Raw genomic sequence first — 57,481 nt, 5'->3', positions numbered from 1 at the left:
TCTTTTTATTTGACACACATCAAGGTTTATCAGCCTTAACAGCAAAACGTTCTCAATGCACGGCTCCGCTTACAGAATATCCTGTTTACGTATTATTGCGGATCTCGCCAACCCGTACTATACCCATAGGGGTTATGATGAAAGGTGGCGAAAATGAATGTTTCCAGTAAAACCGTCGTGCTGATTAATGTCTTTGCTGCTGCAGGACTTTTGGGTCTGATCTCGTTGAGATTCGGCTGGTTTGCTTGAGGTGTTCAACCTTTGAGTACTTGCTGCGCATGTCGGCGGGGAGGTCCCCCTCTCCGCCGACACCCGCCTATTTTTTCACGATTTTTCTGAACAGTAAATGATCCTTAATGCTTAACCATGATGTGGCGGACAAGGGTGTAGTCTTCCAGACCATACAATGACATATCTTTGCCGTATCCCGACTGTTTTTGCCCTCCATGCGGCATCTCGCTAACCAACATGAAATGGGTATTAATCCAGGTACAGCCATACTGCAATCTGGCGCTAAGCCGGTGCGCCCGCCCGACGTCCTGAGTCCAGACGGAGGATGCCAGACCATAGCGAGAATCGTTGGCCCACCTCAGAACCTGATCTTCATCATCAAAGACGGTTATACTGACCACCGGGCCGAAGACCTCGCGTTGCACGATGGCATCTTCCTGTTTTGCGTCTGCCAACAACGTCGGAGCGAAATAGTAACCTTTACCTTCCGTTTGACTTCCACCAGTAATCACACGGATATGGCTGAGGGCCTTCGCCTCCTCTACAGCCGCTGTGACGCGCTTCAGGTGCGCCAGCGAACTTAACGGCCCCAGCTCTGTCGACTCATCCTCCGGCGCGCCCATTTTCAGGCTGCTCACCGCGTTCCCTAGCTTTTCGACCAGCGCATCATAGATACCGCGCTGCGCGTATATACGGCACGCCGCAGTACAATCCTGTCCGGCATTATAGAAACCGAAAGTCCGGACGCCCTGCGCCACCGCATCCAGATCGGCGTCATCAAAAACAATCACCGGGGCTTTACCACCGAGTTCCATATGCGTACGTTTTATCGCTGGCGCAGTATGGCGCAGAATATGCTCCCCGGTCGCGATAGAACCGGTTAAAGAGACCATGCGTACTTTTTCATGACCGGTCAATACATCGCCAACAGTCTGCCCTCGTCCGAACAGGACATTGAGCACCCCCGGCGGAAAGATATCCTTCGCCAGCGCGGCAAGTTTAAGCGCCGTCAGCGGCGTGATTTCAGAAGGCTTAATCACCACGCAGTTACCTGCCGCCAGCGCTGGCGCCAGCTTCCAGGCCGCCATCATGAGCGGATAATTCCACGGCGCGATAGAGGCAACCACGCCAATCGGGTCCCGGCGGATCATCGACGTATGCCCTTCCAGATATTCGCCCGCCGCCAGTCCACTCAAACAACGGGCCGCGCCGGCAAAAAAGCGAAAGACATCCACGATTGCCGGAATTTCATCATTAATTACGCAGTGCAAAGGCTTACCGCAGTTTTGCGATTCAAGCCGGGCGAACTCAAGGGCGTTTTGCTCGATGCTGTCCGCCAGTTTTAACAGACATTCCGCCCGTGCTTTGGGTGTGGTCTGCCCCCATTCGGCAAACGCGTTATCGGCGGCCTGCACTGCGGCGTCAATCTGCGCGGGCGACGCTTCCGCAATCTCAAGTATGACCTCGCCTGTCGCCGGGTTATAAACAGACTGCCTTTCTCCTTCGCCGTCCACCAGCACGCCATTAATCAGTAATTGATATTGCATAGCATTTTCCCATATCGTCATTAATCGATTTCCGGCGAACGGGCCGCCGCTTTCCTAAAAATAGACGGCGCGCCAGATGCTCACCCGGCACACTCGGGAAATTTAGTCAGGTTGTGAGCTGACACGCATTCCACCTCACACAAGGCTTTTAGCGCTCAGCATCTCGCGAATCAGGCTTCCAAGCTGTTTTACGGCCTGTTCTTCCCGTTCTCCCCAATGCCATGCGGTGTTAAAACGAAAGAAACGCGTCCAGGCGCCGGACGTTGAAAACATTTTCCCCGGCGCGATACTGATAAGGTGTTCAAGCGCTTTGGCGCTAAGTTCACCGGCATCAAGCTGCTCAGGTAGCTCCAGCCAAAGAAAATAACCGCTATCGTTATGGTGAATTTTTACTTCCGCCGGGAGATGGCGCAAAAGGGTTTGCCAGGCTTGCTGTTTACGTTCCGCAAGCTGCCTTCGCAATCGACGCAGATGCGCGTCATATCGACGTGTCGAGAGATAATCCACTAACGCCAATTGCATGGGGGAACTGGTGGATAATGTGCTCATTAACTGCAAACGCTGAATTTGTCTGGCATGGCTTCCTCCCGCAACCCAGCCAATGCGAAAACCGGGAACCAGACATTTGGAAAAAGATGAACAATGCAACACGGTATCGTCGCGATCCCATGCTTTGGCAGGCAGAGGTTTCTCGCGGCCAAAGTAGAGTTCGCTATAAACATCGTCTTCAATTAGCGTCACGTTATGGTGCGTGAGTAACGCAACCAGCCGCGCTTTTTTCTCAGCACTCAGCGTGAACCCTAACGGATTCTGGCTGTTGGTCATTAACCAGCACGCTTTCACCGGATATTCCTGTAACGCCTGTTCCAGCGCCATAAGATCGATACCTTCTTTAACATCGGTGGGTATCGACAACGCTTTCAGGCGCAATCGCTCCAGGGCCTGTAGCGCACCGTAGAAACAGGGGTTCTCCACCACCACCCAGTCTCCCGGCGCCGTCACCGCCTGTAAACTAAGATTCAACGCTTCCAGCGCGCCGGCGGTAATGACAATCTCGTCAGGAGAAACGGTAATCCCCTGCTGCGCGTAACGGCGTGCTATCGCATAGCGCAATTCTGCATTACCTGGCGGCAAGTTTTCGATGACGCTCATTGCCGTCGCGGTTTTACTGACCTGCGCCAGAGAGCGGTTCAATTGCGGCAAGGGAAACAGACGCGGATCGGGAAACGCTGAAGCAAAAGGCACCACTGAGGTATCACGGCTCGCCTGCAGCATCTCAAAAATATAGGTATTGATATCTACGGCTTCATCCCGAATAACGTGCGCTGCCGTCGCGACTGACCGACAAACCGGATGCGGCGCGACATAATAACCGGATTGCGGACGAGCGATAATCCGTCCCTGACTTTCCAGCAACTGGTACGCGTGACCGACAGTCATAAAACTCATGCCGCTACTGGCGACCTGCTCCCTCAGCGAGGGTAATCGATCGCCGGGTTGCCAAACGCCAGAGGCGATTTGTTCTCTAATTTGCTCCGCCAGACGTTGATATTTTTTCATTATTCGTTCTCATTGAGCGCTGCTTGCAGGTGGCAACCGCAGTGTATATCAGTTGTTAAAATTAACAATGATTTGCTAACTGTTATGGTGCTTTCCAACAGGCGTAATGATTAGATTTCGCAACAAAACGCCGTTTCAGGGTCTCTGCTTAACGGGAAAGTCAAACCAGGTGTTCGGGTATGGTTCATGAGTAAGGGAGAAGTGCCACCATTCAGTATCCAGTGGCGTAAAGCCCGCATCACGCATCAATGTTTGTAATAACAACCTATTTGCGCGTTGCTGAGCGGTAAGCATGGCATTATCGGGATGGGATAACGGACTAAAACAGTCAAAGCCGGTACCAAAATCCAGACTATTATCTGGCGAACGTTGCGCCGCGGACGCAGTACAATTCACCAGTGGTCGTCCGGGATGGTATATCGGTATTTTACTGTCGAGTGGAACAATTGTTAGATCAAGCGTACTTCCCCGACTGTGGCCGGATCTGGCGGCAAGATAACCTTCCTCAAACAGACGATTTTTCTCTACCTGCGGATAAAATTCGTTTTTCATTTGGTTTTGAGAAGGATCTTTGGCCCACGCGATAAAGTCGTTCACTGCGCTTTGCGGACGGTAGCAATCATATATTTTTAAGGTAAGTCCAAAGGGACGTAAACGATCGGCGACCTGCTTCACTGCGTTCGCGGCTGGTTGTGTTAACAGGCAAACAGGCGCGTTATAGCCTTTAATGGGGCGACCAATAAAGTTATGGGAAGTGAAGTATCGCATGTCTACCTGTACGTCGGGGGCGACCGTAGTAATATCGACAAAGTCTTTTGGCTGGTGGAGATCAATATGGTTTTCAGCTGACATTGCCTGAACGGACAACAGGCTGAACAGGAGGAAAGAAGATACGCATTTTACCATATGTTACACCTCGCGAGAGTCACAGGGGTGATTATGTATTTGAGCAGGTAAAGATTAGCGGACAGCGCTTAAACAGATGGTTAAAATAAACATCATTCCCCCCTGTAATCTGTGCCTTATTACAAACGGAGAGGTTATATTTTGCTTATATGACCATGACGCCGCCTGTTCTATACCCAAATAATTTGAGTTGCTTAAAGGCGGCAAGGGAGTGAGTCCCCAGGAGCACAGATAACGATGTGTTTTCACAAAGGCGAGTCTACCTGACCAGAAAGGTTATTTGATAAGCAGTAGTACAGTTGTTGTCGCCTTCCATAACTAAATAAGATTGTTTCGCCAAAGATAAGACCACTATATAGTCAGGAAGGCAATTAGTGAGGAACGCGTCAATTGTCGGCGATAATGCATCTGAAATTACGATTCACCGCAGTTGTGCAAACACATAGAATCCCCTTCGAACCGAGATGATTCGGTCTGCTGGTCATAGTCATTATTCAGTAAGAACGCAGGTTGCAGCGGCGGATCACGGGCGTGAAGAAAAATCCTGCGCCCCAAACTTTTTGGACAAGCGCTGAACCTGCCGTATACTTTTACCTAACGTACACTCCGCCATAAAAATAAACCCTGCGATGATACCGTAATGCCATAGGCATAACTTAAGGATATGCCATAAATCAAGCGAAGCATGATTTAACTTCTCAGTAATTGCGATAGTCTGTACAAATATTATGGGATGAAATAATAAGATGCCTAACAAAAATATCCCTGCCACAATCATGGCGAGTAACTGAAAAAAAGCCCATCCGATAACGAAGCGGTAAAGTAACAGCAATAATAGCCGTCCACATTTTTTTAGCCATTCTGACTGCAAAATGCCCCAGGATGCTGTCTTTTCGTGAATTTCACCATCTGATTTCTTCATTTTGAGCCTCCTCGCAGGTTTTTATAGTCTTATCACCCAACTGGAAATAAACCCGTCAGCTAATCGTTACAACAAATATAATTAAGACAAAAACTAAAGAGTAAGGTATTTATATCATAAGTGCTATCAGTATTGGCCTTCTGCCCTGCCGCTAAATATCTCATTGTTGTTAGCCTAATAATACTTTTAGTTTAACTTCTTATAAGACAATTTCTACACGGTTGAGCAACTATTTACTTTCTCTAAAAATAATATAGCGCGTAATTAATCATTACTCATGGTACATGATGATGTGAAAATTAAGAAAACCGTTTTAGTTTCATTCGTTTTACCTGACATACTTCATGTCCAGGAGGCGTGGGCATGACTAAAACTACGGGTCAATTTGAACGTTCAGGACAAAGCAAAAATCAGGTGTTTCACCGATAGGCAAACCGATGGACAACATGGGATAATATTTTGAATACCACCTATTCCAGTAATGAAGTATTATATAATCACTTGTGGTCTACATTATGCCAATTACTATCGGGAGAGGATTTTTAAAGAGTGAGATGTTTTCTCAAAGTGCCATCTCTCAACGCTCCTTCTTTACGTTACTATGGGAAAAGATTAAAGATTTTTTCTGTAGCACGCGAAGATCCGCTGCCGATCAATATATAAAGGAATTATGTGATGTTGCCTCTCCGCCTGACGCGCAACGTTTATTTGATTTATTTTGTGCGTTATATGAATTATCATCACCGTCATGCAGAGGAAATTTCCATTTTCAGCACTATAAAGATGCTGAGTGTCAATATACAAATCTCTGTATTAAAGATGGCGAAGATATTCCGTTATGCATTATGATACGTCAGGATCACTACTATTATGAGATAATGAATAGAACAGTTCTCTGTGTTGATACTCAGTCTGCCCACCTGAAAAGATATTCTGATATTAATATAAAAGCTAGCACTTATGTTTGTGAACCGCTATGTTGCTTGTTCCCTGAGCGGTTACTACTCTCGCTATCCGGCGGTATAACATTTCCCGTTGACCTAAAAAATATAGAAGAGACGCTTATCGCCATGGCAGAAAAGGGTAATTTATGTGACTGGAAGGAACAGGAAAGAAAAGCCGCCATCTCCTCCAGGATTAATCTGGGCATCGCCCAGTCAGGTGTAACAGCTATTGACGACGCTATCAAAAATAAAATAGCCGCAAAGGTTATTGAGAATACTAACTTAACGAATGCAATATTTGAGCCCAATCATACACAAAGTTCAGTTACTCAACTAGTTTATTCATGTTTGTTTAAGAATGAGATATTAATAAATATGCTGGAAGAAAATTCCTCTCATGACCTGCTATGTTTAAACGATCTTGCTGAATATGTAGCGCTACAAGTTCATAACAGCCTTTTTTCTGAAGATTTATCTTCACTCGTTGAGACAGCAAAAAATGAGGCTCATCACCAGAGTTGACCACACCATAAATAGTATGGCTTACAATCCCCTGGCAATACCAAAACCATCTAATACAACACCTTTAAAATATACTTCCAGGAAATAATGAATTTCGCATGGAACGAATTGGCTCGTTATTTTTATAATTGAGATACTGAGTATAAGTATATTTTCTCATACAACTTATCGCACTTATTGACAAACCGTTTTCGCTAATTTGAAGTGTTGAATAATAACTCAAAGAAATTATTGGCATCATAGCCTCACGACGTAACTGGAAGGTGGCATGATGCTTACAAAAACGTTATCAGTAGTTTTACTGACCTGTGCGCTGTTTTCAGGCCAGTTACTGGCGAAACAGCAAGACCACGCATTCGTATGGTTTGCGACGGGAGGGCACCAGCTTAGACACGAAGCCGACAGTGATGAATTACGGGCGGCAGCGGAAGAATCCGCGGAAGGCTTGCGCGAGCACCACAACTGGCAGAAATCGCGCAAACCAGAGAGCTATTTTCGTTAATTAAACGCCCCTACGCTTCGGCAGCGTTTTCATCAGCGCTTCAGGGCTCACTGAAGCGACAACGCTGCCGGGCTGGGGCATTTTTAAGATGTGGTTTTTAATTTTGCCAATGACATGCATTTCGCAAGGGCGGCAGTCGAATTTTAGCGTCAGTACTTCATCGCCATGCACCAACTGCATCGGCGTGGCTTTCCAGCTCTTAATATTTCCTTTCGCCTGCTTAGGACAAAGGTTGAACGCAAAACGCAGGCAGTGTTTGGTGATCATGACCGGTACCTCGCCCTTCTCCTGATGCGCCTCATAGGCCGCATCAATCAATTGTACGCCGTAACGGTGATAAAATTCCCGCGCTTTGTGGTTGTAGACATTAGCGAGAAAGCTGAGATGCGTTTGCGGATAGACCGGCGCAGGCTGCGCCACGGGTTTCCGACGACCTCGTTGATAATGGGCCAGCCGCGCCGCGTCAAGCATATCAATCGCCTCCCGACGGAACTGATTGAGCAGGCTATTTGGCACGAACAACGCCGCCGGTAATGTCACCTGCATATCACGCGCGTAGTAAGGCGTCTGTCCCAGCTTCGCCAGTCCGGCTTTTAGGTTATTCAACGCTTTTTCAGAGTTATTGGCTTCCTCAAATACCCCGTCAAGCGTATGCGTGATGCAGACACCGTCTTCACTGGTCAGCGTCAGAATAAGCTGTTCCTGCCAGCCGCCCAGCATGATATCAACCGCCACACGGCGCTCACTGGAGGTTTTTGTCAGCGCTTGCTGCCAGTTATGATCCAGATTACGATTCAACGGATGATGCGGACGGACTTTATGCAGGTCGGCAGGCATATCATTTGGCCAAACGCGGTAGCGGTTATGACCGGTTTTCTCCACCGTATTGGCGCGAAAACCCACCACTTCACGCTTAATCAACACGTTCAGACCATCGCCATTCGCCAACGGCTCCGTAGCTTCTACGTCGAGATAATCCTTCGCCACATTCAGCACCTCGCCTACCGGCAAGCCAATAAATTTTGGTGAATCAAATGCGCCAATATCACCTTTACGCGCGTTAACAAAATAGTCGGTGCTGCCGCGATGGAAGGTTTTCTCCGTGGAGGGAACAAAAAAATGCTCGGTCCGACCAACCGATGCACGCGCCAGATCGCCACGTTGCTCGATAATCGCGTCCAGCATCTGACGATAATGCGCGGTGATGTTTTTGACATAGCTCATGTCTTTGTAGCGCCCTTCAATCTTGAAGGAACGTACGCCTGCATCGATCAACGCGCCGAGGTTAGCCGTTTGGTCGTTATCTTTCATCGATAGCAAATGTTTTTCGTAAGAGACCACCCGCCCCTGATCGTCTTTTAACGTATACGGTAAACGACAGGCCTGCGAACAGTCGCCCCGATTGGCGCTGCGCCCGGTTTGCGCATGAGAGATATAACACTGCCCAGAATAAGCGACACACAGCGCGCCATGAATGAAGAACTCAATCGTGGCGTCAGTAGCCTGATGAATAGCCGCTATCTGACTCAAATTAAGCTCGCGCGCCAGTACAATCTGTGAAAAACCGACATCGGCAAGAAACTTCGCTTTTTCCACGCTGCGAATATCACACTGTGTACTGGCGTGAAGCTCAATCGGCGGGATATCCAGTTCCAGAATGCCCATATCCTGCACAATCAGCGCATCTACCCCGGTGTTGTACAAATCGGTGATTAACCGCTGCGCGGGCTCCAGCTCATCATCATGCAGGATAGTATTCAGCGTGACAAAAATCCTGGCGCCGTAACGGTGAGCAAACGGGACCAGATCGGCGATATCGCGCAGACTGTTACTGGCGTTATGACGTGCGCCAAAACCGGGTCCGCCGATGTAGACGGCATCTGCGCCATGCAAAATCGCTTCGCGAGCAATTGCGGCGTCACGGGCCGGACTTAACAATTCGAGATAGTGAGGTTGCTGGCGCATACAGTCTTTCTTATCCAATAGCAGCGAAATGGCGGCTATTGTAGTCAGAAGCGCAAACTAACGAAATAGTTTTCCCGCTTAATCACGCGGGTAATGGATCAGCGAGTGAAAATGAACCGTCTGGTCACTGCTGTTGCGATAGGTATGCGCCGTATCGCCGGCAAAACGCAAACCTTTACCGGCGTCTATGGTTTGCCATACCCCACCAGTACACATGTCCAGCCGACCCTGAATCACCACCACATGTTCGATAACGCCGGCTTTATGCGGCGCTGATTCGCTGCACGCGCCAGGCGCCAGCAATAGGGAAAAATAGTCAAAACAGAGTTCTGGGTCCCACGGAAACAGCGGTGTGATTACCATCGCTTGCTGCTGGGGATCGAAGGTTGGCGGAAATTCGGCCTGCGGAGGCGAAATAAACATTGAGAATGGAACGTTCAGGCCCGTCGCAATTTTCCACAGCGTTGCGACTGTCGGGCTGGATTCATTACGCTCTATCTGCCCTAACATGGCTTTTGAGACGCCGGAGATCTCCGCCAGACGCGATAAACTCCAGCCTCGCTGATGGCGTAACGTTCTTAACGTGGTCGCCAGATAGTGTGTCAGGTTATCCATTTTTCCCCCCAGTAAGACCATAGCGTATCACTTGTACGCTATAACGCACAATGCTACATTGACTGACCGTTATAACGCACAAGAGGCGATCATGCGTCTGTTATCACTGCCGTTACCTACTGTATTATCTGGTCTGGTCGCCGTTCTGGTCGGCTATGCAAGTTCCGCCGCCATTATCTGGCAGGCGGCGCTTGCCGCTGGCGCAACACCCGCAGAGATCGCCGGCTGGATGACCGCCCTCGGTATAGCCATGGGCATAAGCACACTAACGTTAACCTTGTGGTATCGTGCGCCGGTTTTAACCGCCTGGTCAACGCCTGGCGCCGCTCTGTTGGTAACAGGGCTTCAGGGATTATCGTTGCCAGACGCGGTGGGCATATTCATTGTCGCCAATGCCCTGATTGTGCTGTGCGGCGTCACGGGATTGTTTGCGCGTTTGATGCGGATAATCCCCCATTCTCTTGCCGCCGCAATGCTGGCGGGAATACTGCTACGCTTCGGCCTGCAGGCGTTCGGGACGCTCAACGGAGAGTTTGTCATGTGCGGCGCTATGCTATTGGCGTGGCTACTCTTTAAAGTATTCGCGCCCCGCTATGCCGTTATTGCTGCCATGGTGATGGGAATAACGGTGGCGCTCATCCAGGGTAAGGTGGCGATGGGCGGTATTCATTTCGCGCCGGTGTGGCCCACCTTCGTTCCCCCCCACTTTTCATTCGCTCAAAGCCTGAGCGTCGCGGTACCGCTCTTCCTGGTGACGATGGCATCGCAAAACGCCCCCGGCGTCGCCACAATGAAGGCGTCTGGCTATCAGCTTCCTGTCTCTCCGTTAATGATTTTTACCGGATTGCTGGCGCTGCTGCTTTCGCCATTTGGCGTTTATTCTATCTGCATTGCCGCCATTACAGCCGCCATTTGTCAAAGCCCGGACGCGCACCCCGATCCAACGCGTCGCTGGTTAGCGGCCGCCGCCGCAGGCGTTTTTTATTTACTTGCCGGGTGGTTTGGCGGTTCGATAACCGCGCTGATGGTCGCCCTGCCGGTTAGCTGGGTGCAAATGCTGGCTGGTCTGGCACTGTTAAGTACGATTAGCGGTAGTCTGTATCAGGCGCTTACTCACGAAAGTGAGCGTGACGCGGCAGTTATCGCATTTCTCGTCACCGCCAGCGGGCTAACGCTGATGGGCATCGGATCGGCATTCTGGGGGTTGATCGCTGGCGGGATAGGCTACGCAGTATTAACGAAAACGCGCCGCCCATCGTTGTCTGGCTGATGGTGACCGCTAATCTGCCGGGGTTTGCGCCATCTTACGATGGCGCCGCAAAATTATTTTTTGTTAACGTCAAACATAGAGGTATCCGTCGCCATATCATCCACGACCTGTTTCAACGTCTCAAACGCCATTGGCGTACTGGAATTGCTCAGGTCTTTACCTTCACCCTGACGTACTACCTTGACGACCGGCTTGTTGGTCGCGGCATCTATCAGCTCACCCTCAAAATAGAGGTGGGTATCCATGGTCCGGTGGCCTGTCGCCATTTGCGTGCCCGCCACAATCAGCGCTACAGGGATCACCTCATAGAATTGCAGCCCTTCTTTGCTGGTATCCACGCCCGTAATCGCCCCGCGGAAAATCAAACTGCGCGGCCCTGGCGTCGTGACCAGCGGTTTGCGCTGTTCAATTGCTGATTTTACTTTAGTGTTCGTATAAGCCAGCAGTTTATCAAGAACTTGCTGCCCGACCTGGGTCGTTGGTTTGGGGACGGGATAATATGTTATCGGATTGTAAACAATACTATCATAGTTAGAGTCATTGAAATGTGGATCTACCCAGCGCAACACCGGTTTTCCCGTGGCGGAGGTAGTTTCCTGCAGGTCCGAATAATTTTTTAAGAATCCAGAATACTTATCCGGTTGTGTGACTTTAGACGCACAGCCGGATAACGCCAGCAAGCCAGTAAGCACTGCAACTTTAAATAAAGTATGAGTACGCATGAAACGATCCCTTTAGTCTTCGCAATGATGCAAAGGAAATAATAGCAAAACGAAATCATTCTGGATGCACTAAAAATGGTAACGACAGCACAATTTGAACGCGGCGCCCGACAAAAAAATGCCGAACGCTGCGAGACTTACAGAACTTGCATCGCTCAGGCCGTTTTTCTCGCCAGCATCGTAGCAAAACGCAGTTTGATACGGTTGCCGTTTTCGTCCGTGCGGTGAAGCTCGCCGACATCTTCGTTGTATTTCAGCATGTCCCATCCTTCGTAATAGCGGCGTAATTCGCCTTCTTTAAAAGCGAACGGGAATCCCACCGTACAGGGAAAGTCCGGAGTATCCATTGCCGCAACAATCAAATTATACCCGCCGGGTTTTGTGCAGCGTTGCATATTGGCAATTAAACCGGGAATGGTTTGCGCCTCAAGAAACATCATAACCACTGTCGAGAGAATAAAATCGTATTCGCCGTCAAAGGTCAATGTATTCAGATCGACAAGGTCGGTTTGCAGATTATCCAGCCCCTCTGCCGCTTTAATACGCTCAAGGTTAGCCATACTGGCCGGATTTTTATCCCACGCGGTAACGTCATAACCGTTCGCGGCCAGATACAGACTATTGCGGCCATTGCCACATCCCAAATCCAGCGTTCGGCCCGGCGCGACAACCTTTGCCGCCGCCAGCACATCCGAATGCGTGCGGGTTAATCCGTATTTCTCAGTAAAATAATTTTCGTCACGAACGGTCATTTTTTTCCTCCGTTTTCAACAGTGCAGCGCGCTCAGTGCGAATAAGCAACGTCCCCTGCACCAGCAATAGAAATGTACGAACCAGCAATAAGGCGATAATAGCGTTAGTGAAAATAAACAGCGGGACGGCCAGAATATGGAAAAGCCCTGATTCACTACCGTGACCAAGATGTAACCCCGTGGTCGCCAGCGCGGAAACGCCGAACGAAAAACTCCAGAAGGAAGCATTAAACGGTTGTGATAAATACCAGGGCATTAATCGCAGCATAAATAAAAGCTGTAACAGACCGTAGCCGAATAGCATTTTCGCCAGCGTGTCGCCCTCCCCGCCATTGACGCTCAGCCAGGCGCTACAGGCGACCAGCGCGGGCGCCAGTTGGATACCCAGCGACGTACGCAGCACCGCCGGTAATTCGCCGCAGCTACGCAGTCGCTGCAAAATAACCGGCTCCAGACTTAACCACGAAAAGACGCCTGCGCCTAAAAACACCAGTCCGGCATCATTGTAACCGAGCGCTCCACAGGCCATAGCGCTGATAAAATTATTCGCTACCGTGGGCAGATAAAGTCCTGGGGTTGTCGCTTCTTCTGGATGCGCTCCGCGCCAAAGTCCCGCCGTCTGCCAGGCGGCATACGCCAGTTGTATGACGACCCCCACGCTGAATAGCGCAACGGCCAACGGGCGATACCAGGGAACGAAACCGATCGCGACCAGCATCGTGGTGGCGGGAAACAGGCTGACAAAACTGCTCATTACCGGATGTCGCACTTCAGCCATCACGCTATGGGGAAAGCGCACCAGACGGCTAAGGAACGCCAGGGTCAAGAGTGCCCAAATAATCATCGCCAGGATCACCATGATGTCGCCGGGCCAGTGGCTTATTCCCCATATCTGGCTGGCATAACGCCAGGCGAATCCCATACCGATAGTGCCAAGGACGATGCCAAAATAGCCCGCAGGCAGATTGAGCACGCGATCGCTCTGCTTGTGATTACGCATTTTGTTTAATTTATAAAGTATATTTGAAATGCATTTTATGGAATTTCTGGTTGTTTCGCCAGTACCTTTGCTACGGTTATCTTAATCGTTCACACGGAATTTCCCTATGATCAAATATCGACTGAGTGAGGAACCTCGTGCTTTTACTTATCAGGTAGACGGTGAGAAGAAAAGCGTCTTATTACGACAAGTTATTGCCGTAACGGATTTTAACGATGTTAAAGCCGGAACCTCCGGCGGCTGGGTTGATGCCGATAATGTGCTGTCACAACAGGGGGATTGCTGGATTTATGATGAAAACGCGATGGCCTTTGCGGGCACGGAAATTACGGGTAACGCGCGTATCACGCAGCCGTGCACGCTCTACAATAACGTGCGAATAGGCGATAACGTCTGGATTGATCGCGCTGATATCAGCGATGGCGCACGGATAAGTGACAACGTCACCATTCAGTCCTCTTCCGTGCGCGGAGAGTGTGCGATTTATGGCGATGCCCGCGTGTTAAACCAGTCAGAAATTCTCGCCGTTCAGGGACTAACGCATGAACATGCGCAGATTTTACAAATTTACGATCGCGCCACCGTGAACCATTCGCGGATTGTCCATCAGGTACAGCTTTATGGCGACGCCACTATCACACTCGCTTTTATTGAGCACCGGGCGGAGGTCTTTGATTTCGCGCTCATCGAAGGCAACAAAGACAATAATGTCTGGATCTGTGACTGCGCCAAAGTCTATGGCCATGCGCGGGTTATCGCCGGCACAGAGGAAGATGCTATCCCTACCCTTCGCTACAGCTCACAGGTAGCGGAACATGCGTTAATCGAAGGCAACTGTGTGTTAAAACATCATGTGCTGGTAGGCGGACATGCTGAGGTACGCGGAGGCCCGATTTTACTGGACGACCGCGTGCTGATTGAAGGCCATGCCTGTATACAGGGCGAAATTCTGATTGAGCACCAGGTCGAGATTAGCGGACGGGCGGCGGTGATAGCCTTTGACGGCAATACTATTCACCTGCGCGGCCCAAAAGTGATCAATGGCGAGGATCGTATTACGCGTACCCCCTTAGTCGGTTCCCTTTAATCCGCATCAATAATGCGGGCATACATATTAACGTCGTGATAGTCGCCGTTAAGATACTCCGCCTGCTTCATACAGCCTTCCAGCGTAAAATGGTTGCGCCGTGCGACTGCGTTACTGGCCTGATTATCAACGCGGCATTTAATGACGAAGCGCCGAATATCGCCGCGCCGGGCATAATGTGTCATCAGCGCCTGTAATGATTGCGACATTATCCCTTGTCCCTGGAGGGACTCATCCAGCCAGTAACCGATATAGGCGGCTTTGTTTATCGGTTCGATGGCATTAAATGAGAGTACGCCCGCCATCTCATTCTGGCAGAAAATCAGGTACATTTTGGCGTAACCACGCTGGTGCAACAGCATATTACCCTGCACATGCTTACGCGTTTCCTCCTGCGACGTGACATATTGCGGCCAGTCGAGCGACTGTTGTAGCCACGCTTTGTTTTTGAGTACCAGTTGGTGCAGCGCCGGAACATGACTTTCATCTGCCGCTTGTAGTTCCAGCGTCGTGCTAACAGGAATAATTTCCACCATCGCGTTGCCCTTCTTCGTTGTTGGTCGTAATCACATAAATAGCCTGGTTTACCGATAACCCGCAGGTGATATGAGCGTTTTTATTGTATCGCCATCACATTATTTTTTATTGGCCATATTTAGCGTATTTCCGCGTGACACATTTCACACTTATCCAACCATTCTCCGCCTATAAAACGCTCAACGACTGATTGTTTTATCACCACGGAGACTCCAATGACCTTTTCTGTGCAGGAAACGCTTTTTTCTTTACTGCGGCTAAACGGGATTTCAGGACATGAAAGCAGTATTGCAAACGTTATGCAGCACGCGTTTGAACAGCAGGCCAAAGACGTCTGGCGGGATCGCTTAGGCAATGTCGTCGCCCGTTATGGCAGCGATAAACCCGACGCGCTTCGCCTGATGATTTTTGCGCATATGGATGAAGTGGGTTTTATGGTACGCAAGATCGAACCCTCCGGTTTTTTACGTTTTGAACGCGTGGGCGGCCCGGCGCAAATTACTATGCCCGGTTCGATTGTGACGCTTGCCGGACGTTCAGGCGATATCATGGGCTGTATCGGTATTAAAGCATATCACTTCGCGAAGGGTGACGAGCGCACCCAGCCACCCGCTCTCGATAAACTCTGGATTGATATCGGCGCAAAAGATAAAGCGGATGCCGAACGAATGGGTATTCAGGTGGGGACGCCAGTAACCCTTTACAACCCGCCGCACTGTCTGGGCAACGATCTGGTATGCAGTAAGGCGCTGGATGACAGGCTGGGGTGTACGGCGCTACTGGGCGTCGCCGAGGCCCTCGCCTCCACACCGCTCGATATCGCGGTATTCCTGGTCGCGTCGGTACAGGAAGAGTTCAATATTCGCGGTATTATTCCCGTTTTACGACGCGTGCGCCCCGACCTGGCGATTGGTATTGATATCACCCCCTCCTGCGACACGCCTGACCTGCAGGATTACTCAGATGTGCGGGTCAACCACGGCGTCGGCATCACCTGTCTGAACTATCACGGACGCGGTACGTTGGCGGGACTGATTACGCCGCCGCGTTTGCTGCGGATGCTGGAGACCACCGCGCACGAAAATAATATTCCCGTACAGCGAGAAGTCGCGCCAGGCGTCATCACCGAAACCGGCTACATTCAGGTTGAACTGGACGGTATTCCCTGCGCCAGTCTTTCTATTCCCTGCCGCTATACCCACTCGCCAGCCGAAGTCGCCAGCCTGCGCGACCTGGCTGATTGTATCCGTTTACTGACTGCGCTGGCCAATATGTCGCCAGAACAGTTTCCCATTGAGCCTGAAACAGGCGCTACACAAGAGGCACGACCATGATGAAGAAGATCCTTGTGGCATGTGGTACCGGCATGTCGACATCAACCATGATTGCACAAAAACTGCAGGACTTTCTTGCGGAGCAAGGCATTGCGGCAACCACGGCGCAATGTTGTCTGAATGAGATCCCGTTGAACTGTAACGGTATGGATCTCATCGTAACGTCCATGCGTACGCACAGTGACTATGGCATCCCGACGCTCAACGGCGCCGCCCTGCTGACAGGCATCAACGACGACGCATTAAAACAAGAAATCAAGGCGCTGTTAACACAATAAAGGGGGCATTATGTTTGATTACATCCTGTCTCTCGGCGGCACCGTTTTTGTGCCCATCATTATGATTATCATCGGCTTAATCTTTCGTATTCCCTGGCTGCAGGCGGTGAAAGCCGGGGTGACGGTCGGCATCGGTTTTGTCGGCATGGGGTTGGTGATCGTCATGGCGATCGACAATCTCAGTCCGCCGATTAAAGTGATGATTGAGCGTTTTGGCCTGACGCTGCATGTGTTTGACGTCGGCGCCGGGCCCGCATCCGGCGTCGGCTATGCGACGGCCATCGGCGCGATGATCATTCCCGTTATCTTTCTGCTCAACGTCGGTATGCTGGTGACTCGTCTGACCAAAACCATGAACGTTGATATTTATAACTACTGGCACTACGCCATTACCGGAACGGTCGTCCAGTTGATGACCGGCAGTCTGATTTATGGCGTACTGGGCGCGATTTGCCACGCCGCCTTGTCGTTGAAAATGGCCGACTGGACGGCGAAACGAGTACAGAACATTGTGGGTCTGGAAGGGATTTCTATTCCGCAAGGGTATGGCTCCAGTTCCGTGCCGTTGTTCGTATTGCTGGATGCGATATACGAAAAAATACCGTTTATGAAAGGACGCAATATTGATGCTCAGGAGATCCAAAAACGGTATGGGATGGTTGGCGACCCGGTGATCATTGGCGTTGTTCTCGGGCTGATCTTCGGACTTGCCGCAGGCGAAGGCTTTAAAGGGTGCGCAACCTTAATGATTACCGTGGCGGCGATTATGGTGCTGTTTCCGCGCATGATTCGCCTTATCGTTGAGGGATTAATGCCCATTTCCGACGGCGCGCGTAAGTTCTTCCAGAAACACTTTAAAGGGCGCGAAGTCTTTATCGGTCTGGATACCGCAGTGACGTTAGGCCACCCGACCACCATCGCGGTTGGACTGCTGTTAATTCCCATCATGTTAATTCTGGCGAGCATACTGCCGGGCAATAAAGTCCTGCCGCTGGCTGATTTACCGGTTGCGCCGTTTTTTATCTGCATGGCCACGGTTATTCATCGCGGCGATCTGATTCGTACTCTGCTCAGCGGCATCATTGTCATGATTACCGTTTTGCTGATCGCCACCCAGTTCGCACCGTACTTTACCGATATGGCGCTCAAAGGCGGCTTTAGCTTCGCCGCTGAAAACGCGCAAATTACCGCGCTGTCGGTGGGAAATATGTTTGGCTGGTCAATATCTGAATTGATGTCGCTGGGCATGATTGGCGTGGTTATTGTGGTCGGCATTGTCGCCAGCATCATACTTGTCTTACGTAAACGTGAACTACCGGAATAAGGAGCAACCCAGAATGAGTTGGCTAAAAGAGGTAATAGGAACAGAAAAAGCCGTTATCGCCATGTGCCATTTACGGGCGTTGCCGGGCGATCCCGGGTTCGATACCAGGAAAGGCATGAACTGGGTAATTGACCGCGCCCATGACGATTTAATGGCGCTACAAAATGGCGGCGTGGATGCGGTGATGTTCTCCAACGAATTTAGTCTGCCTTATTTAACGAAAGTCAGACCGGAAACGACCGCCGCGATGGCAAGAATCATCGGTCAGTTAATGAGTGAAATCCGCGTACCGTTTGGGGTAAACGTGTTGTGGGACCCTGTGGCCTCGTTTGATTTGGCGATGGCGACCGACGCAAAATTTATTCGCGAAATTTTCACCGGCGCTTACGCCAGCGATTTTGGCGTCTGGGATACGAATGTCGGCGAAACCATTCGCCATCAGCATCGCATCGGCGCAAGTCACGTGAAAACGTTGTTTAACATCGTTCCGGAAGCGGCGGTGTATCTGGGAAACCGGGATGTCTGTTCAATTGCGAAATCGACCGTATTTAACAATAACCCCGATGCCCTGTGCGTCTCAGGACTGACGGCGGGCGCTCGCACGGATAGCGCCATACTGAAGCGGGTAAAAGAGACCGTCCCCGACACGGTCGTGCTGGCGAATACCGGGGTGTGTCTGGAAAACGTCGAGGAGCAGCTCTGCATTGCCGACGGATGCGTAACGGCAACCACGTTTAAAAAAGACGGCGTCTTCGCCAACTTTGTCGACCAGGCGCGCGTGGCGAAGTTTATGGAGAAAGTACGCCATATCCGACAATAAAATGGGGATAAGCAAAACGCTTATCCCCTGCAGAGAGCGATAACTCTTCTGCCGATCTCCGTCGCCTTCGCCAAAAGACACGCCGGGGATCGGTTTCAGAGTAACCCGAACCGGCAAGGAGTCAACGATCGATGATTAATGATGTTAAGTGGGTTCAGGCGCAACGCCATGCCAGCGACTGGCGACACGCGCTGGATATCGCCGTTCGTCCGCTGATTACCTTCGGCGCGGCGGCCCCCTGCTACCTGGACGGTATTATTGAGAACACCCTTAAATGGGGGCCATATTATCTTATCGCGCCGGGGATTGCGCTGCCCCATGCCAGACCGGAGCAAGGCGCTAACCATAATCAAATCAGCGTCACTACGTTAGCAACGCCGGTCGCTTTCGGCAATACGGATTGCGATCCCATCTGGCTGTTGCTTTGCGCCAGCGCCACGGATGCCGAAGCACATATTCGCACCATTCAACGCATCAGCCAGTGGCTCGACTCGCCGGAAAGCGTCGCGATGTTGCAAGATGCGCCAAATGATGCCGCGCTTTTCGCGCAATTAACCGCATTGCGCTGATGGAGGTTCCGATGATCCTGCACCCTTCACTGGCCTCCGCCGATCCGCTGCGCTATGCCGAGGCGTTGACCGCTTTACACGATGCGCCTCTCGGCTCGCTGCATCTGGATATCGAAGATACCAGTTTCATCAACAATATTACCTTCGGTATGAAAACCATTCAGGCAGTCGCACAACACACTCGCCATCCGCTCTCATTTCACCTGATGGTCTCATCACCGCAACGCTGGCTACCCTGGCTTGCAGCTATCCGCCCCGGCTGGATTTTCATTCATGCCGAAAGCGTGCAAAACCCCTCGGAGATTCTGGCGGATATTCGCGCTATCGGGGCGAAAGCAGGACTGGCGCTTAACCCGGCAACACCGCTATTGCCCTATCGTTATCTGGCATTGCAACTGGATGCGCTGATGATCATGACCAGCGAACCCGACGGGCGCGGGCAGCAATTTATCGCCGCGATGTGTGAAAAAGTGAGCCAAAGCAGAGAGCATTTCCCTGCTGCGGAATGCTGGGCGGACGGCGGTATTACACTTCGCGCCGCACGGCTGCTTGCCGCCGCAGGTGCACAGCATCTAGTGATTGGCCGGGCGTTATTCACGACGGCGAACTATGATGTGACGTTGTCACAATTCACCGCGCTATAAAGGAGTCATATGCTGATGAGCCAACAGCGGCCTGACCGTATCAAACAGATGTTGCATTACCTTTGGCAACACAGGCACCTCTCAACACAGCAAGCTATTGAGCTTTTTGGCTATGCAGAGGCAACCGTGCGCCGGGATTTTCACTATATTGCCAGCCGTTATCCCGGTATGGTTCGCGGCCATGGTTGTATTGACTTCGACGACAGTACGGAAGATAAAGAATATGTTTTCGACGTTAAGCGAACGTTACAAAGTGAGGCGAAACGCGAAATCGGCGCCCTCGCCCGCACGTTCATCAAGGATGGAGACTGCTTTTTTCTCGACTCCGGCTCCACCTGTCTGGAACTGGCAAAATGTCTGGTCGACGCCAAAGTAAAAGTCATTTGCAATGACATCAAAATCGCTAATGAACTGGGTGGCTTCCCACACGTAGAGAGTTACATTATCGGCGGACTGATCCGCCCCGGTTACTTTTCGGTGGGCGAGAGTCTGGCGCTGGAGATGATTAACGCCTTTGCCGTTGAACGCGCCTTTATCTCCTGCGATGCGCTGTCGATAGAAACGGGTATCACCAACGCTACCATGTTTGAAGTGGGCGTTAAAACGCGCATTATTCAGCGCTCACGCGAGGTCATATTGATGGCCGATCACTCAAAGTTTGATACTGTAGAACCCCATGCGGTGGCGACGCTGTCCTGTATTACTACCATTCTTAGCGACAGTGCGCTCCCGTCTGCTATCGCCCGACGTTATCAGCAAGCGGGATGCCGTCTCATCATGTCAGACCCCTCATCAGGAGCGCGTTAATGGACATCAGGCAAATGAACAAAACCCATCTGGAGCACTGGCGCGGATTGCGAAAACAGCTCTGGCCTGGTCACCCGGACGACGCCCATCTGGCGGACGGCGAAGAAATTCTGCAAGCCGATCATCTGGCATCATTTATTGCGATGGCAGACGGGGTGGCGATTGGCTTTGCGGATGCCTCAATCCGCCACGATTATGTCAATGGCTGTGACAGTTCGCCCGTGGTTTTCCTTGAAGGTATTTTTGTTCTCCCCTCATTCCGTCAACGCGGCGTAGCGAAACAATTGATTGCAGCGGTGCAACGATGGGGAACGAATAAAGGGTGTCGGGAAATGGCCTCCGATACCACGCCGGAAAATACAATTTCCCAGAAAGTTCACCAGGCGTTAGGATTTGAGGAAACAGAGCGCGTCATTTTCTACCGAAAGCGTTGTTGAGGGAAATCATACAGGAAAAGGTCGAGTATAGTACCCGACCTTTATATTACTGGGGCAGATCTTTTTCAGTTAACAAGCGTGTCGTTTTCACTTGTTCAATATTTCTGGCGCCACCCAACATCATGTTAATTGTCAGCTCTTTGTTTAGCTGTTCAATCACTGACGCCACACCCTGAGCGCCGCCAAGATTAAGACCGTATAATACAGGCCGGCCAACCGCCACAATATCCGCTCCGCTGGCTAACGCTTTGAATACGTGCGAACCACGGCGTACTCCACTGTCAAAAATAACAGGCACTCGCTTATTGACGACTTTTGCAATCGCAGGAAGCATATCGAATGAGGACGGCCCGCTGTCTAATTGACGGCCGCCATGGTTAGAAACCCATATTCCTTCGGCCCCGGCCTGGATAGCAATTTCAGCATCCTCCGGCGACTGAATGCCTTTTACGATAACCGGCAGACCGGAAATACGATGTACATAGGCAATATCCTCCGGCGTAAAGGCTTGTTTAGCCTGCGCGTAAATTTCACTTATCCCTGCTCCTTTGCCAGTTTTTGAACCATCGTCATTTGTTCTGGCGAACATTTCCAGGTTTGCAAAACCCAGCGGGAACTGGAAGTTATTTTTAATATCTTCTTCCCGATAACCGCCGACAGGCGAATCTACGGTCAGAATAATCGCTTTAGCGCCATGTTTTACCGCTTGTGCAAGAATAAATTCGTTAAATTGATTATTCTTGCTCATATAAAGCTGGAAGAAGAACGGATTTTTCCCGGAAACGTTAGCCACCTCTTCGATGGTCTTGTTGCCATAGGTGCTCAACGAGAAAATCGAACCGACCTGCGCCATGCCTTTCGCCGTCGCCAACTCTCCGGAGGCGTGGGCCAGGCCCTGCGCCGCCATCGGTGCCTGGATTATAGGCGTTTTAAGCGGAATACCCAGTAGCTGCGTTGATAAATCGATCTCTTTTAACTCAATGCCCTGTAATACGCGCGGCATAATATATTTTTTGTCAAAGCTTTCGGTATTGCTGCGAAGGTTATTCTCATCTTCGGCTCCACCGCGAATATAACCAAATGCCCCTTTCTCCATTCTGGCTTGAACGCGCGCTTCCAGAGAGGCTACGTTCGTCATTTGTATTGCTTTTTCGTCCGTACTGGCTTTGTACTCTTCTGCATAAGCCAGGCCTGACGTTGCCAACATCGCCAGCGAGGCTACTACCCGAATGAGGTGATGAGTTTTCATCATTATTCCCTTTATTGCTTAACCGCTTCTGCCTGGATTTTTATATCGACAACTTTCGTCATCCCCATATCGACCAGATAATCTATCCCCCACTGGGTGCGATCTATTTGCGTGACAAAATCACCACCGCAAACCTGCGCCTTGAATATCGGGCTCATATAACAGCCAAACCTGGTGGTGGTTAAGGTAACGGGCTTAGTTACTCCCTTCATTGTTAGCAAACCGTCAATAGAAACCGGTTTATTATCTTCAAAATGCCATTTTGTTGATTTAAATACCATTTCTGGATATTTTTCCGCATCCAGAATATCGCTACTGCGGATATGGTTATCAAACGCATCCACGCCGGTATTTAAGGCGCTCACGGGAATCGTCACGCGCATCTCTGCATCTTGCTTTTCCGGCTGATATTTCAGTTCGCCGCTAATAGCATAAAACCCGCCATGATTGGTTGAGGTCTGGAAATGATCGATATTAAATACCGCATTGGTATGCGTATTATCAAATTTATATACATCTGCATGAGCAGCACTTAATAAACCCAGAGACAGGACAGCACCAAGAAAACTCTTTTTCATTATATTCACTTTATATCTTAAATAAGGTGAAGTTATCTTAATGTTCCCTGTCCGCAGGATCGAGAGGGATAAACAGGAAGGACTGTTGCAAAAATAGAACGATGGAAAGGCCGTGTCACAAAAACAGCGGCTCACGAATGGGTTTATGTCAGGGCCATTTCTGCAACCTGTACCGCCTTTGTGGCGGTACAGAAGGCAAACTGACTAACGCATGATACGATCGTCGACATAACGGCGCTTATCCGGCGCGGGCGGGAAATACTGATACAGCCAGGTTTCGCTGATAGCCTCCCCCTGGCAGCGCAGGAACATACGCATATCCACCGGTGCCGTAGAATCCGAGGTCGGATACCAGTCAAACTGGATACGATAACCGTCGAAAGGCTCAACGTAGAGGATCTCAATCTGCTTCGCCTCACCGCTGGAGAGCGTAATTACCGGCTCAATGCCTTTTGGCGCGGCCGCTTTCAGATCGCCGCCGACAAAATCAATAGCAAAACGGCGCGCCCATTTATCCGGGTAATGTTCGCCCGGCGCCCAACCTTCGGGAAAGCCGCCCATCCCTGTACGGGTCGCCATGACCCGCGCAAGCGGCGATTGTACCGGCGGCTGCGCGCTCCAGTACAAACGATAATTAAACGCCAGCGTATCCCCGGCTTTGATCGCTTTTTCCGGCTGCCAGAAACAGACCACATTATCCAGAGTTTCGCCAGTGGTTGGGATCTCCATCAGGCTAACTGCGCCTTTCCCCCACTTACTGCGTGGCTCCACCCACAGGCTCGGACGTTTGTTGTACCAACCCATCACATCCTGATAATGCGAGAAATCGCGATCGAGTTGCAGCAGGCCGAACCCTTTTGGGTTATCGTCCATATATGCATTGAACTGCAATTTCTGCGGATTATTCAGCGGGCGGCAAATCCACTCGCCGTTACCCCGCCACATCGCCAGCCGATCGGAATCGTGAATTTGCGGATGAATGGTGTCGCATACCCGGCGTTCATTATTCCCACAGCTAAACATACTGGTCATCGGCGCAATGCCAAGTTGCTTAATATCTTTACGGGCATAGAGATGGTTTTCTACATCCATGATCACCTGCGATTTTTCGCAATGAATCACAAATTTATACGCGCCCGTCACGCTGGCGCTGTCCAGCAGAGCGTAAACGGTAAACGTAGTATCGCCCGGCTTCGCGGTGTCAAACCAGAATGCGGTGAAGTCAGGGAACTCTTCCTGACCGTCAGTATAGGTATCTATCGCCAGCCCGCGAGCCGACAGGCCATACTGATAAGTATCATCTACCGCCCGGAAATAACTGGCGCCCAGGAAGGAGACGACATCGCGCCGCGCCAGTTCCGGCGCTTTAAAGACACGGAAACCGGCGAAACCGAGATCGCTCTGCCCTTCCAGTTGCGTCGTATCGACGCCGGCATCGTTGTATTTAAACAGTTCCGGGCGAAAATGAATCTCGCGAGCAAGATGCGTCGTCGTATCAACGGAAAACATGCGTACGCGACGACGAAAGCCCATCCCTACGTGGAAAAACTGAATATCGAGCTGCCGGTTGGCAACACCGTTCCAGAGTGAATGCGCCGCGTCATACTGAATGCTGTTATAGGCCTGCGGCGTCAGATTGGCAAGCGTATCCGGCAAGGGTCCCGGCGCGCCACCCCAGGGCTTTTTCGCTAACGCCTGGGCCATTGATTGCAGACCAGCAAAATCAAAACGGACAATTTTACCATCCGCAATATCGGATTCCGCGGCAAACGCCGCCTGAGAAAAGAGGGAAGCAATACCGCTGGAACCGCACACGGCGGCCATTGCCATTGAACCTTTAATAAATCGTCTACGATTCATACCTGAAAATGAGTCCTTCTGGTCTTGTGAATGGTCCCGCGCTGGTTTTTTCAGCAGCAAGAATGTGCCCGTTTCTGACCGCTCACTCTAGACAAAATTCATTAATAATCCAATTGTTGGTCGCCTGGAAACTGTGCAAAAGCGTAAATATTTTATGTCGATAAGAACCGACCTAATCGGATGTAAACCTCACGCAGCATTCTTCAGGTTATGAAAAGTTTATTCCAGACTAACGTGATGTTTCATGACTCGTTTAAACAGCGCCAGACGCGCACGCATAAAGCGGTTTTCCACTTTAAAACCGGCAAGTTTGTTCAGTCCAATCCGCAACAGACGATCTCGCCCCCGAATGCTGGCGGGCCAGCGAACCGGGCCGTGCAGCACGTCGCGCGTGCGGCTGGCATGACGAGCGAAATTCACCCAGTAATCCGCCACCTGCGAGGCAAAGGCCAGGTCATTCTCATTCACATAATGGCATGTGGGCTCAGCCCGCGTTAACGTATCGAATACATACGGTATTTCATTGCCATGACAGGCGCCATTCGCGTAGGTGTTATGCTCCGCTTCGGCGACATAATCAAACCAGTAACGCCAGCACGGTTCGCCAATCCGCTGCTGCGCTTGCATGACGACATAACCCAACGTGGTAAATACCATATCCCGACAGACCTGCCGCCCTAGCGCTTCGTCGCCTTTCACTCGAGGATAAAGCAGCCGGATTAACCCCAGGCCAACACGCCGCTCACGGCGCATTTTTTGAATTTGACCGGCAATATCGACGCCAAAAACTGCCAATACGCTGGCTTCATCGCTATTCGAGCCGATCATCACCGGTATCGGATGCTGTTTCGCCGCAAAGAAGGTTTCCAGCATCGGATGCGGCAGCACGACGTCGCCGGAAATCGGCGTCGGCGCAATTTTAAAAGGCGCGTCCAGCGGCCAAAACGTCTCTGCCGGTAAAGCGCGTAGCTGTTCGGCAGTGGCATGGGCTAAGCCAAGATGTTCTGCCAGCGCAACGCCTTTTTTTAGCGCTACCTCGCGGGGCGTATCCGGCAGCGTATAACCACTCTGAATAATCGCTTTATGAAAAAGCCCCTTCGCCAACGGCGAAGCCATCAACGACAGCACGCTGCGGGCGCCGGCGGATTCGCCAAATAACGTCACATTCTGCGTATCGCCGCCAAACGCGGCAATATTGTCCTGCACCCAACGCAGCGCAGCGATTTGATCGAGTAAAGCGAAATTATGAATACACTCCGCCCCTTCGCCTTCCAGCGCCGGATGCGCGAAAAAGCCCAGATGGCCAAGCCGATAATTGACCGTCACCACGATCGCGCCGCGCTTCGCCAGCGCTTGACCGTCATAGGGCGGCAAACTCCCCGCGCCAATGGTGTAACCGCCGCCGTGTAGCCAGACCATGACCGGCAACGGTTCATGACGCACGGCGGGAGCCCAGACGTTCAGATAGAGACAGTCTTCGGAAAAATTTCCCGGATCGCCGCCGCCGAGTTCACGACACCAGGTAATATCCTGCCAACTGGCGCAGGAGAAACAATCCGCCTGGCGAACATCCTGCCAGGGCGTAACAGGCTGCGGCGCACGCCAGCGTAGCTCCCCTGTTGGCGGCGCGGCATAAGGTATACCGCGCCAGATATGGATTTCTTCCTGTACGACGCCCACGATTTTACCGTGACGCGTCGCCACCAGCGGGATGGAGGGATTCAACATAACGCCTTCCTTTTACAGTATCCTCACAGCCTGTGAAGCTTACCGCTTTTAAAGCAGACCGCAACGGCGTTTACTGCGTTCTTCCGCTTCCTGATATAACGAAAATTCATCCCGTACAGCACATCCCAGCGCCTGTTCAAAGGCGTCGCGGCTGGCATTGCCGTGGCTTCTGGCCAGCGTTTCATCTCCCAAATTCGACTGAAAAATGCCGGCTGCGCTGACCGGAAGAAAATCTTCATAGGTAATCGGCTGCGCGATTACCCAACCGCGCTCAATAAGCGGCTGCGGATCGTCGCCAGGATGGATCGCCTGACGATGCGCCTCACCGGAAGGCGTTAAGCGATAGCGGAACCAGGCAAGCCCCTGCTGGCGAAGCAGAAATTCGCTATCCGGAAAGGCGTTAAAGACCTCCCGCAAATGGAGTTGATGCGTGAAGTTATCCTTACCCGTTCCCGCCTTGTGCAACAGCTCGTCATATAATCGACGACCTTTTGGCGTCAGCGCGACGCCACGTTGCTCAATTTCGCCGAAGCGCGCCGTGTGCGTACCCTGCTTTTCATCAACGAAGAGCACCTGCTCTTCCAGGGCTTTGAAACTGGTTTGCCGCAACAGAATAGGCACTTCGCGGCGAGGCGGACCTTCGATAAGAGTTTTAGGCGTAATGCCGCACTCCGGCATCATGGCCTGTACCCGGTCGATATCCAGAGTACGCGGCGTCAGATGGTTAATGTGACATCCCGGGAAACAGACCACGTCGGCAATTAAACGATGCTCACGATGCAGGCTGCGGTACGTTTCTTCATCAACGGTAGCCTGACGATGCCAGCGAAAAGTCTCCAGCGTTTCACGGACGAACTCTTCGGCCTGAGCAGCACTAAAACCGCCCTGCTCGTCGTACTCATCCAGCAATTGTCGGCAGCGCGATGTAAAAATATCCCGCTGCGATAAGATTTCCGCCGCCCGCTGGCGTAATGCCGCGTTTTCAATGAGCTCCAGGCGTAATAGAGAAGTGAACATGCGAAAGGGATTACGCGAGAGCGAAGCCTCGTCAATGGGACGAAATGCCGTGGAGTGCACAGGCACGCCCGCCTGAGAGAGATCGTAATAACTTACTGGGTACATCCCCATGATGGCGAATATCCGACGCAAGGTAGAAAGTTCTTCTGCGGTGCCAACACGAATGGCGCCATGCCGTTCCACGTTCAATCGCGCCAGTTCATCGGCATTAGCCAACTGCTCATGCAGTTTGGGATTATTTTCCAGCACCGCCAGATTCACGTCAGCCACAAGTTCCAGTAACGTACCGTACTGCGGAACTTCCTGCTGGTACATTGCCGACATTGCCTGCGAAAAGTGTTCCCGAATCTCATCTGCCGTGATGGTGTTCGCCATAATGTCATGCCTCCAGTGAATGTTACCTGGAGTGTAGAAAACCTCATCCATTCCGGGGAGAAGAATTTATAAAGTGTGATCCGGTCTGAATTCATTATGCAGAACGGATTGACATGAGCTGGCATATCCCCGACCACATCGCGGCTTAACACGCTTAACGGCAGTTGAATCATCAGTAAAATAAAACAATTGTAACTTGAAATGGTAAAATGTTAATAATATTTTGCTATCAGGTTATCAAAAACAAACAACTTTACTTGTCACCCGCACGGCTCTGTTTTTAACATCGCTTATGGAAAAAAATGGTCTGTTTAGTCAGCGCATTCGGTTGCGCCACCTTCATACATTTGTCGCCGTTGCGCAACAGGGAACTCTGGGGCGCGCGGCTGAAACCCTTAACCTGAGCCAGCCAGCGCTTTCTAAAACGCTGAACGAACTGGAACAACTCACCGGAACCCGTCTGTTCGAACGCGGGCGACTGGGCGCGCAATTAACGGTTCCTGGCGAACAATTTTTGACTCATGCGGTAAAAGTATTAGATGCATTGAATACCGCCGGGCAGGCGCTGAATCGCAAAGAGGACGCCAGCGCCGATGTGGTGCGTGTTGGCGCGCTCCCCACCGCTGCGCTGGGTATACTCCCGGCGGCTATTGGGCGGTTCCATCAACAGCAAAAATCGACCTCGTTACAGGTCGCGACCATGAACAATACGATGTTGCTTGCGGGTCTGAAATCAGGCGAGATCGATCTGGGTATTGGCCGCATGTCAGACCCGGAATTAATGGGCGGTTTAAATTACGAACTGCTGTTTTTAGAATCGCTTAAATTAGTGGTACGCCCCGGTCATCCCCTGTTACAGGAGACGATCACGCTCAGTCGGGTTATGGAGTGGCCGGTAGTCGTCTCGCCAAAAGGCACGGTACCGCGCCAGAATGCGGAAGCCCTGTTGCAAAGCCAGGGGTGTAAAATGCCTGCCGGATGTATCGAAACGCTATCCGCATCGTTATCACGACAACTGACCGTAGATTACGATTACGTCTGGTTCGTCCCCTCTGGCGCGGTTAAAGAAGATCTTCGCCAGGCGACGCTGGTCTCATTACCCGTGCCGACCCAGAGCGCGGGCGAGCCGATAGGTATTCTTACGCGAGTTGATATCCCGCTCTCAACCGGGGCGCAAATGCTGATTGCGGCGATCCGTAAATCGATGCCGCTGTGATAGTGGCTGTCGGAGAATAAACGCGCCCGCGGCTAAAATAGCCCGCTGGCGCGACGCTTATTAAAGGAAGGATGATCGCATCGTCGCGCCAGTATCCTGTAAACGAAACGCATCAACGGCTTGCGTCAAGCGGGCGGCCTGTTCTTCAAGCGAAGCCGCCGCCGCGGACGCCTCTTCGACCAGCGACGCGTTTTGTTGCGTAACCTTGTCCATCTCAGAAATCGCCTGACTGACCTGAACAATACCGCGACTTTGCTCATCAGAGGCGGCCGCGATGTCGAGCATAATATCGGTGACGCGTTTGACGGCATCCACAATCTCATTCATGGTGCTCCCCGCAGCGATAACCTCTTCAGAGCCTTGTTCAATCAGGCTGACCGATGCGCCGATCAAGCCTTCAATCTCTTTTGCCGCCTGCGCGCTGCGACTGGCGAGGGTACGAACCTCACTGGCGACCACCGCAAAACCGCGTCCTTGTTCCCCGGCGCGTGCCGCCTCGACCGCCGCGTTCAGCGCCAGAATGTTGGTCTGGAAAGCGATACTGTTAATGACGGCGGTAATTTCCGAGATTTTTTTCGAGCTGGTGGAAATATTCCCCATCGTTTGTACGACCCCGGAAACCATCTGGCCTCCGCGGCTGGCTTTACCGGAAGCATCTTCCGCCAGTTTGCTGGCGTGATGCGCATTATCCGCATTCTGCTTAACGGTTGCCGTCAACTGTTCCATACTGGCCGCGGTCTGTTCAATGGCGGCAGCCTGCTGTTCAGTACGAGAAGATAAATCCGTATTACCGGCGGTAATTTCGCTGGTGCCTCGATAAATTTCCTCCGCCCCCTGACGCACCGCCCCTACCGTTTGTTGCAACGCATGCTGCATCTGCTGAAGATGATGACTCAGGCGACCAATTTCACTGCGCCCTGTGGGCTCGTCAGCCATGGTCAGATCGCCCGCCGCAATGCGTTCGATACGTGACGCAGACTGCTGCAAGGGTCGTATCACCGTGCGACGCAGCACCATGAAGGTCATTAACGTCAATACCAGCGCCAACGTAAATGCGCCAATCATAAACATCATACCGAGCCGGGTACGTTGGTAAGCCTGCTCGCTAAGTAGTCTCGCCCGCTCGGTGCGCAGTTCAATCGCTTTCAACAGGACATGGTTATATGCGGCATCCAGTTGTTTTGCCTGCTCGTTTTCATGATTAATGATCGCTTCGAACATGCCATTTTTGGCAAATTTCAGCATCGGTTGCAGGCCGTTGATATAGGCGGTGTAGCGGGCGTTTAACTCGTTATCCAATGCGTCATCGGCGGGTGTTTTCACCGCTCTGGACATATAAGCGTTAAAGCCGTCCTGAGACTGCTTGATCCGCGTTTCCGCAGCGGCAATATTGGCTTTCATTTCATCCATTTCAGCAATCCGGCTCGCCGCGCCAGCGTGGATCATATTGATACGTGCGGTACGTAAGTGGTTAGCGCTGTTGGATAATCCCATCCGTACCTGAATCTCGTCCGTGACATCACGCTGATCGCGATCGGCCTGTAACAGAAAATAGCCTGCCAGCCCGGCGCTCAAAGCAAAAAGAAGAAGGATGCCACCGAGAATGGAGGAAAACAGCGGAACCAGCCGAATATGATGCAGGAAGCCCAGTTTATGCGAGGCTTGCATCGAGAATGTGTTGCCCATGACCGTCGACTCTCTTGTAAGTTTTATGCGTAAAACACGCCCGTTAGATAGTCATCGGCACTTCGTGACGTTTGCTTATCGCGAAAAGCATCGCCTTCGTCACATTTTCACAACATTCATTCCAGAAAATTCAGAAAAGCGCCAGCGGAAAATCCGCTGGCGGATGAATCAGTTATCGCCAAAGTGGATAACAGTACGGATGGATTTACCCTGATGCATCAGTTCAAAGGCATCATTAATCTGCTCCAGCGGCAGGCGGTGAGTAATAAAAGGATCTAAACGGATTTTACCGTACATCGCATCTTCTACCATCCCTGGCAGCTGCGTGCGCCCTTTCACGCCGCCAAAAGCGGAGCCACGCCAGACGCGACCGGTCACTAGCTGGAAGGGACGGGTTTTGATTTCCTGCCCTGCTCCCGCTACGCCAATAATAATGCTTTCGCCCCAGCCTTTATGACAACATTCCAGCGCTGCTCGCATCACGTTAACGTTGCCGATACATTCAAAACTGAAATCTACGCCGCCATCAGTAAGCTCAACAATAACGTCCTGGATCGGTTTGTCGTAATCATTCGGATTAATAAAGTCCGTGGCCCCCATTTCGCCCGCCAGCGTAAATTTTTCCGGATTCGTGTCGACAGCTAAAATACGCCCGGCTTTAGCCTGAACCGCGCCCTGAATAACCGCCAGCCCAATACCGCCTAAACCAAAAACGGCAACGGTGTCGCCCGCTTTCACTTTAGCGGTGTTATGGACGGCGCCAATACCCGTCGTCACGCCACAGCCCAACAGACACACTTTATCCAGCGGCGCCTGCGGGTTCACTTTCGCCAGAGAAATTTCCGCGCAAACGGTATATTCGCTGAACGTGCTGGTTCCCATATAGTGATAAACGGGTTCGCCGTTATAAGAAAAGCGGGTAGTGCCATCCGGCATCAGCCCTTTTCCCTGAGTGGCGCGTACGGCCTGACAAAGGTTAGTTTTACCGGACTTACAGAACTTACACTCGCCGCATTCCGCCGTGTACAGTGGAATAACATGGTCGCCGGGTTTCAGGCTGGTTACCCCCTCGCCGACCTCGACTACCACGCCGCCGCCTTCGTGCCCCAGGACTGCCGGGAATACGCCTTCCGGATCATCGCCGGAAAGGGTAAAAGCATCGGTATGGCAAACGCCGGTATGGGTGATTTTGACCAGAACTTCGCCTTTTTTCGGCGGCGCAACGTCAATCTCGACAATTTTTAGCGGCTGACCGGGACCAAAAGCAACTGCTGCACGTGATTTCATATATCTCTTCCTGTTACGGTGAGGGAAATTGTTATTTTAGATAAGCGCGAAGGAGATGGCCGATTTCCGCCATCCGAACCGCGCGCTGATCTGGCGTAGTCTCCCCGCTGACCAGCTCATCTTTCAGATGGATCTCAACCATTTCACTCATCAGGCCATTAGACGCGCCGCGCACGGCGGCAATCTGTTGCAGAATCGCCAGACAAGGTTCGCCAGACTCAAGCGCCCGCTCCAGCGCTTCGACCTGCCCGCGTATGCGACGAACACGGGTAAGGATACGTTTTTTATCTTCAGGTGAATGCGGCATTCGACCTCCATATACTATAGGGGGGTATACTATCAGAATTTTTATGTAATTGTAAAATTAAACACACTATAAAAATCAATCTCTTATAACTTGTCGGCATAGGCCATCAAGAATCAGTTCACATTCAGCATATTCAGCTCACGGGAACTTTTTCTGGCCACAGACAATAAACGCCAAAGCTTCCTTTCTAAGCTGCAATGTTCTGCCCGACTGGGGCACCGAGGTAATGCCGTGTGAATCCAGTCCCATTACCCGGAAGTAAATATTTGCTCAATAGTTTTTACTTACTCACCAGGTGGTAATGAATAAAGGTTATGATATGCAGATGTCAGTCTTGTAAGAACGTAACATCACAACTGCGATACACCGCCGACGGGTAGCAAAAATATCTCAACCCCGTGTCTTTCCAGGCTTAGTCAATGTGGACAAAAAATCAAATGAGCGTTATTTGAAAGATTTTTAATACCCAAAAGTGTCATCATTATTGTTAATTTGAAATCAATCTCAGGTAATAATCCATGCCTATTTCGATTTGTAAACATGGTGCTCCTTTTGTTGTTCAACATGAAAATCGGTACGGTTCCGGTGCAAGTCAGTCATCATCACTTTTCAAATCAATCCGCCATATTAGCAACTCTCATGAGGCAATAAACTTTATAAGTTGCTATAGTGCAAATGGAAGCTGTTTTTCCAATGCACAGATGCTAGCCAATGCCTCAGGCAGCCCTGTTATAGGTTATTATGGGAAAATAAATAAGTTAACAGCCAATCTGGATAACAGCGGTCGTATATTCCGCCCACAGCATAAGATTGCGGCCAATATTTGTTATGTAGGTAATCGGCTTCTGAGCGGTCCAATTCAACTTGGGTTTGGCCTGAAACATCTGCTAAACTGCCACTCAGATGGTAATGTCAGATAAAGTGTCATGCAATGCCCGTATTGCTATTCCACAGCCTACAGATATGGGCGCTCAGTTCTTTCTCTAATCTCTGCTATGGGAAGCCCTGGCGTCATTTCACGCTCTTGCCAACCAGTATTTTATTAAAGTCTGACTTTTACCAGGGTAATTTCATAAGAGTGTCCATCCTCTGGTCTAAAAATAATAAATCTATTGTTATTTTTAGTAAAGGATTTCGACAAAATAAAACTATCATGATATCTGGCCAGGACGTAGTACCAGCCTCCATCATACAATATCATTTCGTATTCTTTCTTTAATTGTGGCTTATAGATTCCAACAAAAAAAGAAAATATAAAAAAATATATAATAAAACCAAGCATAACTATAGTGAAACAATGTCTTCGCACCCAACTGAGTTGCGTAAAACAAATCACTGGCATCAATTTACTATAAAAACGCATCCCCACCGACAGGCATAAAGCCACCAGTAAAATGATAAAAAAAAGCTCCCACAAAAACGATTCTGTTAAGAGAGAAAACTCGATAACAATTGGAATAAAGAACAAAACCGCTGCCAAAAAAAGGCGTAAGAAGCTAAGGTCGTGGATGCGTGCTTTTTGCTTTACTAGAAAAAACAATAGAATACCCACACCCCATGCTATTATGAATATAGCCATCAGGCTAATCGCATGGAATAGACTTCGGGCAATGTTGTCAGGGCCGACGCCTACATACCACCACGGGAAACCATAGTACGCGGAGACGCCCCAGCCATAAAAATAGGCGCTCCCCCATCCCAGACCACCTAAATAGGCCAAAAGCATTGAAGAGTTTTTAATAATTGAATCATCACTCATTATAGTTAACTCACTTAAGAAATATTTAATATGAAAATAGAAATCAACACGTTATATACCCCCCCCTTGGAAATAATAGCTGGATGATAAGTTTACCTAATTTTCCTGAGTATCAAGCCAGCTCATACCCACGCCAGCACACTAAAATCAGGAGTGGCTACTTTTTTTAGAGGTTTGCCTTAACCAGACGCACAGTCAATAATGATAGCAGTCAGATAATATGTACCCGGCATTAACCTCACGTTGTTGATGATATATTTACTTCGTTGAAAAATAATAAATATTGCATGTATTTTATTGGCGGCGACAAACTCTTAAAGAAACGCCATTCTATATACACCATTTACCTGATTACTTTTCTTGCTAATATTTGTTAATTAATGTTTTGCTAAAGCGTGATTAATTAGTAAGGAGGACACTATGCCATTGAGTGTTGGACAGGGTTATTTCACATCATCTATCAGTGCTGAAAGATTTAATGTGATAAAAGAAAGCGCACGCCCTCCGGAATTAAGTTTATGGGAGAAAATCAAAGCATATTTCTTCACCACTTACCATGCAGAGGCGCTCGAATGTATCTTTAAACTTTACCACTATCAGGAACTGAATCTAACACCGGTACAGGTTCGCGGAGCCTACATCAAACTTCGAGCCTTAGCGTCTCAGGGATGTAAAGAACAGTTTATTATAGAATCACAGGCACACGCCGATAAGTTGATTATTAAAGATGATAATGATGAAAATATTTTATCTATTGAGGTTGAATGTCATCCGGAACCTTTTGGTCTTGCCAAAGAAATCAATAAATTACATCCCAAGCCAAAAAATATTTCTTTAGGTGATATTACCAGGCTGGTATTTTTTGGCGACAGTTTATCTGACTCCATGGGGCGTATGTTTGAAAAAACACATCATATCTTACCCTCCTATGGTCAATACTTTGGCGGAAGGTTTACTAATGGATTTACCTGGACTGAGTTTTTATCATCTCCACACTTCTTAGGTAAAGAGATGCTTAATTTTGCTGAAGGGGGAAGTACATCGGCAAGCTATTCCTGCTTTAATTGCCTCGGTGACTTTGTATCAAATACGGACAGACAAGTCGCATCTTACACCCCTTCTCACCAGGACCTGGCGATATTTTTATTGGGGGCTAATGACTATATGACACTACACAAAGATAATGTAATAATGGTCGTTGAGCAACAAATTGATGATATTGAAAAAATAATTTCCGGTGGAGTCAATAATGTTTTGGTCTTGGGGATTCCCGATTTGTCTTTAACACCTTATGGCAAACATTCTGATGAAAAAAGAAAACTTAAGGATGAAAGCATCGCTCACAATGCCCTGTTAAAAACTAATGTTGAAGAATTAAAAGAAAAATACCCTGAGCATAAAATATGCTATTTCGAGACTGCCGATGCTTTTAAGATGATAATGGAGGTGGCCAGTAATATTGGTTATGATACGGAAAACCCTTATACTCACCATAGCTATGTGCATGTCCCCGGGGCTAAAGACCCTCAGCTGGATATATGTCCGCAATACGTCTTCAATGACTTTGTCCATCCAACCCAGGAAGTCCATCATTGTTTTGCCACAATGTTAGAAAGTTTTATAGCTCATCATTATTCCACTGAATAATGTTCCATCGGCTGCGGTACGCCTTGAGCAAAACACCGCTCAATATCATAGTGCCGGTGGCATGAAAATATGAGGCTGTCTTTGCTGCCGGTTGGTCAATAAGTGATCCATACTCTATGTTCAGTAGGACAAAAATGGATAGAGTCGATAGATCGCCACCGTAACTACAATACTCACTATCACACTGACGATAAAGTATGTTTTGAATGGCTGCTTTTGCGTTTTATGACGGAAGAGTTGTTGACCAACAATCGCACCAGGCCACCCACCGACAATCCCAAACACCAACAAAGTGGATTCCGGCACTCTGCGCCAGGTTTTACGTGCCGCCGTTTTGTCTACACCGTAGATCGCCAGCGTTAGCACATTGGCGAGCAGGAACCACATCGCGACGGGATGCGATGTAAAAATGCTTCCGACCGCAGCGAAGATCAGGAGTAAATAACAAAAGCGGTTAAGATACATATCATTATGTCATAGCAATAATTAGGGGCATCGGAGCCCATTATACGCGATACATGCGCCTATGTGATGTAGAATTTTTTTCACTCAGCCAACGAGTCATTAAGGATTCATTTTTAATTACCATGGTAATCATAAGGTAATTAACGGCTGTGAACACGATTAAAATGGGTAAAGCCACCGAAAATGTTATCACCTTAATCGTTGCCAGGATAACTTAATGAAGAACCCTCTTTATTGCTGTTTGTTATCCGGTTGGCAGTCTCAGTTTTGGATTTATTAATCGTATTTATATTTATTACATAAGATGTACGATTTTAATTTGAGAATTTTATCTCAACAACCGTATATATTCAGATATTTCTGAATTAAGATTATCATCGATTAAAACAAGTTAACGTTTTGATAAACATAACAACATCGTCAAAAATCCTGATTTGTTGTCGTTTGTTCATGAGACAAATAATTTATATGCTTGCAAATATAGATAGCACGCGAATCAACTTAGCTCAAAAAATGTATTTGACAAGAAAAGATAAGTCTTTATATTGGCCCTGGATAGAGTGGTAAGATGATAATTAGAGACATGAAAGACACCGTCACTGAAGCATTTATCTGCTTATCATGTAAATATGTATGCGTAAATGGAGCATAAACTATGTCCAGTATACTAATGTCTATGGTATCTTTACATTTTCACCTTTCATGGTGTCGCTGCACTCATATCCAGTTGATATCTCATGGTATATTCAATCCATTCCCTTTGATGATTCCTGTCAAACCTCCTGATTAAATTAGTTAACAGCGATGGAATACATAACGTTAAGTACTTTACGCCTGCAAATGTCAGGCTCACGCCCTAATGCTTAATTTATAATACGCATTACCTTACTACAGGAAATAGATAGCATGTTATCCAAAAAATTTGGCTTATCGATGATAGTGTTGGGAATAATGTCGTCTTCAGCGTTTGCTGATAGCATCGTTGAAGGGAGAACACTCAATGTCGCAGTATCACCAGCCTCTCCCCCTATGTTATTTAAAAGTGCTGATGGCAAATTGCAGGGGATAGATCTGGAGCTTTTTTCGTCTTACTGTCAGTCACGGCATTGTAAGCTAAACATCACCGAATATGCCTGGGATGGAATGCTTGGCGCAGTGGCGAGTGGTCAGGCAGATGTAGCATTTTCGGGAATTTCAATCACAGATAAACGTAAGAAAGTTATTGATTTCTCTGAACCTTATTACATCAACTCTTTTTATCTGGTCAGTATGGCCAATCATAAAATAACGCTCAATAACCTCAATGAATTAAATAAATATTCTATTGGATACCCTCGAGGAATGGCTTACTCCGACCTTATCAAAAACGATCTGGAGCCCAAAGGATACTACTCGTTAAGTAAAGTAAAATTGTATCCAACCTATAATGAGACGATGGCTGATCTAAAAAATGGCAATCTTGATCTGGCTTTTATAGAAGAGCCGGTTTATTTTACCTTCAAAAATAAGAAAAAGATGCCGATAGAAAGCCGTTATGTTTTCAAGAATGTTGATCAGCTTGGCATTGCCTTTAAGAAAGGCTCTCCCGTGCGCGATGATTTCAACTTATGGCTTAAAGAGCAAGGGCCACAAAAAATATCTGGCATTGTCGATAGCTGGATGAAATAGTAAGCTATGTCATCAGGTAATATGCTGGCTATCTTTTATTTCCTATTGGAAGGGATTGGTAATACGCTGCTTGTAACATTTACCTGTTTTCTCTCAGCGTTTTTGTTCGGGCTTACAGTCGCCGTATTACGGCGACTATCCCCCCTTCCACTACAGAAGATACTCGACGTACTGGTCTTTATTCTTCGGGGAATTCCAATACTTATTGCTGTTTTTCTTGTTTATTTTGGATTGCCATCGATTGGCATATATGTTTCACCTCTGGTGGCCATGAACCTCAGCGTCGGCTTAATCAGCGGGAGCTATCTTGCCGAGGTGTTCAGAGGGGCGCTTAAATTAGTTGAGCCATACGAAATTACGGTAGCGAAAGTAGCAGGAATGCGTCAATTACAGGTTATAATAAATATTGAACTGCCACAGATGTTGCGATTTTCTGTGCCCGGTATTATCAATGAGTTTTCTTCTGTATTAAAAGCGACGCCCTTTGCTTATACTGTAGGTATCGCTGAAATAACGAAGCAGGCAATGTCACTGACAGCCATCACGCTGAACGGGTTACAGATCTATACTCTTGCCGGGGTATTATATTTCATTATTTATAAAGTTTTTACTCTTCTGGCCGGAGTGTTTGAGAAAAAATATCGCATCAGTTGAACCATAAAAATAGAGGTGATACTCATGGCTTTACTGAAACTAAAAGAGATAAGTAAGGAATATTCAGGAAAAAAGATTCTTGATACGGTTAGTCTGAAAATTCAATCGGGAGACATGAAAGTAGTCATGGGGCCATCAGGTTGTGGAAAAACGACGCTTTTACGCTGTCTGCTTCGATTAGAAGAACCTGATTATGGCAATATTTATTTTCACGGGAAAAATATTTACGACAAAGAATTTACTATTCTTGAGTTCAGAAAAAAAGTTGGTTGTGTCTTCCAGAATTACGCTTTGTATCGCCATCTTAACGTCATGGATAATATTACCCTTGCCCTATGTAAAGTGTTTGGCATGCCGGGACAACTAGCCCGGGAGAAAGCCTTACATGAGCTACAAAAACTTGATATGGTCTCGCATAGCGCGAAATACCCTTCGCAATTATCGGGCGGCCAGCAACAGCGCGTCGCCCTGGCCCGTACAATGGTCACCGACCCAGAACTCATTATTTTTGATGAGCCGACGTCTGCGCTTGATCCGCTCATGACTCGTGAAGTCGGAATGTTGATCAAGCAACTTCACGACAATGGCGTCACTATATTATGCGTCACTCATGATATTCGCCTCGCCAGATTACTAAGCGATAACGTAACGTTTCTTAATCATGGCAAGATTCGTGCAGAAGGCGCTTTTACCGATCTTGCCTTACGAGAAACGGATCCAGATATCCACTGTTTTTTTAGCGAGGCACAACGATGATCGCTGGCTGGTCTCTCTTCTTTAATGACCTGACTGAACAACTGCCACTTGTTGTGGACGGTATTAAAGAAACCTGTAAACTTGCGCTGATTGTTTCCATCACCGGTTTTTTGTGGGGAATTATTATTTTCTTTCTGAGCCTGAGCCATCGCCCCGTGGTAAAAGCCATAACTCGACTGTACATGGATTTCTTTATCGGTACGCCACTCATTCTTATTCTATTTGTTATCTATTATGGTTTACCTCAATCTGGCATTCACCTGTCCTCTTTTACCGTGGCGGTTACAGGTTTTACCTTGAATGTCGGCGCATATAATGCCGCGTACATGACAACGGCCTATAACGCATTGAATAAGTATGAAACGGAGGCAGCAGTCGTTCAGGGGTTGAACAAACGGCAGGTCTTTTTGTGGATTATACTGCCTCAGGTATTGCTGTCTTCCATTCCAGCCTTAACGAATCAGGTGATTAATAACCTTAAAGACAGCACCATCGTTTTTCTTATCCAATATACTGAGTTTTTCGCGCGAATTCAGGAGGTTGCTGCAACCAGCTTTAAATTCTTCCATGCTTACCTTTTTGCCGCCATAGTGTATCTTATTGGCGTTACCTTTATCGTCGGTTTGACCCGGTTTTTAGAGCATAGACTGCTTCGCCATTACGGTCAGGGTTACTGAGTTGTACTGCACTATTCTGATTAATTCACCACTGACATTATCAAAGTTATTTTTATTTAGCGTTGATTAAGATTTTAACCTTCATTATTGCGTTAGATGTCCATTCTGGTCTAAGTCTTACTCCATTGAGGATATTATGGCGCTACCACAACTATCAATATGGCAGCCCGGCGATGGGTTAAGAAAAATAAAGTATAAATATCATGTTTGTCTCATTGTCATATTCTCCGTCCTTATACGGTTGCTGTTTTTAACTGACCGCTACCTTTGGTGTGACGAAGCGTCCAGCGTGCTGATTAGTCGACATAGCGTAGATAATCTGCTCTTCCATGCCGCTTTTGACGTGCATCCTCCGCTTTATTATCTGTTACTGCATGACTGGATGATATTATGGGGTGATAGCATTGCAGCGGTACGCTCTCTCAGTCTACTCTTTGGGATCCTGACAGTTGTGCTGGTTATCGCGCTTACGCGATGGCTGGCAAATGAACGTACAGCCTTATTGGCGGGATGGTTCGCCGCCCTGATGCCGATGGCAGTCCATTACAGTCAAGAAACGCGCATGTACGCGTTAATGGGAATGCTAACGCTCGCTGCCGCGTTAGCATTGATGATGTGGATAAAAACACCCACCCATAATCGCTATCTTGTCGCGTATGCTTTACTTATGACGTTCAGCTTTTACACCCATTATTTCACCCTATTTACACTTATTGCCCACTGGATCGCAGTAACAATATTATCCTGCCAAAGCCATAAAACGGCCTGCTACCTTAAACTTCCTGGCTGGTGGTTTGCTAACCTGGCGATTGCTGTCGCTTATCTCCCCTGGTTGCCCGTATTGTTTAATTTACTGACTCATCTGGCGCAGTTGAGAGCCGGTAATGATATCGGTTGGATTCCCCCCGTAACATGGCGTGACCTGCCTGCGATGTACTGGCATTTTTTTACCGGAAACAACGGACAGGGTTTTCCGTCGTTCATTCTGTGGCTGGCTGTAGGAGGTTTTATCGGTACTGTGGGGCGAATATCTTTATGCAACGGAGAATATGAAAGATATCAGCTGATATTATTTTGTAATCTGGTCATCCCTGTAATGCTGGTCTTCATCATTTCCTGGTGGATGCCGTTATTTATCGATCGTTATTTCTTCTTCTCATCGCTGAGCATTCCTCCCCTGCTCGCGGTATTACTTACCCGCGCAAAAAAAGCGGTTTGTGGCTTCTGGTTTATCTTATTCACCTTATTATTCGGCTATGGTTCATATCATAATAACCCTGAGCACATAGACGAGTTTAAACCACTGGTAAACTATATTAATACCCGTCACCAGCCTAATGATGCCGTGGTAGTCAGTAAAATGTTCGATTATTTAAGTTATGTGTATTATAATAAGCGAGATTATCGTACGTTTCTTTATACACCGCCTAACGCACACGGAACATCAGGCAGACCGAATGCCTATGGCTTTGGTTCACTGTTTTATGCGCAAGCCGATCAGACATATATTGATACTCTGACAACGCTTTCAAAAAGTTACCATCGTGTCTGGTTGGTAAGCGGCGGTAACTTTAGTCAGGATTACCCCTTGCCGTCAGAATGGCAAAATATCGCAAAATTCAGAAGTGGTAGATTTCAGGTACAATTATTTGTAATACCAACTCAACAGGCGCGTCAAATGCAATGATTACCGTTTTCTATCCAGTGCAGTGATAAACAGTACTGCCACTGCCAGACCGCCTAAAAGTAAGGTCCAGCCAAACGCTTCAAAAACCTCAATCATATCGCCTCCAGGTAGGTGATATTAAATAAAGATGGCTATCTCAGCGTAACATTTAAAATATCAATTAATGTGCAATAATCGCTTTATGTGTTTGAATAAATATTGTTCCTCCTGCATTTAATTGCATTGTTATTATCAAAGGGCTTAATACGCGTACATCAACGATTATTAATTATCAGCTTATAATAATATGACTGTTCAATTCATTTATCAGCTATTATTATCCTCTATATTCTTTAAGATAACCGCTTAATTCATAATATCGCCTTTATTCGTCGCATTAAATTACTCACTCACCTGATTAATGCTTGCCTAACGATTGCTTCGTTGTTTTAATTCCAGCGCGAAATTATTTAGTGAGAGAACAATGAAGCATACACAACAATCAGGCGCAAAAGTCTATAACCCATTCACGCTTAGCTTATATGACTGGTGGGTACTCAATATCTCAAACAAATATGCCTGGAAGTGTCCTACTGATACGCGACTACTTCCTTTCTTCCTGCATCACATGGGCGAGACTCACCTGGATATTGGCGTAGGTACAGGTTATTACCTGAAACATGCACCTGCGACTCATGCCATTTCGCTGATGGATTTAAATCCGGATAGCCTGAAAATAGCCGCCAGCCGAGTGGGTAATACGAAAATCCGCGCCACACTACAACACGATGTTTTCGACACGTTCCCGGCGGACTGGCACGGGCGCTTCGATTCCGTTTCGATGTACTATCTTCTGCACTGCTTACCTGGTGAGATGACAACAAAAGCGAAGGCAATTAAAAATGCCGGTATGGCGCTTAAACCCGGCGGCACACTTTTTGGCGCCACGATTCTGGGCAAAGAGGTTCCTCACAATGCTTTTGGTAAGAAATTAATGGCTGTTTATAACAAGAAAGGAATATTCAGTAATACCAATGATTCAGCCGATACGTTACGCAGCGTGTTGGACGAACATTTCGCTAAGGTGACTTTGGAGCAACATGGCGCCGTTGCGCTATTTTCCGCCACTACGCCACGCTCATCGTAAGTACAGGCACTTCCGAGCGGTCGGCAGCGCGATCATGTGGGTTTAACCCGTTGATTAAACATTGGATTACGGAATAGTAATTGCTTATTTTATTTGTCATACAAATAAGTATAATACCCGCTTCCGATGTAGACCCGTCCTCCTTCGCCTGCGTCACGGGTCCTGGTTAGACGCAGGCGTTTTCTGTATGGAATACGCCATCCCCTCTGATAGATGCCTTGTTTGCCTTAAGCAGTTAACCCCGCCTGAAGCAAACGTCATACAGGACGGTCAGTCACGCTTACGCGGCATCATCCGTAACAGCGTATTGTCTTTCCAGAAATAGTGATGCATCAAAGCAGCGATGGCATGAAGTCCAATAACAAAATAGCCCAGATTCGCCAGCGTGACGTGCCAGGATTTCAGCATATCTACGCGTTCAAAGTTAGCTTCGGCGGCATGGGGCATAGTAATGCCAAATGCGACCCAGGGATTACCGCGGTTATACATCATGACCAGACCAATAACAGGCAGCGCGATAAATAACAGGTAAATCACCAGATGTCCTAAATGCGCCATTCCGGTCATCATCGGTTTTGGACGAGGAACAATGGGCGGCGTGGGATATTTCAGCCGAATAAACAAGCGTGCCACCATTAAAAGCAAAATAGTGATACCACATGAAACGTGCGTCATATTAAACCAGGGCCGATAACTACGCGGCGCAAAACCGCGCAGCTCCATCGCGGCGTAAGCCACAATAACCAGAAAAAAGACTAACCAGTGAATACCAATTTGCAGGCCGGAATACTTATTGCCCATAGCGCGTCCTGAATGAAAACCGTAAAGCGACAACATAACCAGCTTTTATAAATAATTCATCAAATTTATGAAATGGTGGTCGCACTTGCCCGTTCACCCTCGCAAACGGGCGATTTTTAGCGTAAAGCTCTCTGTCCTAACGCACTGCGCAGCGTAGTATCTGCCTGCAATACCTGCCATGCGTTTTCAATATCGCGTGGGATATCAACGTGAATGATAAAATCTTTACCACGCGGTCCATACCCTGTTTCATCGTCACGCAAACGGGGCAGCTCGCCGGCAATCAGAGACAGATAACGCTCCACCGTCCAGATGCCCTCTTCAACATTGGCAAAACGTGTACCGTCATTAAGGTGGCGCAGTACCGGAACAAAACCAGGAAAACTCAGCCAGCGCGGCGCATCGGTGTCGTCGTTTGTCACGCGCCGGAATGCCGCGATAGTGCGCCGCTGCATGGTGGGGTCTTGCACAACGATAGCCGTGTTAATGTTTTCTTTCGCCTGACGGATCAGTGCGCAGGAGAAACGGGCATTTTCGCCGCAATTAGTTGACCGATCTTCCAGCCAAATTTTCTCAGCCGGAATATGCCAGAACTGGTTCGCGATATCCGCAAGGATCGCGGCTTCAGCGCGTCCGCTTGTGCGAATAGTGTGGTAGCGCGGATGCCGGGCAATCACGGCGTACAAAAACGGCGTCGAATGACCTATACCGCCGCTAATCAGTAAAGGAACGCCTTGCGCTTTGGCGATGCGACAGGCCGCGTCGATAGTGGGGATCACCGCATTGCCCGCCAGGACGACGCAATCCGACGAATAAGGTTGTTCGCCGGAAAAATCATTTTGCGCCAGCCACTGTCCGACGGTATTCACCGCCAGCAATGTTTCCGCAGAGAGCGCCGGAAATGGCGTTGTATTCATAATTCCTCCTTTTTGTTCCGAACTTGTACCGGATCGCTTTGAAAGACGTCGTCGCCTGGCTTTTTAGGCCGTAATCTGATCCATGGCCTGTAAAATACGCTTATCGGAAATAGGATAAGGCGTACCGAGCTGTTGGGCGAAATAACTGACACGCAGTTCTTCAATCATCCAACGGATCTCTTTAACATCATCATCTTCGCGACGCGCTGGAGGCAATTTATTTATCCATTGTTGCCACGCCTGCTGGACGCTTTCGACTTTCAGCATTTGCGCCCGATCGCGGTGCGGATCGACAGCCAGTTTCTCCAGCCGCTTTTCAATTGCCTGCAGATAACGCAGCGTATCGCCGAGACGTTTAAAGCCGTTGCCAGTCACAAAACCACGGTATACCAGACCGCTCATCTGCGCCTTGATATCGGAAAGCCCCAACGCCATGCTCATATCCACCCGCCCTTTCAGACGCTTATTGATATTGAATACGGTCGTCAGGATCCGCTCGACCTGCTTCGCGATATCCACCACAGTATCATTCAGCTCGGCGCGTACCTTTTCGTGCAGCGCGGTGAAACCTGCTTCGCTCCACACCGGTCCGCCGTTGGCATCTATCAGCTTATCTACCCCGCAGGCGATACAGTCATCAATCAACTCCAGTACTTTGCCGTACGGGTTAAAGTACAGCCCCAGCTTGGCTTTATTCGGCAATTTCTCATGCAGATACTTAATCGGTGAAGGAATATTGAGCAACAACAGACGGCGTAAACCGCACCACATCGCCTGTTGTTGTTCCAGCGGATTATCAAACAATTTGATAGCGACGCTGTCACGCTCATCCACTAACGCCGGCCACGCCTTCACTTTATAATTACCGCGTTTCTGTTCGTAGCTTTCCGGCAGCTCGCCGAAACTCCAGATATGCAGCCCGCTCTGCTCGATGCCGTCATCCGCCACCGCCGAGAGCGTCTCCTGCACTTTGCCTTTCAGCGCATTTTTAAGCTCGGCGAGCGAACGCCCTTCCTGCAGTTTCTTGTTTTTGTCATTCACCACGCGAAACGTGATTTTCAGATGCTCGGGCACCTGATCCCAATGCCAGTCTTCCCGATCGACCGTGACGCCGGTCATCCGGCGCAGTTCACGCTCCAGAGCGTCCAGCAGCGGCAGCTCCAGCGGCGTTACGCGACCTAAAAACGCTTCAGCATAGTTTGGCGCCGGAACAAAGTTGCGACGTACCGGTTTTGGCAACGATTTAATCAGCGCAATAACTAATTCACGGCGCAGCCCTGGGATCTGCCATTCAAAACCGCTCTCGTCAACCTGGTTAAGTAGCGGCAACGGAATATGGACGGTCACGCCGTCAGCATCCGCGCCCGGTTCAAACTGATAGCTCAAACGCAGCTTAAGATTGCCCTGGTGCCAGAAGTTCGGGTAATCCAGTTTGCTGATTTTTTCCGCGCCTTCTTTAATCAGCATACTTTTTTCAAAGTTGAGCAGATCCGGCGTCTCGCGGCTGATTTTTTTCCACCAACTATCAAAGTGGCGGGCGGAAATAACGTCATGGCTAATACGCTGGTCATAAAACTCAAACAGGGTATCGTCATCCACCAGGATATCGCGGCGGCGAGATTTGTGCTCAAGTTCCTCGACTTCCGCACGCAATTTTAGATTCTCACGGAAGAAGGCGTGACGGGTTTGCCAGTCCCCCTCCACCAGCGCATGGCGGATAAACAACTCGCGACACAACGCCGGGTCAATCTGGCTGTAATTCACTTTGCGCGCGGCGACAATCGGCAGACCGTAGACAGTAACCTTTTCCGTCGCCATCACCGCGCCTTGCGCCCGCTCCCAGTGCGGTTCGCTATATGAACGTTTAATCAGGTGCTGGGCTACCGGTTCCACCCATTCTGGCTCAATGCGGGCAGCGATGCGCCCCCACAGGCGGCTGGTCTCCACCAGTTCTGCGACCATTGTCCATTTCGGCGGTTTTTTGAATAAACCGGAACCGGGGAAAATAGAGAATCGGGCGTTACGCGCGCCGGTGTACTCTTGTTTATCGGCATCTTTCATCCCGATATGCGACAACAGTCCCGTTAACAACGCAACGTGAATTTCCCGGTACTCTGCGGGTTCGCTGTTTACCGGAATCCCCAGTTCTTTTACCACCTGACGCAGTTGGGTATAGATATCCTGCCACTCACGCACGCGTAAATAGTTCAGATAGTCGGTGCGACACAGACGGCGGAATTGATTCGACGACAGGGCCTTTTGTTGCTCGCCGAGGTAATTCCACAGGTTAACAAACGCCAGAAAATCGGATTCCTTATCATGGAAACGCCGGTGTTTCTCATCGGAAGCCTGCTGCTTATCCACTGGGCGCTCGCGCGGATCCTGAATAGAGAGTGCGGAAGTAATGATCATCGCTTCGCGCACACAGCCATGTTTTTGCGCTTCCAGAACCATACGCGCCAGGCGCGGGTCGACCGGCAACTGGGATAATTGTCGGCCCAGTGGCGTCAGCTTATATGCCGTTTGCTGTTCGTCGGCGGTAATCGCCCCCAGCTCTTCCAACAAACGCACGCCATCCTGAATATTGCGCTTATCCGGCGCTTCGACAAACGGGAAGGCGGCAATGTCACCCAGCCCCAGGGCGGTCATCTGCAAAATAACCGACGCCAGGTTGGTACGTAGAATTTCCGGGTCGGTAAATTCCGGACGTGACAAAAAGTCATCTTCCGAATACAGACGAATGCAAATCCCTTCCGATACGCGCCCGCAACGCCCTTTACGCTGGTTGGCGGAAGCCTGTGAGATCGGTTCAATCGGCAGGCGCTGCACTTTAGTGCGGTAGCTGTAGCGGCTGATGCGCGCAGTGCCAGGATCGATCACATACTTGATACCCGGCACCGTCAGCGAGGTTTCCGCCACGTTAGTCGCCAGCACGATACGGCGTCCGCTGTGCGACTGGAAAACGCGGTTCTGTTCGCTGTTCGACAAGCGTGCATACAGCGGCAACACTTCGGTATGCCGTAAGTTCAGCTTGTTCAGGGCGTCGGCGGTATCGCGGATTTCCCGCTCTCCGCTCATAAAAATCAGAATATCGCCGGGACTTTCACGCCCCAGTTCATCGACAGCATCGAAAATTGCCTGTAGCTGATCGCGTTCAGTGTCGTCAGCCTCTTCCACAATGGGGCGATAACGAACTTCTACGGGATACGTTCGGCCAGAGACTTCAATAATCGGCGCGTTATTAAAGTGGCGCGAGAAGCGTTCCGGGTCGATGGTCGCAGAGGTAATAATCACTTTCAGATCGGGGCGACGCGGCAGAAGCTCTTTCAGATAGCCGAGCAAGAAGTCAATATTCAGGCTGCGTTCATGCGCTTCATCAATAATGATGGTGTCATACTGCATCAATAGCCTGTCCTGCTGGATTTCCGCCAGCAGGATACCGTCCGTCATCAGTTTGACCATGGTATTGCTACTGACATGATCGCTGAAACGAACTTTATAGCCGATGCAGCCGCCTGGCTCCGTTTGCAATTCTTCGGCAATGCGGTTAGCGACGGTGCGCGCCGCCAGGCGACGCGGTTGAGTATGTCCAATAAGTCCTTTAATTCCGCGTCCCAGTTCCATACAAATTTTCGGCAACTGGGTGGTTTTACCGGAACCGGTTTCCCCTGCCACGATCACTACCTGATGATCGCGGATCGCTTCCAGAATGTCCTGTTTCTTCTGGCTAACAGGCAGATTTTGCGGATAAGTGATTGAGGGGCGCGCCGCTTCGCGGAGAGCGACCTGCACCGCAGCCTGTTCAATTTCTTTCGCCATCGTCTGGAAAATGGCCTGTTGCGCATCAGGATTTTTTACTTTCTTTACGCCATGCAGGCGGCGCGCAAAGCGCTGTTTGTCGCGCAGCATCAGTGCATCCAGCCGCTGCTGTAACACCTGAAGCGTCAACATAGATTGTTCAGTCATAAAGCTCTTGGGCAGCATTCTGCCTGTTTAAAATCGTTTTAAATGATAGGTATAGAGTACCACATTGGGGCTTTTTTTGTGTTGTTCAATAATTTCGAACAAAGGGTTCGATATATTGCGCTATCCCTGCGACATATTTGTGAATAAAGTGTCAACAAGCAACGGGGCACGCCCCTTCAAACACATAAAAGGAAACACCCATGAGCAAGGTATTAGTTCTTAAATCCAGTATTCTGGCAGGGTACTCTCAGTCTGGTCAGTTGACTGACTATTTTATTGAACAATGGCGCGAAAAACACGTCGCAGATGAAATTACTGTCCGCGATCTGGCGGCCAACCCTGTTCCGGTGCTGGATGGCGAGCTGGTGGGCGCGATGCGTCCGGGCGATGCACCTTTAACGCCACGTCAGCAGGACGCTCTGGCGCTGTCTGATGAACTCATTGCTGAACTGAAAGCCCACGACGTCATCGTTATTGCGGCGCCGATGTACAATTTCAATATCCCGACGCAGCTGAAAAACTACTTTGATCTGATTGCCCGCGCCGGTATCACTTTCCGCTATACCGAAAAAGGCCCGGAAGGTCTGGTAACCGGTAAACGCGCGGTGGTTCTCTCCAGCCGCGGCGGTATCCATAAAGACACCCCGACGGATTTGATTGCGCCTTACCTGAAAGTGTTCCTTGGTTTTATCGGTATTACCGACGTGAATTTTGTCTTTGCCGAAGGCATCGCCTACGGGCCGGAAGTGGCGGCTAAAGCCCAGGCCGATGCAAAAGCCGCGATTGACAGCGTAGTGGCCGCTTAAATATTTTTGCCTCCCGTTTCGACGGGAGGTGATTTCTTCGGTTCGTAGCGCAAATATCCTACCACGCCGCTACTGCCGCCATCGCTGGGATGCGTTACCCCATCATTGACTTCAACGCAGGCGAAATCAAAAGGCGACACATTTTCGATGCACGCCACATTGACCCCATATTGATCGGGATTGGATCGACGCTGATGAAAAGTATATATCCCGCATACCGAACAGAAAAAATGCACCGCCTTGCCCGTATTGAAGCGATATTCGGTAAGCTTATCCTGCCCTTTTAGCACTTTAATACCCGACAGCGGCGCAGACACTGCCACTGCTCCGCGCATCCGGCAAAACGAACAGTTGCAGCGCCTGGCGGTATGAAAGCCATCGCTAAGTTGAACGGTAAACACGACGCTGCCACAATGGCAGGCAGCAGATAATTTTTCAGACGTCATACCTGGTTACTCTCGCGAATAGTGATACCAGTCGACAGTATAGAAATAGCCTTCCGGTTCGCCTAATGTAAATACGACCTTCGTATTCAAAAATTACCCATATAAAAATGCATTTTGCGGTAAAAAAATTGTCGGGAAGCGGTTATTTACGCATCCATTTGCCATTAATTCCCTGGACATATTCTCCCGGCCTGGCGCGCTCAACCAGTTTTTGCCCTGCCATCTTCGCCACCTCGTCCACGGGAAGATGATTGCTATCCGCTAACTGCTGATAACTGGCGCGGCGGGCATGATTAATATCAAGCACCAGCTTCTGGGTTTCGGCATCATTCTTTAAGGCCACCAGATAGCCATTCAGCGTTTCCCCGACCCGGCCCTGCGTGCGCGCTTCGTCCAGGGTTAAGGCCCACACAGAAGGTGTGAGCAAGCTCAGCGTCAGCACCCATAGTATTAAATACTTTTTCATTATGGCCTCAAAATAGATCGCTGCGTGATTTCAGGAGTTCTTCAACATCTTTATCGACTTTGATATGTATTTCATGCTCGATCTTTACATTCATGTTGATGGTAATCGGCTGTTCCGGCGCGGCGACTTCAATACGTGGCGTGCAGCCCACCACGATAAATGACGCAAGCGCTGACAGCATGGCAATACTCATTTTCATTATTTATCCTCACAGTCCTTGTCTTTCCGGCAAGGAGGTTGCGGCAACGCTGTATTTTGTTCAAGCCATGCCTGTAAATTGTCGCCAAAACGCAAACTGCGCCACAGCGTAAACACATTTTCTTCATGGGTATAGTTCAAGTTAACGATCGCGGTTTTACCATCTACCCGGCTTTTGCCGGTAATAGCCGCCTGCATCGTTAGTACGCCCAGGTTATCAACGTTAATTTTCGTCCACGAATGCGTAATCTCCATATAACGTAGCCAGTTGATCGCCGAGCCTGCCGTGACATTATCCTTCACCACCGCATCCGCAGTATCTTTATCGATACGCAACGTCATTGGCCCAGGATTCGTAAGCCAGCCATCTTTGATTATCCATTTTTCATTGTTCAGCCACAGCGGCAGCGCGCCGCTGACCGGACCAGACATGGCGAATTGCTTTGGATTTATGGCGCTAATCAATTCGCTGGATGAAATATTTTGCACCCGCAAAAGCGCCGGGTCGTGCTGCGGCATTCGCAACTGTTTCATAATGATTTGACCGCCCAGCACGTCTACGCTGACATCGCTTAGCAGTAATGGATTCGACTCGCTCCAGGGATAACCGCCCTGTAAATCAGCGGTGATATTTTTCGCCGTGACCTGGTTAACTATCCCGGCGATACGCAGCGAGACGGGCCCGCGCGTCCCCAATTGCCACGCGCCGTTGTGGAAGCGAAATGGCAGAATGAAATCGACGCCGTTGATTTTGTTATCAGGCATCCAGGCGCTGCCGCCTTTTAACACGCCGTGTCCACCTGCTTCAAATCCCTGCCCCTGCGCAGCGGAAAAAGCCACCTGCGCATACAGTGAGCCTTTGCGCAGCGTCATTTTCCAGTCCGGTGGAAGCAACGGCTGGAAAACGATAAGCGACTGCTTCGGCCACCAGGCCTGTCCACGAAGGCGTTCGCCATCCCAGCGCCCATTCAGCCGTACCGGCCCTATCGCCCCCGCCCGAAGGTCGCCTTTAAACTGGAACAGGGTTGGCTCTCGCCCTTCAACGCTAAAATTAAGGGTAGAAGGCGGCAGCACGCTCCCACTGGTAAATACGGTTTTCCCCGCCACCAGAGACAGCGCGCCCTGTAGCGACGGCGTTGTGGCGTCGCGAACCCAGACAATAGGTTTATTCAGCGCCAGTCTTGGCGATGTGACAGTCATTGCGCCATAGTGCAACTGATCAAAACCGGTGGACAAACTGGTCAACCTGATGGTGTTATCATGCCATTCGCCCTGTCCGGCAATATCCCAGTGGGCGCGCATTGGCGTAAAGCTTCCTTGCCCCCAATAGCGCCACCGCCAGCGACCAGCATCAGGGAGAAAATCATTCGCCAGGCCATCAAGATGAAGAACGAAATCGCCCATCTCATTTTCGTGCGCCCGTAAAATAGCCTGTAATCGACCATCAACGCCGCGCGGTGTCACCTTGACGCCCGCCAGCGGCCAACGAATTTCATCAATATCTAACGCATCAATCACTCGCCCACGTGAGCGTAGCAATGCGCCAGGTGCAAAGGTGAGCTGCGGATCGGCCAGACTGCCGCGGAACATAGCGGGCAAGACGGCATAAAAGATTAAATCCTTCTGTTTAGCCTCGCCGGTAAGCTGTAGAGGCATCTCACTGCTATCCATGCTGAGTTTTCCCGGGCCGATAGTCAGTACCGCGTTCGCTTTACCGGCATCGCCCTGGGTCAGAATGTTCAGGCGTCCGCTGACTCGCGCATTATCTGGCCCGGCTTGCCAGTTATCGATATTAAAAGCCAGACGTCCGCTCAAGGGGAATCCCTGATATGGCCAGTTCCAGCGGCCATCGCTGATGGTAAGCCGCTGACGCGTTACCGCCCAGGGGAGATCGAGAATCGGGTCAGGATTACCTCGCGCCATCACGATGAGCTGTCCGGCGTTATCACGCCACTCCAGTTCCGCATCCACCAGCGACGGTTCCTGCGGCAGACGCAAGGTCGCTGCCGCATGACCGCTGACCGGCAGGCCATCCGGTACCAGCGGCAACACAAATTCCCCCGCCAGGCTAACGGGAGGCTGGTTGGCCAGCGCGGCGATCTCCAGTTGGCTCACCGTCAATGCCTGACCGCGTAGCTGCCCTTGAAATTTTACTTTTTCGCCCTGATAACGTATCTGCTGAATGACCGGCGTCATGGAGATAGCCAGCTTGCCCTGCCATTCCGGCCAGGGCGCGAGAATGACATTATCGATGTTAATCCAGGTATTGGGCAGCATTGACTGCCACTGCGCCAGCGTACGCGGCGCGGCGGGGGAAGCTTCCGTAGCGGGCAGTTTCGCCAGGCACGCGGCATCCAGTTTGAGGCTTTTAATATTCAGCAACCAACGGCTGGGATGCGTCAGTTCCGCCTGGGTAATATGCGCTAACGAACAATCATTGACCAGATAGCGAAGATCGGGAATCACTAACCCATGACGTGTCAGGCGTGGACTTTGTTCCAGAGCGATACGGGTACCGACGGGTAGCCAAATTCCCGCCAGAGTGGGAACCCACAGCCCGAGGGTCATCAGTAGCGTCAGAGGGATAAGAATCAGCAGTAACAGTAGCGCAAGGGCGGCTTTATATTTACCCTTCATGGGCCATTAATTTCCTGATTTAACGAAAAATTCAGTCGGCTATCTCTTTATTTTGGCATGATTGCCCGTACATAGCCTAATAGTTCATGTTGCAGGGGCGCCCTCCGGCTATTTGAGGCGTTGTGGAGAATGATAACCTAAAATTATTCATTATATGTATGACTATCAATTATTTTTGATTTTTTGTAAGATAATTTTAAGCATATTTGTGTGATTCTAACATCACTGGAGAAGGTCATATGAAACTCGCCGTCTATAGTACCAAACAGTATGACAAGAAATATCTACAGCAAGTGAACGAAGCGTTCGGTTTTGAACTGGAGTTTTTTGATTTTCTGCTGACCGAGAAAACAGCGAAAACCGCCAATGGATGTGAAGCAGTTTGTATCTTCGTGAATGACGACGGGAGCCGACCGGTACTGGAAGAGCTGAAAAAACACGGCGTGAAATACATCGCGCTGCGTTGCGCCGGATTTAATAATGTCGACCTGGATGCCGCTAAAGAGCTCGGTTTGCAGGTGGTCCGCGTGCCGGCTTATTCTCCGGAAGCCGTCGCTGAACATGCGATTGGCATGATGATGACATTGAACCGCCGTATTCACCGCGCTTATCAACGCACCCGCGACGCTAACTTTTCCCTTGAGGGACTGACCGGCTTTACCATGCACGGAAAAACCGCTGGCGTCATTGGTACCGGTAAAATCGGCGTCGCCGCGCTGCGTATCCTGAAAGGCTTTGGAATGCGTTTACTGGCGTTTGATCCCTATCCCAGCACCGCCGCGCTTGACCTCGGCGTCGAGTATGTGGATCTGCAAACGTTGTTTGCCGAATCGGATGTCATTTCCCTGCACTGCCCGCTCACGCCGGAAAACTACCATTTGCTGAACCATGCGGCATTCGATCAAATGAAAAATGGCGTTATGGTCATTAATACCAGTCGTGGCGCGCTGATTGATTCCCAGGCGGCTATCGAAGCTCTGAAGAATCAGAAAATCGGCTCGCTGGGGATGGATGTGTATGAAAACGAACGCGACCTGTTCTTTGAAGACAAGTCAAACGATGTTATTCAGGATGATGTTTTCCGCCGTCTGTCGGCCTGCCATAACGTACTGTTTACGGGGCATCAGGCATTCCTGACCGCAGAAGCGCTGATCAGCATCTCTGAAACCACGTTACAAAACTTAAGCCAGCTTGAGAAGGGCGAAGCCTGCCCGAACGCGCTGTTCTAATCCTGTCGCTCCCCTGCGCTCAGGGGAGCATTTTCGGATAACCCCTGAAGATCTATCCGGTCATATCATTACTATAGTCAGTGTTAACTATCAGATTACAGAGAATATCAATGAAGAAAATCGTCACGCTGGTCGCCCTGAGCATCATAATGACAGGGTGTGTGAGCAGTGGAAAAGTGTCCGTCAAACGCGAGCAACTGGAGCACCACCGCTTTGTTCTGGAAAGCGTAAACGGTAAAACGGTCACCGGCCCGGAGCTCAGCTTTGGCGAGGACATGACGGTATCCGGCAAAATGTGCAATCAATTCACCGGCGAAGGAAAACTGTCTGACGGCGAATTAAAAGTGAAAAATTTAGCGATGACCCGAATGATGTGCGCCGATCCGCAGCTTAATGCGCTGGACGGCACCCTCAGCGAGCTCTTCAGCAAAGGCGCGCAGGTCGATTTAACTGCGAACCAATTAACGCTGGCGACGGCAGAAACAACGCTAATGTATAAACTGGCGGATTTAGCGCACTAAGCCATTAAGTGAAAAGTTATACGCGTCAGGCGAAACGCCGCGCTTAGTAACTCCCGCAGTTTCCGGCGGCAAGCGACTGTTCGCTACAACGTTTGCCGTTGGGTAGCGCGCACATACCAATTACTGAACCATCAAGCTGCCGGGCCGCTGAAAGCGAACCGCCAATCATAGCGCAATTCGCTTCGCCAGCGCTGGACATCGCCGCTTTCATCCCTGGCGAAACATGTGCCGCGGTTGCCTGCTGAACAGGTTCGCTACTGCAAGCCGACAATAATAACGCGGCACATCCCACCCAAAACGCTGCGCGCATTTCTCTCCCCTCTGTTTATTCATCCAAACGACACCGCCCTAAATAATAGGCAGCAGAAACTGACGCGTCGAGAGGCAAAGCGCGCATTTATGCGCTTCATTAACATTTATTGGCAATTTTTTACGTCTTTTCGGCAAGAAATCGCCATTCTCCTCCCGCCAGGGACACAAAAGCGAAAATGGGGCTTGAAGGGCTTTGCTAAAATAAAAGGATAACTACAGGATGCGCTCACGATTATGCGTGTCCCTCTTTTTTGCGCAATGTAAGGGTGTCATATGCAAACAATTGACGGTAATGGCGCGGTAGCGTCGGTGGCGTTCCGTACCAGCGAGGTTATCGCCATTTACCCGATTACGCCCAGTTCAACAATGGCTGAACAAGCGGATGCCTGGGCCGGTAATGGGCTTAAAAATGTCTGGGGCGATACGCCGCGTGTGGTAGAGATGCAGTCGGAAGGCGGCGCGATCGCCGCCGTTCACGGTGCGCTACAAACCGGTTCGCTTTCTACGTCATTTACATCATCGCAGGGACTGCTGCTGATGATTCCAACGCTGTATAAACTGGCGGGGCAGCTCACGCCGTTTGTACTGCACGTTGCCGCGCGCACCGTCGCCACACACGCGCTTTCTATTTTTGGCGACCATTCCGATGTGATGGCGGTCCGCCAGACAGGCTGCGCGATGTTATGCGCCGCCAGCGTTCAGGAAGCGCAGGATTTTGCGCTGATCGCGCACAGAGCTACGCTGAAAAGCCGCGTTCCGTTTATTCATTTTTTTGATGGCTTCCGTACATCGCATGAAATCAACAAAATTATACCGCTAACGGATGAAACCATTCTGAACCTGATGCCGCAGGCGGAGATCGACGCTCACCGCGCCCGCGCGCTGAATCCGGAACATCCGGTGATTCGTGGAACTTCAGCGAATCCGGATACCTACTTCCAGTCTCGCGAAGCGACCAACCCGTGGTACAACGCCGTTTATGATCATGTTGAAGAGGCGATGAAGGCATTTGGCGACGCTACGGGCCGTCAGTACCAGCCATTTGAATATTATGGCCATCCCCAGGCTGAACGCGTCATCATAATGATGGGCTCCGCCCTCGGCACCTGCGAAGAGGTCGTGGACGAGCTACTGATACGCGGAGAAAAGGTCGGCGTTCTGAAAGTCCGTCTGTTCCGTCCCTTCTCCGCCAAACATTTGTTACAGGCATTACCGGAAACCGTTCGCGCTATCGCCGTGCTGGATCGCACCAAAGAGCCTGGCGCGCAGGCCGAGCCGCTTTATCTGGACGTGATGACCGCACTGGCGGAAACCTTTAATAATGGCGAGCGCGAAACATTGCCGCGCACCATTGGCGGCCGTTATGGGCTATCATCCAAAGAGTTCGGCCCGGCGTGCGTACTGGCGGTCTTTAATGAACTCAGCCGCGCGAAACCCAAGCCACGGTTTACGGTGGGTATTTATGACGACGTCACTAATCTCTCGCTGCCATTACCGGAAAATACCCTGCCCGGCAGCGCTAAACTGGAAGCGTTATTTTACGGTTTGGGAAGCGACGGCAGCGTATCCGCCACGAAAAATAATATTAAAATTATCGGTAATTCTACGCCGTGGTATGCGCAAGGTTATTTCGTTTATGACTCTAAAAAAGCTGGCGGGCTCACGGTATCGCACCTGCGCGTCAGCGAGAAACCCATTCGTTCCGCTTACTTAATTGCTCAGGCGGATTTTGTCGGCTGCCACCAATTACAGTTTATCGATAAATATCAGATGGCGGAGCGTCTAAAGCCCGGCGGTATCTTTCTGCTTAATACGCCGTACAGCGCCGACGAGGTCTGGTCGCGTCTGCCGCAAGAAGTTCAGGCGGTGTTGAATCAGAAAAAGGCGCGTTTTTACGTGGTTAACGCGGCGAAAATCGCCCGCGAATGTGGACTTGGCGCCCGCATCAATACCGTCATGCAAATGGCTTTCTTCCACCTGACGCATATTCTTCCGGGCGATAGCGCCCTGGTTGAGCTGCAGGGCGCGATTGCCAAAAGCTATAGCAGCAAAGGACAGGATCTGGTTGAGCGTAACTGGCAGGCATTGGCTCTGGCGCAGGAATCGCTGGCGGAAGTGCCGTTGCAGGCGGTTAATCCGCATAGC

55 protein-coding genes and 1 pseudogene (1 of these 56 only partly in view) are annotated in these 57,481 nt (G+C 49.8%); 27 read left to right on the top strand and 29 right to left on the bottom strand.

Annotation, left to right across the window (positions count from 1 at the left end):
* Window positions 1-153 precede the first annotated feature (153 nt).
* Window positions 154-249 (top strand): stress response membrane protein YncL, encoded by a 96-nt coding sequence (yncL, locus tag QEN32_RS11010; RefSeq protein ID WP_001103198.1) that lies wholly within the window; start codon window positions 154-156, stop codon window positions 247-249.
* A 104-nt stretch (window positions 250-353) separates the two neighbouring features.
* Here the strand turns inward: yncL and patD are convergent, their stop codons facing one another.
* The 5 genes and pseudogenes from patD to QEN32_RS10985 all read right to left on the bottom strand — a co-directional run bounded on the left by patD (window position 354) and on the right by QEN32_RS10985 (window position 5,166).
* The gene (gene patD / locus QEN32_RS11005) at window positions 354-1,799 is read right to left on the bottom strand and encodes an aminobutyraldehyde dehydrogenase (protein ID WP_080232426.1); all 1,446 of its coding nucleotides are present in this window, start codon (window positions 1,797-1,799) and stop codon (window positions 354-356) included.
* 114 nt (window positions 1,800-1,913) lie between these two features.
* Window positions 1,914-3,338 carry a GntR family transcriptional regulator YdcR gene (gene ycdR / locus QEN32_RS11000; protein WP_000760692.1) on the bottom strand — a complete coding sequence of 475 codons (1,425 nt, stop codon included), beginning with the start codon at window positions 3,336-3,338 and terminating at the stop codon, window positions 1,914-1,916.
* Window positions 3,339-3,473: 135 nt separating this feature from the next.
* Complete coding sequence (locus QEN32_RS10995) at window positions 3,474-4,244, bottom strand: M15 family metallopeptidase (protein ID WP_023216858.1); 771 nt, start codon at window positions 4,242-4,244, stop codon at window positions 3,474-3,476.
* 259 nt (window positions 4,245-4,503) lie between these two features.
* Window positions 4,504-4,735 (bottom strand): annotated as a pseudogene (locus tag QEN32_RS10990) (hypothetical protein).
* 32 nt (window positions 4,736-4,767) lie between these two features.
* Window positions 4,768-5,166: a D-alanyl-D-alanine dipeptidase gene (locus tag QEN32_RS10985; protein WP_265322103.1), complete on the bottom strand. Its 399-nt coding sequence runs from the start codon at window positions 5,164-5,166 to the stop codon at window positions 4,768-4,770.
* A gap of 515 nt (window positions 5,167-5,681) precedes the next feature.
* Here QEN32_RS10985 and sifB point away from each other — a divergent pair.
* Both sifB and QEN32_RS10975 read left to right on the top strand, forming a co-directional pair.
* Window positions 5,682-6,632, top strand: coding sequence for an SPI-2 type III secretion system effector SifB (gene sifB, locus QEN32_RS10980; protein ID WP_079984285.1), 951 nt, complete (start codon window positions 5,682-5,684; stop codon window positions 6,630-6,632).
* 271 nt (window positions 6,633-6,903) lie between these two features.
* Window positions 6,904-7,134: a DUF2554 family protein gene (locus tag QEN32_RS10975; RefSeq protein WP_000956438.1), complete on the top strand. Its 231-nt coding sequence runs from the start codon at window positions 6,904-6,906 to the stop codon at window positions 7,132-7,134.
* Here the strand turns inward: QEN32_RS10975 and QEN32_RS10970 are convergent, their stop codons facing one another.
* Window positions 7,135-9,099: a U32 family peptidase gene (locus tag QEN32_RS10970; protein ID WP_001249753.1), complete on the bottom strand. Its 1,965-nt coding sequence runs from the start codon at window positions 9,097-9,099 to the stop codon at window positions 7,135-7,137. It abuts the gene before it with no gap.
* A 78-nt stretch (window positions 9,100-9,177) separates the two neighbouring features.
* Window positions 9,178-9,714 carry an XRE family transcriptional regulator gene (locus QEN32_RS10965; RefSeq protein WP_000369543.1) on the bottom strand — a complete coding sequence of 179 codons (537 nt, stop codon included), beginning with the start codon at window positions 9,712-9,714 and terminating at the stop codon, window positions 9,178-9,180.
* A 91-nt stretch (window positions 9,715-9,805) separates the two neighbouring features.
* On the opposite strand from QEN32_RS10965, the gene QEN32_RS10960 reads away from it, so the two are divergent.
* A complete protein-coding gene (locus QEN32_RS10960) occupies window positions 9,806-10,984 on the top strand; it encodes a benzoate/H(+) symporter BenE family transporter (RefSeq protein ID WP_265322102.1) in 1,179 nt (392 codons plus the stop codon).
* Window positions 10,985-11,037: 53 nt separating this feature from the next.
* On the opposite strand, the gene QEN32_RS10955 is transcribed toward QEN32_RS10960, so the two are convergent.
* The 3 genes from QEN32_RS10955 to tehA all read right to left on the bottom strand — a co-directional run bounded on the left by QEN32_RS10955 (window position 11,038) and on the right by tehA (window position 13,458).
* Window positions 11,038-11,706 (bottom strand): DUF3313 domain-containing protein, encoded by a 669-nt coding sequence (locus QEN32_RS10955; RefSeq protein WP_001259025.1) that lies wholly within the window; start codon window positions 11,704-11,706, stop codon window positions 11,038-11,040.
* Between the two features lie 155 nt (window positions 11,707-11,861).
* The gene (gene tehB, locus QEN32_RS10950) at window positions 11,862-12,458 is read right to left on the bottom strand and encodes a tellurite resistance methyltransferase TehB (RefSeq protein WP_000218280.1); all 597 of its coding nucleotides are present in this window, start codon (window positions 12,456-12,458) and stop codon (window positions 11,862-11,864) included.
* Window positions 12,445-13,458 (bottom strand): dicarboxylate transporter/tellurite-resistance protein TehA, encoded by a 1,014-nt coding sequence (gene tehA, locus QEN32_RS10945; protein WP_001244002.1) that lies wholly within the window; start codon window positions 13,456-13,458, stop codon window positions 12,445-12,447. The genes tehB and tehA overlap by 14 nt, the downstream gene beginning before the upstream one ends.
* 106 nt (window positions 13,459-13,564) lie before the next feature.
* Between tehA and ydcK the strand changes: the two genes are divergently transcribed.
* Entirely contained in the window at window positions 13,565-14,545 is a 981-nt protein-coding gene (gene ydcK, locus QEN32_RS10940) for a YdcK family protein (RefSeq protein WP_017441323.1), read from the top strand.
* Here ydcK and rimL read toward each other — a convergent pair.
* The gene (gene rimL, locus QEN32_RS10935; RefSeq protein ID WP_023206029.1) at window positions 14,542-15,081 is read right to left on the bottom strand and encodes a 50S ribosomal protein L7/L12-serine acetyltransferase; all 540 of its coding nucleotides are present in this window, start codon (window positions 15,079-15,081) and stop codon (window positions 14,542-14,544) included. The genes ydcK and rimL overlap by 4 nt on opposite strands.
* A gap of 216 nt (window positions 15,082-15,297) precedes the next feature.
* On the opposite strand from rimL, the gene QEN32_RS10930 reads away from it, so the two are divergent.
* From QEN32_RS10930 to aac(6'), 8 genes are all read left to right on the top strand, one after another.
* Window positions 15,298-16,416 carry a M42 family metallopeptidase gene (locus QEN32_RS10930; RefSeq protein WP_000144620.1) on the top strand — a complete coding sequence of 373 codons (1,119 nt, stop codon included), beginning with the start codon at window positions 15,298-15,300 and terminating at the stop codon, window positions 16,414-16,416.
* Window positions 16,413-16,694, top strand: a complete 282-nt coding sequence (gene sgcB, locus QEN32_RS10925) for a PTS sugar transporter subunit IIB SgcB (RefSeq protein WP_000976132.1) — start codon at window positions 16,413-16,415, stop codon at window positions 16,692-16,694. Before QEN32_RS10930 ends, sgcB begins: the two co-directional genes overlap by 4 nt.
* Before the next feature lie 10 nt (window positions 16,695-16,704).
* On the top strand, window positions 16,705-18,018 hold the full coding sequence (gene sgcC / locus QEN32_RS10920; protein WP_265322101.1) for a PTS sugar transporter subunit IIC SgcC: 1,314 nt from the start codon (window positions 16,705-16,707) through the stop codon (window positions 18,016-18,018).
* Window positions 18,019-18,031: 13 nt separating this feature from the next.
* The gene (sgcQ, locus tag QEN32_RS10915; RefSeq protein ID WP_000118616.1) at window positions 18,032-18,838 is read left to right on the top strand and encodes a BtpA family protein SgcQ; all 807 of its coding nucleotides are present in this window, start codon (window positions 18,032-18,034) and stop codon (window positions 18,836-18,838) included.
* A gap of 131 nt (window positions 18,839-18,969) precedes the next feature.
* Window positions 18,970-19,407 (top strand): SgcA family PTS sugar transporter subunit IIA, encoded by a 438-nt coding sequence (sgcA, locus tag QEN32_RS10910; RefSeq protein WP_140236040.1) that lies wholly within the window; start codon window positions 18,970-18,972, stop codon window positions 19,405-19,407.
* A gap of 11 nt (window positions 19,408-19,418) precedes the next feature.
* Window positions 19,419-20,051 carry a ribulose-phosphate 3 epimerase family protein gene (locus tag QEN32_RS10905; RefSeq protein WP_000600602.1) on the top strand — a complete coding sequence of 211 codons (633 nt, stop codon included), beginning with the start codon at window positions 19,419-19,421 and terminating at the stop codon, window positions 20,049-20,051.
* Window positions 20,052-20,066: 15 nt separating this feature from the next.
* Window positions 20,067-20,858, top strand: a complete 792-nt coding sequence (locus QEN32_RS10900) for a DeoR/GlpR family DNA-binding transcription regulator (protein ID WP_265322174.1) — start codon at window positions 20,067-20,069, stop codon at window positions 20,856-20,858.
* A complete protein-coding gene (gene aac(6') / locus QEN32_RS10895) occupies window positions 20,858-21,295 on the top strand; it encodes a cryptic aminoglycoside N-acetyltransferase AAC(6')-Iy/Iaa (protein ID WP_000354854.1) in 438 nt (145 codons plus the stop codon). Before QEN32_RS10900 ends, aac(6') begins: the two co-directional genes overlap by 1 nt.
* Before the next feature lie 46 nt (window positions 21,296-21,341).
* Here the strand turns inward: aac(6') and QEN32_RS10890 are convergent, their stop codons facing one another.
* The 5 genes from QEN32_RS10890 to QEN32_RS10870 all read right to left on the bottom strand — a co-directional run bounded on the left by QEN32_RS10890 (window position 21,342) and on the right by QEN32_RS10870 (window position 28,102).
* Window positions 21,342-22,544: a lactate oxidase gene (locus QEN32_RS10890; RefSeq protein WP_265322173.1), complete on the bottom strand. Its 1,203-nt coding sequence runs from the start codon at window positions 22,542-22,544 to the stop codon at window positions 21,342-21,344.
* 11 nt (window positions 22,545-22,555) lie between these two features.
* Complete coding sequence (locus tag QEN32_RS10885; protein ID WP_265322100.1) at window positions 22,556-23,131, bottom strand: YceI family protein; 576 nt, start codon at window positions 23,129-23,131, stop codon at window positions 22,556-22,558.
* Window positions 23,132-23,326: 195 nt separating this feature from the next.
* Complete coding sequence (locus tag QEN32_RS10880; RefSeq protein ID WP_001081947.1) at window positions 23,327-24,982, bottom strand: glucan biosynthesis protein; 1,656 nt, start codon at window positions 24,980-24,982, stop codon at window positions 23,327-23,329.
* A gap of 219 nt (window positions 24,983-25,201) precedes the next feature.
* A complete protein-coding gene (locus QEN32_RS10875; protein ID WP_080110826.1) occupies window positions 25,202-26,710 on the bottom strand; it encodes a carboxylesterase/lipase family protein in 1,509 nt (502 codons plus the stop codon).
* Between the two features lie 48 nt (window positions 26,711-26,758).
* Entirely contained in the window at window positions 26,759-28,102 is a 1,344-nt protein-coding gene (locus QEN32_RS10870; protein WP_023137910.1) for a VOC family protein, read from the bottom strand.
* A gap of 292 nt (window positions 28,103-28,394) precedes the next feature.
* Between QEN32_RS10870 and QEN32_RS10865 the strand changes: the two genes are divergently transcribed.
* A complete protein-coding gene (locus tag QEN32_RS10865) occupies window positions 28,395-29,318 on the top strand; it encodes a LysR substrate-binding domain-containing protein (protein WP_000414259.1) in 924 nt (307 codons plus the stop codon).
* A gap of 60 nt (window positions 29,319-29,378) precedes the next feature.
* Here QEN32_RS10865 and QEN32_RS10860 read toward each other — a convergent pair whose 3' ends face one another.
* From QEN32_RS10860 to QEN32_RS10850, 3 genes are all read right to left on the bottom strand, one after another.
* Window positions 29,379-31,004, bottom strand: a complete 1,626-nt coding sequence (locus tag QEN32_RS10860; RefSeq protein WP_020898789.1) for a methyl-accepting chemotaxis protein — start codon at window positions 31,002-31,004, stop codon at window positions 29,379-29,381.
* Between the two features lie 168 nt (window positions 31,005-31,172).
* The gene (locus QEN32_RS10855) at window positions 31,173-32,291 is read right to left on the bottom strand and encodes an S-(hydroxymethyl)glutathione dehydrogenase/class III alcohol dehydrogenase (RefSeq protein WP_265322099.1); all 1,119 of its coding nucleotides are present in this window, start codon (window positions 32,289-32,291) and stop codon (window positions 31,173-31,175) included.
* 31 nt (window positions 32,292-32,322) lie between these two features.
* Window positions 32,323-32,598 carry a metal/formaldehyde-sensitive transcriptional repressor gene (locus QEN32_RS10850; protein WP_001120770.1) on the bottom strand — a complete coding sequence of 92 codons (276 nt, stop codon included), beginning with the start codon at window positions 32,596-32,598 and terminating at the stop codon, window positions 32,323-32,325.
* Window positions 32,599-33,116: 518 nt separating this feature from the next.
* On the opposite strand from QEN32_RS10850, the gene QEN32_RS10845 reads away from it, so the two are divergent.
* Window positions 33,117-33,518, top strand: a complete 402-nt coding sequence (locus QEN32_RS10845) for an effector protein (protein ID WP_133322700.1) — start codon at window positions 33,117-33,119, stop codon at window positions 33,516-33,518.
* A 122-nt stretch (window positions 33,519-33,640) separates the two neighbouring features.
* On the opposite strand, the gene QEN32_RS10840 is transcribed toward QEN32_RS10845, so the two are convergent.
* Window positions 33,641-34,357: a hypothetical protein gene (locus QEN32_RS10840; RefSeq protein WP_001588428.1), complete on the bottom strand. Its 717-nt coding sequence runs from the start codon at window positions 34,355-34,357 to the stop codon at window positions 33,641-33,643.
* Between the two features lie 420 nt (window positions 34,358-34,777).
* Between QEN32_RS10840 and sseJ the strand changes: the two genes are divergently transcribed.
* Window positions 34,778-36,004, top strand: a complete 1,227-nt coding sequence (sseJ, locus tag QEN32_RS10835; RefSeq protein ID WP_265322098.1) for an SPI-2 type III secretion system effector SseJ — start codon at window positions 34,778-34,780, stop codon at window positions 36,002-36,004.
* Window positions 36,005-36,124: 120 nt separating this feature from the next.
* Here the strand turns inward: sseJ and QEN32_RS10830 are convergent, their stop codons facing one another.
* Entirely contained in the window at window positions 36,125-36,469 is a 345-nt protein-coding gene (locus tag QEN32_RS10830) for a DUF1294 domain-containing protein (protein WP_265322097.1), read from the bottom strand.
* Window positions 36,470-37,375: 906 nt separating this feature from the next.
* Here QEN32_RS10830 and QEN32_RS10825 point away from each other — a divergent pair.
* The 6 genes from QEN32_RS10825 (at window position 37,376) to QEN32_RS10800 (ending at window position 43,037) form a co-directional block, all read left to right on the top strand.
* Entirely contained in the window at window positions 37,376-38,137 is a 762-nt protein-coding gene (locus QEN32_RS10825) for a transporter substrate-binding domain-containing protein (RefSeq protein ID WP_000949370.1), read from the top strand.
* A gap of 6 nt (window positions 38,138-38,143) precedes the next feature.
* Entirely contained in the window at window positions 38,144-38,791 is a 648-nt protein-coding gene (locus QEN32_RS10820; RefSeq protein WP_000094446.1) for an amino acid ABC transporter permease, read from the top strand.
* Between the two features lie 24 nt (window positions 38,792-38,815).
* Window positions 38,816-39,547 carry an amino acid ABC transporter ATP-binding protein gene (locus tag QEN32_RS10815; RefSeq protein WP_265322096.1) on the top strand — a complete coding sequence of 244 codons (732 nt, stop codon included), beginning with the start codon at window positions 38,816-38,818 and terminating at the stop codon, window positions 39,545-39,547.
* Window positions 39,544-40,224: an amino acid ABC transporter permease gene (locus QEN32_RS10810; RefSeq protein ID WP_000560166.1), complete on the top strand. Its 681-nt coding sequence runs from the start codon at window positions 39,544-39,546 to the stop codon at window positions 40,222-40,224. The genes QEN32_RS10815 and QEN32_RS10810 overlap by 4 nt, the downstream gene beginning before the upstream one ends.
* A 136-nt stretch (window positions 40,225-40,360) precedes the next feature.
* Entirely contained in the window at window positions 40,361-41,911 is a 1,551-nt protein-coding gene (locus QEN32_RS10805; RefSeq protein WP_001520091.1) for a glycosyltransferase family 39 protein, read from the top strand.
* Window positions 41,912-42,374: 463 nt separating this feature from the next.
* Entirely contained in the window at window positions 42,375-43,037 is a 663-nt protein-coding gene (locus tag QEN32_RS10800) for a class I SAM-dependent methyltransferase (protein ID WP_001520112.1), read from the top strand.
* A 270-nt stretch (window positions 43,038-43,307) separates the two neighbouring features.
* Here the strand turns inward: QEN32_RS10800 and cybB are convergent, their stop codons facing one another.
* The 3 genes from cybB to hrpA all read right to left on the bottom strand — a co-directional run bounded on the left by cybB (window position 43,308) and on the right by hrpA (window position 48,721).
* Window positions 43,308-43,838, bottom strand: coding sequence for a cytochrome b561 (cybB, locus tag QEN32_RS10795; protein ID WP_000527273.1), 531 nt, complete (start codon window positions 43,836-43,838; stop codon window positions 43,308-43,310).
* Window positions 43,839-43,954: 116 nt separating this feature from the next.
* Complete coding sequence (locus QEN32_RS10790) at window positions 43,955-44,755, bottom strand: YdcF family protein (RefSeq protein ID WP_001098498.1); 801 nt, start codon at window positions 44,753-44,755, stop codon at window positions 43,955-43,957.
* 63 nt (window positions 44,756-44,818) lie between these two features.
* Complete coding sequence (gene hrpA / locus QEN32_RS10785) at window positions 44,819-48,721, bottom strand: ATP-dependent RNA helicase HrpA (RefSeq protein WP_280144453.1); 3,903 nt, start codon at window positions 48,719-48,721, stop codon at window positions 44,819-44,821.
* A 200-nt stretch (window positions 48,722-48,921) separates the two neighbouring features.
* On the opposite strand from hrpA, the gene azoR reads away from it, so the two are divergent.
* On the top strand, window positions 48,922-49,527 hold the full coding sequence (azoR, locus tag QEN32_RS10780) for an FMN-dependent NADH-azoreductase (RefSeq protein WP_000048924.1): 606 nt from the start codon (window positions 48,922-48,924) through the stop codon (window positions 49,525-49,527).
* On the opposite strand, the gene QEN32_RS10775 is transcribed toward azoR, so the two are convergent.
* The 4 genes from QEN32_RS10775 to QEN32_RS10760 form a co-directional block, all read right to left on the bottom strand.
* Window positions 49,524-49,973, bottom strand: coding sequence for a GFA family protein (locus QEN32_RS10775; RefSeq protein ID WP_001518898.1), 450 nt, complete (start codon window positions 49,971-49,973; stop codon window positions 49,524-49,526). The genes azoR and QEN32_RS10775 overlap by 4 nt on opposite strands.
* Before the next feature lie 142 nt (window positions 49,974-50,115).
* Window positions 50,116-50,439, bottom strand: coding sequence for a YdbL family protein (locus QEN32_RS10770; RefSeq protein WP_000760345.1), 324 nt, complete (start codon window positions 50,437-50,439; stop codon window positions 50,116-50,118).
* Window positions 50,440-50,446: 7 nt separating this feature from the next.
* Window positions 50,447-50,638: a YnbE family lipoprotein gene (locus QEN32_RS10765; protein WP_000784063.1), complete on the bottom strand. Its 192-nt coding sequence runs from the start codon at window positions 50,636-50,638 to the stop codon at window positions 50,447-50,449.
* Window positions 50,638-53,274: a YdbH family protein gene (locus QEN32_RS10760; RefSeq protein ID WP_023993293.1), complete on the bottom strand. Its 2,637-nt coding sequence runs from the start codon at window positions 53,272-53,274 to the stop codon at window positions 50,638-50,640. The genes QEN32_RS10765 and QEN32_RS10760 overlap by 1 nt, the downstream gene beginning before the upstream one ends.
* A 239-nt stretch (window positions 53,275-53,513) precedes the next feature.
* Between QEN32_RS10760 and ldhA the strand changes: the two genes are divergently transcribed.
* Together ldhA and hslJ are read left to right on the top strand one after the other, a co-directional pair.
* Window positions 53,514-54,503 (top strand): D-lactate dehydrogenase, encoded by a 990-nt coding sequence (gene ldhA, locus QEN32_RS10755; RefSeq protein ID WP_000762206.1) that lies wholly within the window; start codon window positions 53,514-53,516, stop codon window positions 54,501-54,503.
* 110 nt (window positions 54,504-54,613) lie between these two features.
* Window positions 54,614-55,024, top strand: a complete 411-nt coding sequence (gene hslJ, locus QEN32_RS10750; RefSeq protein WP_000725242.1) for a heat shock protein HslJ — start codon at window positions 54,614-54,616, stop codon at window positions 55,022-55,024.
* Window positions 55,025-55,067: 43 nt separating this feature from the next.
* Here the strand turns inward: hslJ and QEN32_RS10745 are convergent, their stop codons facing one another.
* Window positions 55,068-55,334 (bottom strand): DUF333 domain-containing protein, encoded by a 267-nt coding sequence (locus QEN32_RS10745; protein WP_001200679.1) that lies wholly within the window; start codon window positions 55,332-55,334, stop codon window positions 55,068-55,070.
* Here QEN32_RS10745 and QEN32_RS10740 point away from each other — a divergent pair.
* Together QEN32_RS10740 and nifJ are read left to right on the top strand one after the other, a co-directional pair.
* Window positions 55,250-55,549 carry a hypothetical protein gene (locus QEN32_RS10740; RefSeq protein WP_001137722.1) on the top strand — a complete coding sequence of 100 codons (300 nt, stop codon included), beginning with the start codon at window positions 55,250-55,252 and terminating at the stop codon, window positions 55,547-55,549. The genes QEN32_RS10745 and QEN32_RS10740 overlap by 85 nt on opposite strands.
* Before the next feature lie 60 nt (window positions 55,550-55,609).
* Window positions 55,610-57,481, top strand: partial view of a pyruvate:ferredoxin (flavodoxin) oxidoreductase gene (nifJ, locus tag QEN32_RS10735; RefSeq protein WP_265322095.1) — the 5' portion only. The gene runs 1,653 nt beyond the window's last position; the window shows 1,872 of its 3,525 coding nt (coding positions 1-1,872); the start codon lies at window positions 55,610-55,612; its stop codon lies beyond the right edge, outside the window.

The organism is Salmonella sp. SA14318, assembly GCF_029866905.1.
Taxonomy (GTDB): domain Bacteria; phylum Pseudomonadota; class Gammaproteobacteria; order Enterobacterales; family Enterobacteriaceae; genus Salmonella; species Salmonella enterica.
Note: the sequence above shows the minus strand (reverse complement) of the source record. Positions and strands in the feature narration are given on the sequence as shown.

What these genes read in the sequence shown, in the direction of transcription:
- yncL (WP_001103198.1), top strand. Translation starts at nt 154, where the DNA reads ATGAATGTTTCCAGTAAAACCGTCGTGCTGATTAATGTCTTTGCTGCT.
- patD (WP_080232426.1), bottom strand. Translation starts at nt 1,799, where the DNA reads ATGACGATATGGGAAAATGCTATGCAATATCAATTACTGATTAATGGC.
- ycdR (WP_000760692.1), bottom strand. Translation starts at nt 3,338, where the DNA reads ATGAAAAAATATCAACGTCTGGCGGAGCAAATTAGAGAACAAATCGCC.
- QEN32_RS10995 (WP_023216858.1), bottom strand. Translation starts at nt 4,244, where the DNA reads ATGGTAAAATGCGTATCTTCTTTCCTCCTGTTCAGCCTGTTGTCCGTT.
- QEN32_RS10985 (WP_265322103.1), bottom strand. Translation starts at nt 5,166, where the DNA reads ATGAAGAAATCAGATGGTGAAATTCACGAAAAGACAGCATCCTGGGGC.
- sifB (WP_079984285.1), top strand. Translation starts at nt 5,682, where the DNA reads ATGCCAATTACTATCGGGAGAGGATTTTTAAAGAGTGAGATGTTTTCT.
- QEN32_RS10975 (WP_000956438.1), top strand. Translation starts at nt 6,904, where the DNA reads ATGCTTACAAAAACGTTATCAGTAGTTTTACTGACCTGTGCGCTGTTT.
- QEN32_RS10970 (WP_001249753.1), bottom strand. Translation starts at nt 9,099, where the DNA reads ATGCGCCAGCAACCTCACTATCTCGAATTGTTAAGTCCGGCCCGTGAC.
- QEN32_RS10965 (WP_000369543.1), bottom strand. Translation starts at nt 9,714, where the DNA reads ATGGATAACCTGACACACTATCTGGCGACCACGTTAAGAACGTTACGC.
- QEN32_RS10960 (WP_265322102.1), top strand. Translation starts at nt 9,806, where the DNA reads ATGCGTCTGTTATCACTGCCGTTACCTACTGTATTATCTGGTCTGGTC.
- QEN32_RS10955 (WP_001259025.1), bottom strand. Translation starts at nt 11,706, where the DNA reads ATGCGTACTCATACTTTATTTAAAGTTGCAGTGCTTACTGGCTTGCTG.
- tehB (WP_000218280.1), bottom strand. Translation starts at nt 12,458, where the DNA reads ATGACCGTTCGTGACGAAAATTATTTTACTGAGAAATACGGATTAACC.
- tehA (WP_001244002.1), bottom strand. Translation starts at nt 13,458, where the DNA reads ATGCGTAATCACAAGCAGAGCGATCGCGTGCTCAATCTGCCTGCGGGC.
- ydcK (WP_017441323.1), top strand. Translation starts at nt 13,565, where the DNA reads ATGATCAAATATCGACTGAGTGAGGAACCTCGTGCTTTTACTTATCAG.
- rimL (WP_023206029.1), bottom strand. Translation starts at nt 15,081, where the DNA reads ATGGTGGAAATTATTCCTGTTAGCACGACGCTGGAACTACAAGCGGCA.
- QEN32_RS10930 (WP_000144620.1), top strand. Translation starts at nt 15,298, where the DNA reads ATGACCTTTTCTGTGCAGGAAACGCTTTTTTCTTTACTGCGGCTAAAC.
- sgcB (WP_000976132.1), top strand. Translation starts at nt 16,413, where the DNA reads ATGATGAAGAAGATCCTTGTGGCATGTGGTACCGGCATGTCGACATCA.
- sgcC (WP_265322101.1), top strand. Translation starts at nt 16,705, where the DNA reads ATGTTTGATTACATCCTGTCTCTCGGCGGCACCGTTTTTGTGCCCATC.
- sgcQ (WP_000118616.1), top strand. Translation starts at nt 18,032, where the DNA reads ATGAGTTGGCTAAAAGAGGTAATAGGAACAGAAAAAGCCGTTATCGCC.
- sgcA (WP_140236040.1), top strand. Translation starts at nt 18,970, where the DNA reads ATGATTAATGATGTTAAGTGGGTTCAGGCGCAACGCCATGCCAGCGAC.
- QEN32_RS10905 (WP_000600602.1), top strand. Translation starts at nt 19,419, where the DNA reads ATGATCCTGCACCCTTCACTGGCCTCCGCCGATCCGCTGCGCTATGCC.
- QEN32_RS10900 (WP_265322174.1), top strand. Translation starts at nt 20,067, where the DNA reads ATGAGCCAACAGCGGCCTGACCGTATCAAACAGATGTTGCATTACCTT.
- QEN32_RS10890 (WP_265322173.1), bottom strand. Translation starts at nt 22,544, where the DNA reads ATGAAAACTCATCACCTCATTCGGGTAGTAGCCTCGCTGGCGATGTTG.
- QEN32_RS10880 (WP_001081947.1), bottom strand. Translation starts at nt 24,982, where the DNA reads ATGAATCGTAGACGATTTATTAAAGGTTCAATGGCAATGGCCGCCGTG.
- QEN32_RS10875 (WP_080110826.1), bottom strand. Translation starts at nt 26,710, where the DNA reads ATGTTGAATCCCTCCATCCCGCTGGTGGCGACGCGTCACGGTAAAATC.
- QEN32_RS10870 (WP_023137910.1), bottom strand. Translation starts at nt 28,102, where the DNA reads ATGGCGAACACCATCACGGCAGATGAGATTCGGGAACACTTTTCGCAG.
- QEN32_RS10865 (WP_000414259.1), top strand. Translation starts at nt 28,395, where the DNA reads ATGGAAAAAAATGGTCTGTTTAGTCAGCGCATTCGGTTGCGCCACCTT.
- QEN32_RS10860 (WP_020898789.1), bottom strand. Translation starts at nt 31,004, where the DNA reads ATGGGCAACACATTCTCGATGCAAGCCTCGCATAAACTGGGCTTCCTG.
- QEN32_RS10855 (WP_265322099.1), bottom strand. Translation starts at nt 32,291, where the DNA reads ATGAAATCACGTGCAGCAGTTGCTTTTGGTCCCGGTCAGCCGCTAAAA.
- QEN32_RS10850 (WP_001120770.1), bottom strand. Translation starts at nt 32,598, where the DNA reads ATGCCGCATTCACCTGAAGATAAAAAACGTATCCTTACCCGTGTTCGT.
- QEN32_RS10845 (WP_133322700.1), top strand. Translation starts at nt 33,117, where the DNA reads ATGCCTATTTCGATTTGTAAACATGGTGCTCCTTTTGTTGTTCAACAT.
- QEN32_RS10840 (WP_001588428.1), bottom strand. Translation starts at nt 34,357, where the DNA reads ATGAGTGATGATTCAATTATTAAAAACTCTTCAATGCTTTTGGCCTAT.
- sseJ (WP_265322098.1), top strand. Translation starts at nt 34,778, where the DNA reads ATGCCATTGAGTGTTGGACAGGGTTATTTCACATCATCTATCAGTGCT.
- QEN32_RS10830 (WP_265322097.1), bottom strand. Translation starts at nt 36,469, where the DNA reads ATGTATCTTAACCGCTTTTGTTATTTACTCCTGATCTTCGCTGCGGTC.
- QEN32_RS10825 (WP_000949370.1), top strand. Translation starts at nt 37,376, where the DNA reads ATGTTATCCAAAAAATTTGGCTTATCGATGATAGTGTTGGGAATAATG.
- QEN32_RS10820 (WP_000094446.1), top strand. Translation starts at nt 38,144, where the DNA reads ATGTCATCAGGTAATATGCTGGCTATCTTTTATTTCCTATTGGAAGGG.
- QEN32_RS10815 (WP_265322096.1), top strand. Translation starts at nt 38,816, where the DNA reads ATGGCTTTACTGAAACTAAAAGAGATAAGTAAGGAATATTCAGGAAAA.
- QEN32_RS10810 (WP_000560166.1), top strand. Translation starts at nt 39,544, where the DNA reads ATGATCGCTGGCTGGTCTCTCTTCTTTAATGACCTGACTGAACAACTG.
- QEN32_RS10805 (WP_001520091.1), top strand. Translation starts at nt 40,361, where the DNA reads ATGGCGCTACCACAACTATCAATATGGCAGCCCGGCGATGGGTTAAGA.
- QEN32_RS10800 (WP_001520112.1), top strand. Translation starts at nt 42,375, where the DNA reads ATGAAGCATACACAACAATCAGGCGCAAAAGTCTATAACCCATTCACG.
- cybB (WP_000527273.1), bottom strand. Translation starts at nt 43,838, where the DNA reads ATGGGCAATAAGTATTCCGGCCTGCAAATTGGTATTCACTGGTTAGTC.
- QEN32_RS10790 (WP_001098498.1), bottom strand. Translation starts at nt 44,755, where the DNA reads ATGAATACAACGCCATTTCCGGCGCTCTCTGCGGAAACATTGCTGGCG.
- hrpA (WP_280144453.1), bottom strand. Translation starts at nt 48,721, where the DNA reads ATGACTGAACAATCTATGTTGACGCTTCAGGTGTTACAGCAGCGGCTG.
- azoR (WP_000048924.1), top strand. Translation starts at nt 48,922, where the DNA reads ATGAGCAAGGTATTAGTTCTTAAATCCAGTATTCTGGCAGGGTACTCT.
- QEN32_RS10775 (WP_001518898.1), bottom strand. Translation starts at nt 49,973, where the DNA reads ATGACGTCTGAAAAATTATCTGCTGCCTGCCATTGTGGCAGCGTCGTG.
- QEN32_RS10770 (WP_000760345.1), bottom strand. Translation starts at nt 50,439, where the DNA reads ATGAAAAAGTATTTAATACTATGGGTGCTGACGCTGAGCTTGCTCACA.
- QEN32_RS10765 (WP_000784063.1), bottom strand. Translation starts at nt 50,638, where the DNA reads ATGAAAATGAGTATTGCCATGCTGTCAGCGCTTGCGTCATTTATCGTG.
- QEN32_RS10760 (WP_023993293.1), bottom strand. Translation starts at nt 53,274, where the DNA reads ATGAAGGGTAAATATAAAGCCGCCCTTGCGCTACTGTTACTGCTGATT.
- ldhA (WP_000762206.1), top strand. Translation starts at nt 53,514, where the DNA reads ATGAAACTCGCCGTCTATAGTACCAAACAGTATGACAAGAAATATCTA.
- hslJ (WP_000725242.1), top strand. Translation starts at nt 54,614, where the DNA reads ATGAAGAAAATCGTCACGCTGGTCGCCCTGAGCATCATAATGACAGGG.
- QEN32_RS10745 (WP_001200679.1), bottom strand. Translation starts at nt 55,334, where the DNA reads ATGCGCGCAGCGTTTTGGGTGGGATGTGCCGCGTTATTATTGTCGGCT.